Annotated in this window: 49 protein-coding genes and 1 pseudogene (1 of these 50 cut by a window edge); 26 read left to right on the top strand and 24 right to left on the bottom strand. The window is 74.2% G+C overall.

Annotated elements, in window-relative coordinates:
• Nucleotides 1-207 precede the first annotated feature (207 nt).
• The 6 genes from Sdia_RS21335 to Sdia_RS21360 all read right to left on the bottom strand — a co-directional run bounded on the left by Sdia_RS21335 (nt 208) and on the right by Sdia_RS21360 (nt 9091).
• Nucleotides 208-1146 carry a S66 peptidase family protein gene (locus tag Sdia_RS21335; protein ID WP_100453582.1) on the bottom strand — a complete coding sequence of 313 codons (939 nt, stop codon included), beginning with the start codon at nt 1144-1146 and terminating at the stop codon, nt 208-210.
• 100 nt (nt 1147-1246) lie between these two features.
• A complete protein-coding gene (locus Sdia_RS21340) occupies nt 1247-3235 on the bottom strand; it encodes a S9 family peptidase (RefSeq protein WP_189499860.1) in 1989 nt (662 codons plus the stop codon).
• A 63-nt stretch (nt 3236-3298) separates the two neighbouring features.
• Entirely contained in the window at nt 3299-4654 is a 1356-nt protein-coding gene (locus Sdia_RS21345) for a M20/M25/M40 family metallo-hydrolase (RefSeq protein ID WP_115069239.1), read from the bottom strand.
• The gene (locus tag Sdia_RS21350) at nt 4647-5480 is read right to left on the bottom strand and encodes a M55 family metallopeptidase (RefSeq protein WP_100453579.1); all 834 of its coding nucleotides are present in this window, start codon (nt 5478-5480) and stop codon (nt 4647-4649) included. The genes Sdia_RS21345 and Sdia_RS21350 overlap by 8 nt, the downstream gene beginning before the upstream one ends.
• Before the next feature lie 193 nt (nt 5481-5673).
• Entirely contained in the window at nt 5674-8205 is a 2532-nt protein-coding gene (locus Sdia_RS21355; RefSeq protein ID WP_115069238.1) for an MFS transporter, read from the bottom strand.
• Between the two features lie 442 nt (nt 8206-8647).
• Nucleotides 8648-9091 carry an SRPBCC family protein gene (locus tag Sdia_RS21360; RefSeq protein ID WP_100453577.1) on the bottom strand — a complete coding sequence of 148 codons (444 nt, stop codon included), beginning with the start codon at nt 9089-9091 and terminating at the stop codon, nt 8648-8650.
• Nucleotides 9092-9234: 143 nt separating this feature from the next.
• Here Sdia_RS21360 and Sdia_RS21365 point away from each other — a divergent pair, with 143 nt between their 5' ends.
• Nucleotides 9235-10266 (top strand): Rv2578c family radical SAM protein, encoded by a 1032-nt coding sequence (locus tag Sdia_RS21365; RefSeq protein WP_100453576.1) that lies wholly within the window; start codon nt 9235-9237, stop codon nt 10264-10266.
• A 165-nt stretch (nt 10267-10431) separates the two neighbouring features.
• Nucleotides 10432-12036: an alpha/beta hydrolase gene (locus tag Sdia_RS21370; protein ID WP_100453575.1), complete on the top strand. Its 1605-nt coding sequence runs from the start codon at nt 10432-10434 to the stop codon at nt 12034-12036.
• 7 nt (nt 12037-12043) lie between these two features.
• Here Sdia_RS21370 and Sdia_RS21375 read toward each other — a convergent pair whose 3' ends face one another.
• On the bottom strand, nt 12044-12613 hold the full coding sequence (locus Sdia_RS21375; RefSeq protein ID WP_100453574.1) for an adenylosuccinate lyase: 570 nt from the start codon (nt 12611-12613) through the stop codon (nt 12044-12046).
• Between the two features lie 168 nt (nt 12614-12781).
• On the opposite strand from Sdia_RS21375, the gene Sdia_RS21380 reads away from it, so the two are divergent.
• The 14 genes from Sdia_RS21380 (at nt 12782) to pssA (ending at nt 29080) form a co-directional block, all read left to right on the top strand.
• A complete protein-coding gene (locus tag Sdia_RS21380; protein ID WP_100454331.1) occupies nt 12782-13555 on the top strand; it encodes a helix-turn-helix transcriptional regulator in 774 nt (257 codons plus the stop codon).
• 266 nt (nt 13556-13821) lie between these two features.
• Nucleotides 13822-14865 carry an iron-siderophore ABC transporter substrate-binding protein gene (locus Sdia_RS21385; RefSeq protein WP_100453573.1) on the top strand — a complete coding sequence of 348 codons (1044 nt, stop codon included), beginning with the start codon at nt 13822-13824 and terminating at the stop codon, nt 14863-14865.
• Nucleotides 14862-15902 (top strand): FecCD family ABC transporter permease, encoded by a 1041-nt coding sequence (locus Sdia_RS21390; RefSeq protein WP_189499859.1) that lies wholly within the window; start codon nt 14862-14864, stop codon nt 15900-15902. The genes Sdia_RS21385 and Sdia_RS21390 overlap by 4 nt, the downstream gene beginning before the upstream one ends.
• Nucleotides 15899-16969, top strand: a complete 1071-nt coding sequence (locus tag Sdia_RS21395) for a FecCD family ABC transporter permease (protein ID WP_189499858.1) — start codon at nt 15899-15901, stop codon at nt 16967-16969. Before Sdia_RS21390 ends, Sdia_RS21395 begins: the two co-directional genes overlap by 4 nt.
• Nucleotides 16966-17817 carry an ABC transporter ATP-binding protein gene (locus Sdia_RS21400; RefSeq protein ID WP_189499857.1) on the top strand — a complete coding sequence of 284 codons (852 nt, stop codon included), beginning with the start codon at nt 16966-16968 and terminating at the stop codon, nt 17815-17817. Before Sdia_RS21395 ends, Sdia_RS21400 begins: the two co-directional genes overlap by 4 nt.
• Before the next feature lie 303 nt (nt 17818-18120).
• The gene (locus Sdia_RS21405) at nt 18121-19935 is read left to right on the top strand and encodes a 3-hydroxyacyl-CoA dehydrogenase family protein (protein ID WP_115069233.1); all 1815 of its coding nucleotides are present in this window, start codon (nt 18121-18123) and stop codon (nt 19933-19935) included.
• Nucleotides 19936-20023: 88 nt separating this feature from the next.
• Nucleotides 20024-20887 (top strand): TetR family transcriptional regulator, encoded by an 864-nt coding sequence (locus tag Sdia_RS21410; protein WP_181844105.1) that lies wholly within the window; start codon nt 20024-20026, stop codon nt 20885-20887.
• Nucleotides 20888-21376: 489 nt separating this feature from the next.
• Nucleotides 21377-22714, top strand: coding sequence for a crotonyl-CoA carboxylase/reductase (gene ccrA / locus Sdia_RS21415; protein WP_124287904.1), 1338 nt, complete (start codon nt 21377-21379; stop codon nt 22712-22714).
• A 10-nt stretch (nt 22715-22724) separates the two neighbouring features.
• Nucleotides 22725-24737, top strand: a complete 2013-nt coding sequence (locus tag Sdia_RS21420) for an ethylmalonyl-CoA mutase (protein WP_115069232.1) — start codon at nt 22725-22727, stop codon at nt 24735-24737.
• Nucleotides 24734-25696 (top strand): HpcH/HpaI aldolase/citrate lyase family protein, encoded by a 963-nt coding sequence (locus Sdia_RS21425; protein ID WP_100453566.1) that lies wholly within the window; start codon nt 24734-24736, stop codon nt 25694-25696. The genes Sdia_RS21420 and Sdia_RS21425 overlap by 4 nt, the downstream gene beginning before the upstream one ends.
• A gap of 3 nt (nt 25697-25699) precedes the next feature.
• Nucleotides 25700-26212 carry a MaoC family dehydratase gene (locus Sdia_RS21430; protein WP_124287906.1) on the top strand — a complete coding sequence of 171 codons (513 nt, stop codon included), beginning with the start codon at nt 25700-25702 and terminating at the stop codon, nt 26210-26212.
• A 2-nt stretch (nt 26213-26214) separates the two neighbouring features.
• Nucleotides 26215-27420, top strand: a complete 1206-nt coding sequence (locus Sdia_RS21435; RefSeq protein ID WP_100453564.1) for an acyl-CoA dehydrogenase family protein — start codon at nt 26215-26217, stop codon at nt 27418-27420.
• A gap of 168 nt (nt 27421-27588) precedes the next feature.
• Entirely contained in the window at nt 27589-28236 is a 648-nt protein-coding gene (locus Sdia_RS21440; RefSeq protein ID WP_100453563.1) for a phosphatidylserine decarboxylase, read from the top strand.
• The gene (gene pssA / locus Sdia_RS21445) at nt 28223-29080 is read left to right on the top strand and encodes a CDP-diacylglycerol--serine O-phosphatidyltransferase (protein WP_100453562.1); all 858 of its coding nucleotides are present in this window, start codon (nt 28223-28225) and stop codon (nt 29078-29080) included. The genes Sdia_RS21440 and pssA overlap by 14 nt, the downstream gene beginning before the upstream one ends.
• Before the next feature lie 551 nt (nt 29081-29631).
• Here pssA and Sdia_RS21450 read toward each other — a convergent pair.
• Complete coding sequence (locus Sdia_RS21450) at nt 29632-30795, bottom strand: glycerate kinase (RefSeq protein WP_189499929.1); 1164 nt, start codon at nt 30793-30795, stop codon at nt 29632-29634.
• 113 nt (nt 30796-30908) lie between these two features.
• A complete protein-coding gene (locus tag Sdia_RS21455; protein ID WP_100454326.1) occupies nt 30909-32528 on the bottom strand; it encodes an ABC-F family ATP-binding cassette domain-containing protein in 1620 nt (539 codons plus the stop codon).
• Nucleotides 32529-32750: 222 nt separating this feature from the next.
• On the opposite strand from Sdia_RS21455, the gene Sdia_RS21460 reads away from it, so the two are divergent.
• Together Sdia_RS21460 and Sdia_RS30330 are read left to right on the top strand one after the other, a co-directional pair.
• Nucleotides 32751-33320 carry an RICIN domain-containing protein gene (locus Sdia_RS21460; RefSeq protein WP_100453560.1) on the top strand — a complete coding sequence of 190 codons (570 nt, stop codon included), beginning with the start codon at nt 32751-32753 and terminating at the stop codon, nt 33318-33320.
• A gap of 66 nt (nt 33321-33386) precedes the next feature.
• Nucleotides 33387-33524, top strand: a pseudogene (locus Sdia_RS30330) (NAD-dependent deacetylase); the annotation flags it as partial.
• A gap of 354 nt (nt 33525-33878) precedes the next feature.
• Here Sdia_RS30330 and Sdia_RS21465 read toward each other — a convergent pair.
• Together Sdia_RS21465 and Sdia_RS21470 are read right to left on the bottom strand one after the other, a co-directional pair.
• On the bottom strand, nt 33879-34412 hold the full coding sequence (locus Sdia_RS21465; protein WP_189399485.1) for a methylated-DNA--[protein]-cysteine S-methyltransferase: 534 nt from the start codon (nt 34410-34412) through the stop codon (nt 33879-33881).
• Nucleotides 34413-34440: 28 nt separating this feature from the next.
• Nucleotides 34441-35919, bottom strand: coding sequence for an AlkA N-terminal domain-containing protein (locus Sdia_RS21470; RefSeq protein WP_100453558.1), 1479 nt, complete (start codon nt 35917-35919; stop codon nt 34441-34443).
• A gap of 375 nt (nt 35920-36294) precedes the next feature.
• Between Sdia_RS21470 and trpA the strand changes: the two genes are divergently transcribed.
• The gene (gene trpA, locus Sdia_RS21475) at nt 36295-37107 is read left to right on the top strand and encodes a tryptophan synthase subunit alpha (protein WP_100453557.1); all 813 of its coding nucleotides are present in this window, start codon (nt 36295-36297) and stop codon (nt 37105-37107) included.
• A 108-nt stretch (nt 37108-37215) separates the two neighbouring features.
• Here the strand turns inward: trpA and Sdia_RS30905 are convergent, their stop codons facing one another.
• Nucleotides 37216-37551: a DeoR/GlpR family DNA-binding transcription regulator gene (locus tag Sdia_RS30905; protein WP_229830442.1), complete on the bottom strand. Its 336-nt coding sequence runs from the start codon at nt 37549-37551 to the stop codon at nt 37216-37218.
• Between Sdia_RS30905 and Sdia_RS30910 the strand changes: the two genes are divergently transcribed.
• Nucleotides 37511-37819 carry a class II aldolase/adducin head domain-containing protein gene (locus Sdia_RS30910; RefSeq protein ID WP_443098646.1) on the top strand — a complete coding sequence of 103 codons (309 nt, stop codon included), beginning with the start codon at nt 37511-37513 and terminating at the stop codon, nt 37817-37819. The genes Sdia_RS30905 and Sdia_RS30910 overlap by 41 nt on opposite strands.
• A 195-nt stretch (nt 37820-38014) precedes the next feature.
• Here Sdia_RS30910 and Sdia_RS21490 read toward each other — a convergent pair whose 3' ends face one another.
• A complete protein-coding gene (locus tag Sdia_RS21490) occupies nt 38015-39460 on the bottom strand; it encodes a phytoene desaturase family protein (protein WP_100453556.1) in 1446 nt (481 codons plus the stop codon).
• Nucleotides 39461-39605: 145 nt separating this feature from the next.
• On the opposite strand from Sdia_RS21490, the gene Sdia_RS21495 reads away from it, so the two are divergent.
• Nucleotides 39606-40478: a nucleotidyltransferase domain-containing protein gene (locus Sdia_RS21495; protein ID WP_115069225.1), complete on the top strand. Its 873-nt coding sequence runs from the start codon at nt 39606-39608 to the stop codon at nt 40476-40478.
• 27 nt (nt 40479-40505) lie between these two features.
• Here Sdia_RS21495 and Sdia_RS21500 read toward each other — a convergent pair whose 3' ends face one another.
• The 5 genes from Sdia_RS21500 to Sdia_RS21520 all read right to left on the bottom strand — a co-directional run bounded on the left by Sdia_RS21500 (nt 40506) and on the right by Sdia_RS21520 (nt 46195).
• The gene (locus Sdia_RS21500; RefSeq protein ID WP_100453554.1) at nt 40506-41345 is read right to left on the bottom strand and encodes an inositol monophosphatase family protein; all 840 of its coding nucleotides are present in this window, start codon (nt 41343-41345) and stop codon (nt 40506-40508) included.
• An 88-nt stretch (nt 41346-41433) separates the two neighbouring features.
• Nucleotides 41434-43236 carry a gamma-glutamyltransferase family protein gene (locus Sdia_RS21505; RefSeq protein WP_124287910.1) on the bottom strand — a complete coding sequence of 601 codons (1803 nt, stop codon included), beginning with the start codon at nt 43234-43236 and terminating at the stop codon, nt 41434-41436.
• A gap of 76 nt (nt 43237-43312) precedes the next feature.
• Nucleotides 43313-44368 carry a lipoate-protein ligase LplAB gene (gene lplAB, locus Sdia_RS21510; RefSeq protein WP_100453552.1) on the bottom strand — a complete coding sequence of 352 codons (1056 nt, stop codon included), beginning with the start codon at nt 44366-44368 and terminating at the stop codon, nt 43313-43315.
• A gap of 64 nt (nt 44369-44432) precedes the next feature.
• Nucleotides 44433-45110 carry a DUF4232 domain-containing protein gene (locus tag Sdia_RS21515; RefSeq protein WP_229830323.1) on the bottom strand — a complete coding sequence of 226 codons (678 nt, stop codon included), beginning with the start codon at nt 45108-45110 and terminating at the stop codon, nt 44433-44435.
• Between the two features lie 86 nt (nt 45111-45196).
• On the bottom strand, nt 45197-46195 hold the full coding sequence (locus Sdia_RS21520; RefSeq protein WP_100453551.1) for a TIGR03842 family LLM class F420-dependent oxidoreductase: 999 nt from the start codon (nt 46193-46195) through the stop codon (nt 45197-45199).
• A 450-nt stretch (nt 46196-46645) separates the two neighbouring features.
• On the opposite strand from Sdia_RS21520, the gene Sdia_RS21525 reads away from it, so the two are divergent.
• Nucleotides 46646-47056, top strand: coding sequence for a hypothetical protein (locus tag Sdia_RS21525; protein WP_115069222.1), 411 nt, complete (start codon nt 46646-46648; stop codon nt 47054-47056).
• A 122-nt stretch (nt 47057-47178) separates the two neighbouring features.
• Here the strand turns inward: Sdia_RS21525 and hydA are convergent, their stop codons facing one another.
• From hydA to Sdia_RS21540, 3 genes are all read right to left on the bottom strand, one after another.
• A complete protein-coding gene (hydA, locus tag Sdia_RS21530) occupies nt 47179-48579 on the bottom strand; it encodes a dihydropyrimidinase (protein WP_189499856.1) in 1401 nt (466 codons plus the stop codon).
• A 124-nt stretch (nt 48580-48703) separates the two neighbouring features.
• Complete coding sequence (locus tag Sdia_RS21535) at nt 48704-49546, bottom strand: nitrilase-related carbon-nitrogen hydrolase (protein ID WP_100453548.1); 843 nt, start codon at nt 49544-49546, stop codon at nt 48704-48706.
• A gap of 568 nt (nt 49547-50114) precedes the next feature.
• Nucleotides 50115-50510 carry a PPOX class F420-dependent oxidoreductase gene (locus Sdia_RS21540; RefSeq protein ID WP_115069220.1) on the bottom strand — a complete coding sequence of 132 codons (396 nt, stop codon included), beginning with the start codon at nt 50508-50510 and terminating at the stop codon, nt 50115-50117.
• Nucleotides 50511-50646: 136 nt separating this feature from the next.
• Here Sdia_RS21540 and Sdia_RS21545 point away from each other — a divergent pair, with 136 nt between their 5' ends.
• Entirely contained in the window at nt 50647-51333 is a 687-nt protein-coding gene (locus Sdia_RS21545) for a PepSY domain-containing protein (RefSeq protein ID WP_189399489.1), read from the top strand.
• Nucleotides 51334-51345: 12 nt separating this feature from the next.
• Here the strand turns inward: Sdia_RS21545 and ggt are convergent, their stop codons facing one another.
• Entirely contained in the window at nt 51346-53154 is a 1809-nt protein-coding gene (ggt, locus tag Sdia_RS21550) for a gamma-glutamyltransferase (protein ID WP_115069218.1), read from the bottom strand.
• Between the two features lie 290 nt (nt 53155-53444).
• Here ggt and Sdia_RS21555 point away from each other — a divergent pair, with 290 nt between their 5' ends.
• A complete protein-coding gene (locus Sdia_RS21555) occupies nt 53445-53891 on the top strand; it encodes a DUF2267 domain-containing protein (protein WP_115069217.1) in 447 nt (148 codons plus the stop codon).
• Nucleotides 53892-53974: 83 nt separating this feature from the next.
• Here the strand turns inward: Sdia_RS21555 and Sdia_RS21560 are convergent, their stop codons facing one another.
• Complete coding sequence (locus Sdia_RS21560) at nt 53975-54637, bottom strand: phosphoribosyltransferase (protein WP_115069216.1); 663 nt, start codon at nt 54635-54637, stop codon at nt 53975-53977.
• 138 nt (nt 54638-54775) lie between these two features.
• Complete coding sequence (locus tag Sdia_RS21565; protein WP_100453542.1) at nt 54776-54970, bottom strand: DUF2795 domain-containing protein; 195 nt, start codon at nt 54968-54970, stop codon at nt 54776-54778.
• Between the two features lie 866 nt (nt 54971-55836).
• Between Sdia_RS21565 and Sdia_RS21570 the strand changes: the two genes are divergently transcribed.
• Both Sdia_RS21570 and Sdia_RS21575 read left to right on the top strand, forming a co-directional pair.
• A complete protein-coding gene (locus Sdia_RS21570; protein WP_100454324.1) occupies nt 55837-56235 on the top strand; it encodes a ChaB family protein in 399 nt (132 codons plus the stop codon).
• A 191-nt stretch (nt 56236-56426) separates the two neighbouring features.
• Nucleotides 56427-56476 carry the 5' portion of a CocE/NonD family hydrolase gene (locus tag Sdia_RS21575; protein WP_100453541.1) on the top strand. 1540 nt of this gene lie beyond the right edge of the window, so 50 of the gene's 1590 nt are visible here — the first part of the coding sequence; its start codon is at nt 56427-56429; the stop codon falls past the right edge of the window.

A 56476-nucleotide genomic window follows, 5' to 3' on the forward strand; every position in this document is an offset into this window, starting at 1 on the left:
GACGCCCGCCCATCGCGGCTGCGGCGCCAGGGCCCGGCAGCCGTACGGACGCGGCTACCGGATCGTCCTCGGCTCCGACACCACCGCCACCGGGGACGAGCCCCGCCAGGAGCGCGAACTCCTCGTGCCGCGCGAGAAGTCCGCTGAAGCCGGAGCACCGAGGAGAGCACGGAACCGCCGCCACCCGGCCGGTGGGCGCCCCCGCCGTCAGGCGAGCGCCGGTACGTCCAGGGTCAGCGTGCCCGCCTCGGTGTCCAGTTCGGCCGGGACACCGAACGGCATGGTCAGCGCCCCCTCACCGTGCCCGAACCCGAACTCCTCGGCCACCGGCACCCCGAGCGGCCCGAGCCGGTCGCGCAGCACGGCCCGCACCTCCTCGTAGGGGCCGCACTCCTCCCAGGAGCCGAGGACGAGTCCCCTCACCCCGTCGAGCCAGCGGGCACGCAGCAACTGGGTGAGGACGCGGTCGAGGCGGTACGCCTCCTCACCGATGTCCTCGATCAGCAGCAGCCCGCCCGAGGCGGCCGGGCGGGCGTGCGGCAGGCCCAGTTCGGCGGCGAGGAGACTGACGCAGCCGCCGAGCGTCACTCCCCGCGCCCGGCCGGGGACGAGGACGCGACCGGTGGCGGAGGCGAGGACGCGCACCGACTCGGGGTCGAAGAGAGTCGCGCGCAGATGCTCCTGGGCCGCCCGGCTCTTGAGGAAGCCGACGGTCGCCGGCATGGGGGCGTGCAGCGTCGCCAGACCGAGGCGGACCGCGAACTGCTCGTGCAGGGCGGTGATGTCGCTGTAGCCGACGAAGGGCTTGGGGCGCGCGGCGCGCATCGCCTCCCAGTCCAGCAGGTCGGCCATCCGCTGGCAGCCGTAGCCGCCCCGGGCGCAGAACACGGCGTCGACCGACGGGTCGCACCAGGCGGCCTGGAGGTCGGCGGCACGGTCGGCGTCCTCGCCCGCGAGGTAGGGGAAGCCGGTATGCCGGTCGAGCACGTGCGGGGCGGCCACCGGGTCCAGTCCCCAGCCGCGCAGCAGGTCGAGTCCGCTCTCCAGCCCCTCCTCGGGCACCGGACCGGCGGGGGCCACCACGGCGACCCGGGCGCCGGGGGCGAGCCGGGGCGGACGGACGAGCGGACGGACGGGCTGGGACAAGGGAACTCTCCCGGGGTGTCGACGGGGCGGGCCGCCGCCCCGGGCGGGGTGGCGGCCCGATGGCCGGGGCGGGCGCGGCAGGCCACGCCCGGCGCCGGTGTCAGTGCTGGAACTCCAGCTCCGGCACGTCGGCGGTGAACCCGAACACCTCGGCGTAGAGAGCCAGTTCCGCCTCGGCCGCGCGGACCATCGTGTCGGCGCGGCGGAAACCGTGACCCTCGCCCTCGAAGGTGAGGTAGGCGTGCGGGACTCCCCGGCCGGCGATCCGCTCCAGCAGGCGGCGGCTCTGCGCGGGCGGGCAGATGACGTCGTCGAGCCCCTGGAGGAGGAGGAAGGGCGCGGTGATCCGGTCGGCGTGTTCGGCCGGGGAGCGCTCGGTGTACCGCTCGGGGACCTCGGCGAGCGGGCCGATCAGCGACTCCAGATAGTGCGACTCCAGGTCGTGGGTCTCGCCGGTGGCCCAGCCCGCGAGGTCGAGCACCGGATAGATGACGGTGGCGCAGGCGTAGACGTCGGTCTGGGCGATCGAGGCCGCCGCCGTCCAGCCACCGGCGCTGCCGCCCCGGACGGCGAGGCGTTGCGGGTCCGCGCTGCCCTCGGCGGCCAGTGCCTCGGCGACCGCCGCGCAGTCCTCCACGTCGACCACGCCCCACTGCTCGCGCAGGCGGTTGCGGTAGGCGCGGCCGTAGCCGGTGGAGCCCCCGTGGTTGACCTCGACGACGCCGATGCCGCGCGAGGTGAGGTACGCGACGCCCAGGTCGAGGACGGCGGCCGAACGCCCGGTGGGCCCGCCGTGCACGGACACGACGTACGGCGGCAGTTCGCCCTCGGGGCCGTGCCGGTCGGGATGGCGCGGCTGGTAGACGGTGGCGTGGATCTCGCGTCCGCCGGGGCCGGTGAAGACCCGTTCCTCTGGGTGCGGGAGGTAGGCCGGGTCGACCACGTCGGTGTGGCGCTCGGCGACGGCCCTGGCCCGTCCGGTGACGGTGTCCAGCTCGACGATCTCGTAGCCGCTGCACGGCCCCGCGGCGATTCCGGTGACCCGGCTGCCGCGCACGTCGAGGGAGGGGGCCCAGTCGTTCCACGGTCCGGCGGCGTCGCAGATCTCCCCGGCGTCGGGGTCGAGGATGCCGAGCCGGTTGCTGCCCCGGCCGTGCACGACGGCGACGAGGCCGTTCTCCATCGGGGCGAACCAGCGCTGGCCGACCCGCCACAGGGGCCCGCCGAACTCCTCCTCGCGCGGGCAGAGCGGCTTGGCCTCACCGGTCGCGGGGTCGACGCGGTGCAGGTTCCACCAGCCGCTGCGGTCGGTGGCGGCGATCAGGGAGCCGTCGGAAGCCCACTCGGCCTGGGCGACGGACTCCTCCGGGCCGCCGATCAGGGTGCGGACGCCGGTGAACGGCCCCCGCGCGGTCACCTCGGCCATCTTCAGCTCGGTACCGTCCCACGGCATACGCGGGTGGTCCCAGGCGATCCACACGGCGCGCTGCCCGTCGGGGGACAGCTTGGGGCCGGTGACGAACCGGTGCCGGCCGGTGTCGAGTTCGCGGACCGCCTGGCGGTTCTCGGCGGCGCTGCCGTCGAGCGGGACGGCGGCCGGGACGCGGCGCACGTCGCCGGGCCCCTCACCGGTGAACTCCTCCAGGACGCACCAGACCTCGCCCTGCGCCGCGTGCACCACCGGGTCGGCCCAGCGCAGTCCGCCGCCGACCGCCGAGACCGGGGTGAGCGGGGTGAGCGGGCGCGGCTCGGCGCCGGGCCGGTCGGGCTCGTAGGCGTAGAGCCGCTGGTCGTCGAAGTGGGCGAAGACGATGAGGGGTCCGTCGGGTCCGGGCGCCCCGGCCCAGGCCAGGCCGCCGTACTCGACGACGCGGGTGCGGACGTTCCACGGCGCGGGGAGCGCGGACTCCTCCGCGCCGTCGGGGCGGCGGCGCACCAGGGTGCGGCGGCCGCCCTCGCCGGGACGGGGCGCGGTCCACCACAGGTCGTCCCCGACGTGGGTGACGAACTCGGGCCGGCCGTCGTGGGCGGCGGTGAGGCGGGCGTCGATGGGCGAGGGCCAGGCACCGTACGGCTCGGGCGTGCTCATGGGGTCTTCCAACTCCTCGTTCGGCGGCGGCCCGCCCCGCTCCGTCGCGGGGCGGGCCCGGGGTCAGGCGCTGCGCAGGAACCGGTCGAGTACGCGGACGCCGAAGTGCAGGGCCTCGACGGGCACGCGCTCGTCCACGCCGTGGAAGAGCGCCTGGTAGTCGAAGCCGGGCGGCAGCTTCAGCGGGGAGAAGCCGTAGCCGGTGATGCCGAGCCGGGAGAACTGCTTGGCGTCGGTGCCACCGGACATGCAGTACGGCACGGCGCGGGCGCCCGGGGCGAACTCCTCGACGGCCTCGCGCATCAGGGCGAAGGTCGGCGAGTCGACGGGCGCGGTCAGCGCCGTCTCCCGGTGGTGGAACCGCCAGTCGACGTCGGGTCCGGTCAGCTCGTCCAGAGTGGCCCGGAACTCGTCCTCTCCGCCGGGCACGAAGCGGCCGTCGATCATGGCGGTGGCCTCGCCGGGGATGACGTTGACCTTGTAACCGGCGTTCAGCATGGTGGGGTTGGAGCTGTTGCGGACGGTCGCCTCGACCAGGGAGGCGGCCGGGCCGAGCTTGCCGAGGAGCACGTCGACGTCGAAGCCCTCGGCGCCCGGGTCGGCGTCGATGCCGTAGAGGTCGGCGAGTTCCGTGAGGGCGGCCCGGACCGTCGGGGAGAGGCGGACCGGCCATTCGTGGTTGCCGATGCGGGCGACGGCGGCGGCGAGGCGGCTGACCGCGTTGGCGCGGTTGACCTTCGAGCCGTGCCCGGCGCGGCCGCGCGCGGTCAGTTCGAGCCAGCCGGTGCCGCGTTCGCCCGCCGCGATGGGGTAGATCTCGCGACCGGCGCCGTCGTGGAAGGTGAAGGCGCCGGACTCGCTGATGCCCTCGGTACATCCCTCGAAGAGGGGCGCGTGGCGTTCGGCGAGGAACTCCGACCCGTCCTCGGCGCTGGCCTCCTCGTCGGCGGTGAAGGCGATGACGATGTCCCGGCGGGGGCGCACGCCGGCGCGGGCCCAGGAGCGGGCCAGCGCGAGGATCATCGCGTCCATGTTCTTCATGTCGACCGCGCCGCGCCCCCAGACGACGCCGTCCTCGACCTCGCCGGAGAAGGGGTGCCTCGTCCAGTCCTCTGCCTGGGCCGGGACCACGTCGAGGTGGCCGTGGACGAGGAGGGCGTCGGCGGTGGGGTCGGTGCCGGCGATGCGGGCGACGACGTTGCCGCGGCCGGGGGTGCGCTCGAGGATCACCGGGTCGAGTCCGGCACCGGCGAGCCGCTCGGCGGCGTACTCCGCGGCCGGGCGTTCGCGGCAGTCGCCGCCGCCCCGGTTGGTGGTGTCGATGCGGATCAGCTCGGAGGTGTAGGTGACGACCTCCTCCAGGGCCTCGGCGTCGACGCCGGTGGTGGTCGTCGGTGCGGGGGCGGGCTGCTCAGCCATAGGTCTCCTCCACGGCGTTCTGGGCGACCGTGGTGACGGCCTTGAACGTCCGGATGGCTTCGTACATGGTCTCGCTGGTGTAGCCGGCGCGGAGTTCGCCCGTCAGGGTGACACCCGGGACGACGGTGACGGCCCCGGCCAGATGCGCGGCGTCGAACTCCAGGTCCACGGTGTGCGGACCGGCCTGGACCGGCTCGTGACGGACGGCCAGGCGGGTGGCGTCGCGGGCGGCGGTACGGATGTCCGCGGCGGTGCGCTCGGGGGTGCGGCAGACGGCCGCGTACCGCGAGACGTGGTCCTTCACGGCGACCCGCTCGGCCTCGGGCGCGTATCCCTTGGAGTCCTCGCAGGCCACGTCGTCGCCGGTGACCAGAACGACGGGCACCCCGTACTCGGCGACGACGTGGGCGTTGAGCAGGCCCTCGCTGGCCCGGACGCCGTCGAGCCAGACACCGGTGAGGGAGTTGGCGAGGTAGGTGTGGGCGAGGACCCCGGCCATGCCGGCGCCCGCGTGGTAGCCGAGGAAGGCGATGCCGTCGACGTCGCCGTGCTGCACGCCCTCCACCATGCTGAGGCTCTTGTGGCGGCCGGTGAGCATCTGGGCGCGGGGGTCGAGGCGTTCCAGGAAGAGGTTGCGCATCGTCCAGTGCGCCTCGTTGATCAGCACCTCGTCGGCGCCCCCGTCGAAGAACCCGAGGACGGCGGCCTGGACGTCGGAGGTGAACATCGACCGGCACCGCTCCCACTGGGCGTGCCCCGGCAGCACGTCGTGCGGCCAGGTCACCCCCGTGGCGCCTTCCATGTCCGCGCTGATCAGGATCTTCACACCCGCTCCGTTCGGCTACGGGGGCGGATCTTGTTCCGCCCGGCGGGGTCACCGTACGCCTTGGGTGAGGGTGGCGGTAGAGGGATTCGGGCGGGTCGGGCGGGCTGTTCCGGCGGGCCCCGGGGCCAGGGGGCGGGCGCGGCGGGGCGGGCCGGGGCCGTGCGGTGCCCCGGCCGCGCGCCGGCCCGTCGGCTCAGTCCTCGTGGCCCAGCAGCAGGTCGCGTTCGGTGCGGCCGCCGCCCGCCACCTGGAGGACGGTGGCGACCGGCGGGTAGCCGGAGGCGATGACGGTGTACTCGCCGGAGGAGAGGTCGACGAAGCGGAAGGTGCCGTCGGCCGCGGTCGTCTGGGAGTCGACGACGTTGCCCCCGGCGTCGAGAAGGGTGACGCGGGCGTCCTCGACGGGGCGCCCGCCGCCCGCGCGGACGGTGCCGCGCAGCACCGCTCCCCCGGCCAGTTCGACGTCCTGACGGGTCTCGCGGGACGCCTGGACGCTCACCGGCAGGGCGGTCGGCCGGTAGGCGTGGGCGCTGGCGGCGAGGGTGTACTCCCCGGCGACCAGTTCGGAGATGACGTAGCCGCCCTCGCGTCCGCTGCGGGTGGAGGCGACGACCTCGCCGCGTACGTCGGTCAGGGTGACCGTGGCGTCGCGCACCGGGACACCGTCGGCGGTGAGCACGGAACCGGCGAGGCGTCCGGCGCCGCCGAGGACCACGTCCAGCTCGACCGGGCGCTCGCCGACGGTGACGGTGACGGCCTGCGGCTGGTGTCCCCCGGCGGCCGCGATCAGCACGAAGCTGCCGCTGCCCGGGGTGGCGAGCGCGTACCGCCCGTCGCCGTCGCTGGCGCCACGCCCGATCTGGCGGCCGGTCACGTCGATCAGGGTGAGGGCGGCACGGGGCACGGCGGTGCCGTCGGAGTGCTGGACGCTGCCGCACACCGCGACCCCGGCGGTGTGGCCGGTCCGGGCGGCGGGCAGCTGCGGGGCGGTCGGCGCGGCGGGCGCGGGCACGGCCTGCGGTTCGGCGGCGGGGACGGGAGCGGGCCGGGACGCGGCGTGGGACACGAGGGGGGTCTCCTTGAGGAAGAAGGCGAGCAGCAGGCCCAACAGGAGGACCGGCACGAGGAAGAGGAAGATCCGGGGCATGGCGTCGGCGTACGCCTGGATGTACGGGTCGCGCAGGGCGGCCGGCATGGCGTGCACCGCCTGCGGGGTGATCGCCTCGGCGTCGAGGGCGCCGGCCGGCGCCCCGCCCGGCAGCCGGTCGGCGAGGGCGTCGGTGAGGCGCTGGGCGAAGAGGGTGCCGAAGACGGCCGCGCCGACGCTGCCGCCGATCTGCCGGAAGTAGTTGTTGGCGCTGGTGGCGGTACCGAGGTCGGCCTGGCGGACGCTGTTCTGCACGGCGAGCACCAGCACCGGCATGATCAGGCCGATCCCGGCGCCGAGCACGGCCATCCAGATGCTGTAGTGCAGCCGGGAGGTGCCGGTCTCCAGCAGGGAGAGCAGCCACATGCCGAGCGCGGCGAGGACACCGCCCGCGATCGGGTACGGGCGGTAGCGGCCGGTCCGGCTGATGAGCTGGCCGGAGAGGATCGAGGCGCCGACGACCCCGCCCATCATCGGCAGCATGAGCAGGCCGGACTCGGTGGCGCTGGCACCGTCGACCATCTGGAGGAAGGTCGGCAGGTAGCTGGCGGCGCCGAACAGCGCGATGCCGACCACGGCGCCGATCAGGCCGGTGATGTTGAAGATCGACTGGCGGAACAGCCGCAGCGGGATGAGCGGTTCGGCCGCGTGGCGCTCGGCGAGGAGGAACAGCACGGCCGAGACGACGGCCCCGGCGCTCAGCGCGAGGATGGTCCGCGACCCCCATGCGTACTCGGTCCCGCCCCAGCTGGTCAGCAGCACCAGGCAGGTCGAGGCGGTGGCCAGCAGCAGGATGCCGAGGACGTCGAGGCGGCCCCGGGTGGCGGGCTTGGGGAGTTTGAGGACGACGGCGACCACGGCGAGGGTGACGAGGCCGAAGGGGACGTTGAAGTAGAAGCACCAGCGCCACGAGAGGTGGTCGGTGAAGAAGCCGCCGAGCAGCGGTCCGGCGACCGAGGCGAGACCGAAGGAGGCACCGATCAGTCCCATGTAGCGGGCGCGTTCCCGGGGCGGCACGATGTCCGCGATGATCGCCTGCACCCCGATCATCAGGCCACCCGCCCCGAGCCCCTGGAGGGCGCGGAAGGCGATGAGTTCGTCCATCGAACGCGACCAGCCGGCGAGCCCCGAGCCGACGATGAAGACGACGATCGCGAACTGGAAGACGCTCTTGCGGCCGAAGAGGTCGCCGAGCTTGCCGTAGACCGGCAGCGAGACGGTCGAGGTGAGCAGGTAGGCGGTGATGGCCCAGGACATCTTGTCGAGGCCGTGCAGCTCGCCGACGATCTTCGGCAGCGCGGTGGCCACGATCATCTGCTCCAGCGCGGCGAGCAGCAGGGCGAGCATCAGCCCGACGAAGACCATCCGGACCTGGCGGGGACTGAGCTCCTGGTCACCGGTGGCGGGGGCGGCGGCCCCGCCACCGCCGGGGGGAAACGCTTCACCGGTCGCCAGGCGCACGGTGGGCGCGTCGGCGGCGGCGTACGCCCCCTCGGGCCCCGGGACGCCGGCCGGCGCGGGAGTCCCGGCGGGTTCCTCCCCCGAGGCCGTCCTGTGCTCCAGCGTCGTCCCGCCCACGTCACTCTCCCCTCGTCGCGCCGCGCCGACTGCGCCGACAACTGGCGCCAAGTCTGCGCGCCCGCACACAAGTCGGGGCAAGAGGGGCGACACGCGACCAAGGCCGGACAGGCGGCATCCGGGCCGGTGGGAGCGTTGCGGGCGACAAGGCGCCGCCCGCGAAAACCACTCGAAACGGTGAGGTGACAGCGCGCCCAGGTCGACGGGAACGCGCCCGTAAGGGGCGTCGCGCGCGGGCGGCTCCCTCTGGCTCCCAGCCCTCCGCCCCGGCCGGCGACCGCGCCCGCCGGCGACCCGCGCCCCGCCGGCGGCGCCGCACCACGGTCCAGCCGGGTCGACACGGCAGCCCGGGCGCGGGCCCCGGAGCGGAAGGCGACGTCCGGGTGCGCCGGGGCGAGCCGGCACCGGGCCGAGCCACGCCCCCGGCCGCGCCCGGGCAGCCTCACTTCTCCAGCGCGGCCGCCAGCTTCGCCAGCGTCTGGTCGTGGATGCGGGCCAGCCCCTTGGGGGCGAAGGTCCGCTCGAAGAAGCCGCCGATCCCGCCGGCCCCGTTCCAGACGGTGCGCACCTGGACCCGCGCTCCGCCCTGCCCGGCCGGGGTGACCGTCCACGTCGTGACCATGGAGGAGTTCCGGTCGGTCTCGACCAGCTCGCCGTCGGAAGGCTCCTTGACGTCGAGCAGGCAGTCCCGCACCCGCTTGCTGGTGGCCTGGAGCTTCCAGTGGACGACGGTGCCGTCGCCGTCGCCGCCCTCGCGCACCTCGTACTCGCTGTACTGCTCGGGAAGGACCGTACGACGGGTACCGCTGTAGTCGGCCAGCGCGTCGAAGACGTCGTCCGGCTTCGCCGCGATCGTCCGCTCCGTCGTGGCCTCGACCTGTGCCATGTCCACTTCCTCCAGCACTCGGGTTACGGGTCGGACAAAGCCAACCACCCCGGCCCCGGCCGCTCAAATCCCCGCCGGGGGCACCCCGCGGCGATCATGCGAACAGATGTTCTATTGTGGCGGACGACGTCAGGAGGAAGACCATGCGCTGGGAGAACCTTGCCGAGCAGCCGGTCCGCCCGGGCTCCGACGCCGCGCTCTTCGGAGCCGACGCCGTCGTCACGCGTACCGTCGACACCCCTGGATTCAGGGGAATCACCTTTCACGAGATCCGCGCCCGTTCGATCGTCAACCGCGTTCCGGGCGCCTCACGGATGCCGTTCACCTGGACGGTCAACCCGTACCGGGGGTGCAGTCACGCCTGCGTGTACTGCTTCGCCCGCAAGACCCACAGCTACCTCGACCTCGACACGGGGCTCGGCTTCGACTCGCAGATCGTCGTCAAGACCAACGCCCCCGAGCTGCTCCGCCGCGAGCTGGGCGGGCCGCGCTGGCGCGGCGGCCACATCGCGATGGGCACCAACGTCGACTGCTACCAGCGGGCGGAGGGCCGGTACCGCCTGATGCCCGGCATCATCGAGGCCCTGCGCGACCACGCCAACCCGTTCAGCATCCTGACCAAGGGCACGCTGATCCTGCGCGACCTGGACCTGCTCACCGAGGCCGCCGCCGTCACCGACGTGGGCATCTCGGTCTCCGTCGGCTTCACCGACCGCGAACTGTGGCGCACCGTCGAACCGGGCACCCCCGCCCCCGAACGCCGCCTGGACGTCATCCGCGCCCTGGCCGAACGCGGCATCGACTGCGGCGTCCTCATGGCCCCCGTCATCCCCTGCCTCGGCGACCACCCCGACCAGCTCCGCGCGACCGTCCGCGCCATCGCCGAGGCCGGCGCCACCTCGGTCACCCCGCTCGTCCTCCACCTGCGCCCCGGCGCCCGCGAGTGGTACTTCCAGTGGCTCACCGAGCACCACCCCCACCTGGTCCCCCACTACGAACGCCTCTACGCCTCCGGCGCCTACGCCCCCAAGAGCTACCAGCGCCGCATCACCGGCCAGGTCCACGAACTGGCCCGCGAGTACGGCATCGGACCGGCCCGGTCGGGGGCGGCCCGGCGGATAGGGCCGCAGCCGGAGGCCGCGGCGGCGGAGCCGGAGCAGCTGACGCTGCTGTGAGGCGGGAGGGGGCGGCTCCCCCGGGCGCGCGACCAGCCACGCGCTGCGACATGTGCCCCCGGCCACGCCGACTGTCGGACGAATCGCCCACCCGGGGCACCGGTGTCCGGGACGATCGCCGGGGGCCGCAGGGTGCGGTGCCCGACTCCGCACCCTGGAGGCCATGTGAACAGACGTGTCCTGGCGCTGTGCGGCGCCGCCGCCTCGGTCGCCGTCCTCGTCCCGGCCGCGCCGTCGTCGGCGGTGTCCCGAGCCCCGGCCGAAGCACCGGCCGCGCCGCCGGCGATCCGGTGGAGTGACTGCGCGACCGAGGCGTACCCGACGCTCCAGTGCGGCACGGTGCGGGTTCCGCTCGACCACGCCAGGCCCGACGGGCGGCGGATCACGCTGGCGCTCAGCCGCGTGCCGCACACCGCGAAGTCCTCACTGGGGCCGCTGCTGGTCAATCCAGGCGGGCCCGGCGGCAGCGGGCTGAGCCTGGCCGGGCACGTGGCGGCGGCGCTGCCGAAGGAGGTGGCGGCCCGGTACGACGTGGTCGGCTTCGACCCGCGCGGGGTCGGCGGGAGCGAGCCCGCGCTCGACTGCCGCCCCGGCCACTTCGCGGCCGTACGCCCCGACACCCTGCCGCTCACACCGGCCGTGGAGCGCGCCAACACCGAACGCGCCGCCGCCTTCGCGGCCGCGTGCGGCGAGCGGCACGGGGACCTGCTGCCGTACCTGGACACCCGCAGCGCGGCCCGCGACCTCGACGTGATCCGGGCCGCGCTCGGCGCCCCGCGCATCAGCTACCTCGGTTACTCGTACGGCACCTATCTCGGCGCCGTCTACGCCAAGCTCTTCCCGGAGCGGGTGCGGCGCCTCGCCCTCGACTCGGCGGTGGACCCGGACGGCGTCTGGTACGCCGACAACCTCGCCCAGAACCGCGCCTTCGAGGACCGTCACCGCGCCTTCCTCGCCTGGGTCGCCCGGCACGACGCGGTCTACGGTCTGGGTACCGACCCGGCCACGGTGGAGCAGGCGTGGTCGCGGATGCGGGCGGCCGTCGCCGCCGACCCGGCCGGCGGCACGGTCGGCGCGGCGGAGCTGGAGGACACCTTCGTGCCGGGCGGCTACTACGACGGCTACTGGCCCCGGCTGGCCACCGCCTTCGCCGCGTACGCCGAGGACGGTAAGAGCGCCCCCCTGGTCGCCGCCTACCGGGCGCTGGCCGAGAGCGACGCCTCCGACGACAACGGGTACAGCGTCTACACGGCCGTGCAGTGCCGGGACGCCGCGTGGCCCCGCCGGTGGAACCAGTGGCGGGCCGACGCCTGGCGGGCGCACGCGAAGGCGCCCTTCCTGACCTGGAACAACACCTGGTACAACGCGCCGTGCGCGAGCTGGCCCGTCCCGCCGCTCACCCCGCCGGACGTCACCAACACCGCGATCCCCCCTGCCCTCGTCCTCCAGGCGACCGGCGACGCGGCCACCCCGTACGAGGGCGCCGTCTCGCTCCACCGGAAGCTGCGGGGCTCCTCGCTGGTGGTCGAGGAGGGCGGCGGCAACCACGGGGTGACGCTGGGCGGCAACGCCTGCCTCGACGGGCACCTGGCGCGCTACCTCGCCGACGGCACCGTGCCGCGCGCTTCCGGCACCGGCGAGGCGGACGCGACCTGCGACCGGCTGCCCGAGCCCGAGCCGGAGCCGGCCGCGGCGAAGGGCACGACGCCGGACACGGCGGGGCGCGCCCAGGGCCTGGCGCTGCACGGCCTGCTCCCCGGGCGCGGCTGAGCCCCGCTCATCGCGGCAGCCGGTCCAGCGCGCCCCGGGCGACGATCGCCAGCCCGGGGCGCGTCAGCGCCGCCCGCAGCACGGGCCCGGCACAGGGGTCGCCCAGCTCTCCGAGGCCGTCGGCGCAGGCGAGGGCGACGGCCTGGTAGCGGTCGCCCGGGGCGAGCCGGCGCTCCAGCACCGCGATGAGCGCGGGCACCGCCTCGGGGGCGCGCAGGGCGACGAGCAGGCGCACCGGGTGCAGGGCGTAGGCGACGCGGAGTTCGTTGGTGGCGAGGGCGGCGGCGGCCCGGGCGGTCCTCGGGTCGCCCAGCCGGGCGAGGGCGTGGGCCGCGGCGGCGCACCGGGCGGGTTCGCGGTGGTTGAGCAGCAGCACCAGCGTCTCGAAGGCCCGCCGGTCCCCGGCCACGCCGAGCCGGAAGGCCGCCAGTTCCCTTGCCCACAACGGCTCCTGGGGAGCGGTGAGCACGGCGTTCAGCTCCTCGTCGCCGGCGGCCGCGAGCCACTCCACCCGGGGGTCCTCCCCGGCCTCCTTGGAGACCCGCGTCAGCAGGCTCCGCCACACATCCTGGTCCATTCCCCGACCCTAGGCCGGGACCGGCGCCGGTATCCGGGGAATGTCCGAATCCGACGGTTCCGGGCACGGGCGACGGGCCACCGGCGGGGGCGCGGCGCGACCTCATAGGCTGAGGCCGTGCGAGAGGCCGACACCCCGGCCGGTTCCCCCACCACGGGGGGCCGGCGCGTGACCCAGGAGACCCGGACGCTGCCCGCGCACGCGCCCGGCGCGGTGGAGACGCCCTTCGTCATCCAGGGGTACGAGGAGGTCGTCGCGTACGACACCGCCTGGAACGACCACTCCCACCCCTTCCACGAGTTGCTCTGGAACGAACGGGGCGCCTCCTCGGCGATCGTGGGATCCCGGATCTGGACCATCACTCCGGCGGTCGGGCTGTGGATGCCCGCGGGCACGCTGCACAGCGGGGTGGCGGCCGCCGGCACTTGCCTGCGCGCCTGCTTCTTCGGCTTCCGCACCACCGCGTCGATCTCCGACGCCCCGGTGGCGGTCGAGATCACGCCGCTGCTGCGACTGCTGCTCGAACGGCTCGGCGAACCGGAGCTGCGACGCGCCTCCCGCGCGGCCACCGAGGCGCTGGTCCTCGACGTGCTGGCACCCGCGCCGCGCGAACTGCTGGTCCGCCTCCCCTCCTCCCCCCTGCTGCGCCCGATCGCCGACGCGGTGCGCGAGGACCCCGGGGACCGGCGGACGCTGACCGACTGGGCCGCCGCGCGCGGCGTCAGCCCGCGCACGCTCACCCGTGCGTTCACCGCGGAGACGGGTACGAGCTTCGCGCGGTGGGTCGGGGCGGTCCGCGCCCAGCACGCGATCGGGCTGCTGACCCGGGGCTGGGAGGTGGAGGCCGTGGCGGAGCAGGTCGGCTACCGGTCCTCCAGCGCGTTCGGCGCCGCCTTCCGCCGGGCGACCGGGCTCACCCCGGGGGCGTTCCGGCCGAGTTGAGCGGGCACCGACACCGCTTCGCTCCCCTCGCCTCACGTGGCACGGGAGCAGTGCCGCGCGTCGTCGCGCCGCCCCGCGTGTCCTGATCGCTACAGCGCATGTCGCATCCGGTTGATTGCGACACGCCACCCGCCTCTCATAAAGTACGAAGGCAAGCCTTACCTAAGTTGCTTGAGCAAGCGTGGTGCGCCTTCCGCGACGGCACCCCCTGCCCTCACGCGGGAGAGAAGCGCCACCCCCGACACCCGAAAGCTGGGCACGCACCCATGTCCTCACACCGCCTTCGCCTGGTCGCAGCGGCCGCCGCCCTGCTCACCGTCTCCGCCTGCGGCAGCGGCGCCGAGTCCGAGAGCGCCGACGGCAAGGAGCAGAAGGGCTCCGCGAGCGGCTTCCCCCTGACCGTCGAACACGCTCTGGGAAAGACCACCATCCCCGCCGAGCCGCGGCGCGTCGCCACGGTGAACTGGGCCAACCACGAGGTGCCGCTGGCCCTCGGCGTCGTACCGGTCGGCATGGCGGCGGCCAACTTCGGTGACGACGACGGCGACGGGGTGCTGCCCTGGGTCGAGGAGAAGCTGGACGAGCTGAAGGCCGACACCCCGGTCCTCTTCGACGAGACCGACGGCATCGACTTCGAGGCGGTGGCCGACACCGAGCCCGACGTGATCCTGGCCGCGTACTCGGGGCTGACCCGCAAGGACTACGACACGCTCAGCAAGATCGCCCCGGTGGTCGCCTATCCGGACGCCCCCTGGGCCACGCCGTGGCGCGAGATCATCCGCACCAACAGCGAGGCGCTCGGCATGTCCGGCGAGGGCGAGAAGCTGATCAAGGAGCTGGACGGCGAGATAGCCGCCACCGCCGCCAAGTACCCGCAGCTCAAGGGCAAGACGGCGATGTTCATGACGCACCTCGACCCCAACGACGTCAGCGAGATCGGCTTCTACACCACGCACGACACCCGGACGCAGTTCTTCCTCGACCTCGGGATGAAGACCCCTGGCAGCATCGAGAAGGCGTCGAAGGGCACCGAGAAGTTCGCGCTGACGCGGAGCGCCGAGCAGATCGACACCTTCGACGACGTCGACATCGTCACCGGCTACGGCGACGAGAAGGGCGAGCTGCTCGAGAACGTCAGCAAGGACAAGGTCCTCTCCAAGATGCCCGCCATCGACCGCGGTTCGGTCTACCTGCTGCCCGGCAGCTCCTCGCCGCTGGCCACCGCCGCCAACCCGACGCCGCTGTCGATCTCCTACGTGCTGGACGACTACGCCGCCGCGTTGGCCGAGGCCGCGGACAAGGTCAAGTGACGACGCTCGACACCCGGCGCGCGCCGGACGCCGCGGCCCGGCGTCCGGCGGGCCCCCGCACCCTCTGGCTCGTCGTCGCCCTGCTGGTCCTGACGGCCGTCATGGTCGCCTCCGTCGCCTTCGGTTCCCGCGACGTGCCCTGGCCGGACGTCCGGGCGGCGCTCGGCGGGGCGGACGGGACCCTGGGGCAGGCGGCCGCCGCCAAGCGCGTCCCGCGCACCCTGCTGGCGGTGGTGGTCGGGGCGGCCCTCGCCCTCTCGGGCGCCGTGATGCAGGGCGTGACCCGCAACCCGCTGGCCGACCCGGGCATCCTCGGGGTCAACACGGGTGCCTCGCTGGCCGTGGTGACCGGCGTCGCCTTCTTCGGGCTGACCTCCCCGACCTCGTACATCTGGGTGGCCATCGCGGGGGCGGCGGCCTCCGCGCTCTTCGTCTACACCGTCGGCACCCTCGGCCGTGGCGGCGCCACCCCGCTGAAGCTGGCGCTGGCCGGCGCCGTCACCTCGGCGGCGTTCGCCTCGCTGGTCAGCGCGGTGATCCTGCCGCGCAACGACATCGCGGGCAGTTTCCGGCTCTGGCAGATCGGCGGCGTGGGCGGCGCCTCGTACGAACGCATCGGGCAGGTACTGCCCTTCCTGGTCGCGGGCTTCCTGCTCTGCCTGCTGTCGGCGCGCGCGCTCAACTCGCTCGCGCTCGGCGACGAACTGGCGGCCGGGCTCGGCGAACGCGTCGCCGTGGTCCGGGCGGTGGCCGCGCTCGGCGCCGTCCTGCTGTGCGGGGCGGCCACCGCCGTCGCCGGGCCGATCGCCTTCGTCGGCCTCGTCGTTCCGCACACCTGCCGGCTGCTCGTCGGCGTCGACCACCGCTGGCTGCTGCCGCTGTCCGTGCTGCTCGGCGCGGTCCTGCTGACCGCCGCCGACGTGGTCGGGCGGGTCGTGGCGCGGCCCTCCGAGATCGACGTGGGCATCGTGACGGCGCTGATCGGGGCGCCCTTCTTCATCTACATCGTCCGCCGACAGAAGGTGCGTGCCCTGTGAGCGCCCCCGTCCTCACCCGGCCCGGCGCCGCACCGGCCCCCGCCTCCGTGGCGGCCGCCACCCGCCGCCGCGTCCGGGGCGCCGCGCGCCGCCGCCTGATCGTGCTGGTGCTGGCCGTCCTCGTGGTCGCCGCCTTCGCCGTGACGCTGGTGGCCGGGCGCACCTACTACCCGCCGGCCGACGTGCTGCGGGTGATCCTCGGCGAGCAGGTGCCGGGCGCCTCCTTCACCGTGGGCGAGCTGCGGCTGCCGCGCGCGGTCCTCGCCCTGGTGGCCGGGTTCAGCTTCGGCCTGGCGGGCGTCACCTTCCAGACCATGCTGCGCAACCCGCTGGCCAGCCCGGACATCATCGGCATCAGCTCCGGGGCGAGCGCGGCCGCCGCCATCGCCATCGTCGCCCTCCACCTCGGCGAGGTGCAGGTCTCGGTCGTCGCCATCGCGGCCGGCCTCGGCGTCGCCCTGCTGGTGTACTCGCTGGCGTTCAAGGGCGGGGTCGCGGGCACCCGGCTCATCCTGATCGGCATCGGCATCTCCGCCATGCTCGACAGCGTCACCTCCTACGTGCTGTCCCAGGCCGCCGAATGGGACCTCCAGGAGGCGCTGCGGTGGCTGACCGGCAGCCTCAACGGCGCGACCTGGGACGAGGTCGTCCCGGCGACGGTCGCGGCGGCCGTCCTCACCCCGCTGCTGCTCGGGCAGGGCCGCAACCTGGCCGCGCTGCGACTGGGCGACGACACCGCCTCGGCGCTCGGCGTCCGCGTCGAGCGGACCCGGATCACCGTGATCGTCGCGGCCGTCGGGCTCATCGCCTTCGCGACGGCGGCGGCCGGGCCGATCGCCTTCGTGGCCTTCCTCTCCGGTCCGATCGCCGCCCGGATCGTCGGCGCGGGCGGCTCGCTGCTCGTCCCTGCCGCTCTCGTCGGCGCCCTGCTGGTCCTTGTCGCCGACTTCTGCGGCCAGTTCGCCTTCGGCGAGCGCTACCCGGTCGGCATCGTCACCGGTGTGCTCGGCGCCCCCTACCTCGTCCACCTGATCCTCCGCACCAACCGGGCGGGAGGCTCCCTGTGACCATCGAACACTCCCTGACCGCCGAGGAACTGACCCTCGGCTATGCCGACCGCACCGTCATCGACTCCCTCGACCTGGCGGTGCCGCCGGGACGGATCACGGTGATCGTCGGCGCCAACGCCTGCGGCAAGTCGACGCTGCTCAGGTCGATGTCCCGGCTGCTGGCGCCCCGCGCGGGCCGCGTACTGCTGGACGGCCGCGAGGTGCACCGCTTCCCGGCCAAGGAACTCGCGCGCACGATGGGACTCCTGCCGCAGTCGCCGCTCGCCCCGGAGGGCATCACCGTCTCGGACCTGGTCGGCCGGGGCCGCCACCCGCACCAGAGGGCCTTCTCCCGCTGGAGCCGGGAGGACGACGCGGCCGTGGCCTCGGCCCTGGAGGCGACGCGGACGGAGGAGCTGGCCGACCGCGCCGTGGACGAGCTCTCCGGCGGCCAGCGGCAGCGCGTCTGGATCGCCATGGCCCTGGCGCAGCAGACGGACCTGCTCCTGCTGGATGAGCCGACCACCTTCCTCGACGTGAGCCACCAGGTCGAGGTCCTGGACCTGCTGACCGACCTGAACGCCGCGCGCGGCACCACCGTCGTCATGGTCCTGCACGACCTCAACCTGGCCGCCCGGTACGCGGACCACCTGATCGCGCTGGCCGACGGCAGGCTGCACGCCCAGGGCACCCCGGCCGAGGTGCTGACCGAGGGGACCGCCCGCGCCGTCTTCGGCCTGGAGAGCCGCATCATCGAGGACCCCGTCTCGGGCCGCCCCCTGATGCTCCCCATCGGACGCCACCACGCGGCGGGCGCCACCGTCCAGGCCCGGACGGCCGTTGCGGCCCGGGCGGCGAGCGGCTGAGCCCCGCGCCGGTGCGCGGGCCCGTGAACGCGGTCCGCGCACCGGCCGGGAGCCCGAGGGCAGGAAGAAGGGACTGGCGCGCTCATTACCCACTGGTTATGCTCAGAGGAGCGCGGGCCGGACACCCGCGCGACAGCCCTGCGGTGGCCTGGTGACGCAGCCGCCGCCCACGGGGCATCTCCGCCGGTCGGTCCGGCAGCGGTACGTACGACGGTGTGGCCCGGGACAGGCCCGCCGCTCCTCCCCTCATCCGGGTGCGCCAGGCGCCCCGGCCGTCGTCACCCCTCATCCCAGGAGTCCTCGATGGACCGTCCTTCCCTGTCCCCCTCCGCGTCCTCCCCCGCCCTGCGCACCGTCGCCGTCGTCGGCCTCGGCACCATGGGGACGGGCATCGCCGAGGTGCTGGCCCGCGCCGGGCGCGAGGTCGTCGGCATCGACATCAGCGAGGCGCAGGCGGCGCTCGCCGTGACCGCGCTGGAGAACTCCACCGCCCGCGCCGTCTCCAAGGGCCGCCTCACCGAGGACGAACGGACCGACGCCCTCGCCCGGTTCCGCGTCTTCACCGACCTCCAGGCGGCGGCCGGCGCCGACCTGGTCGTCGAGGTCGTCCCGGAGTCGTACGAGGTCAAGCAGGGGCTCTTCCGGGACCTGGACGCGGTGGTCCGCCCGGACGCCATCCTCGCCACCGGCACCAACGCCCTGTCGGTGACCCGGCTCGCCGCCGAGTCGCGGTTCCCGGAGCGGGTGCTCGGGCTGCACTTCTTCAACCCGGCCCCGGCGATGAAGCTGGTCGAGGTGGTCTCCTCCGTGCTGACCTCCCCGGAGGCGGTCACCCGGGTCACCGAACTCGCCCACGAACTGGGCAAGGAGCCGGTGGCCGTCGGCGACCGGCCGGGCTTCGTCGCGGACGGTCTGCTCTTCGGCTACCTCAACCAGGCGGCCGCGATGTACGAGGCCAAGTACGCCTCGCGGGAGGACATCGACGCGGCCATGCGGCTGGGCTGCGGCCTGCCGATGGGACCGCTGGCGCTGCTCGACCTGATCGGCGTGGACACCGCCCGCACCGTGCTGGACGCGATGTACGCCGAGTCCCACGACCGGCTGCACGCTCCGGCCCCGGTCCTGCGGCAGCTCAGCGAGGCCGGGCTGACCGGCCGCAAGTCGGGGCGCGGCTTCTACACGTACGAGAGCCCCGGTTCGGCCACCGTCGTGCCGGACGCGCTGACGCCGCGCTCCGGCGAGGCGGGCCCGGTCCCGGGGCGCCCGGTCGGCTCGGTCGGTGTCGCCGGGTCCGGGACGATGGCGTCGGGCATCGCGGAGGTCTTCGCCAAGGCGGGGTACGCGGTGGTGCTCGCCGCCCGCGGCGAGGAGAAGGCCGGGAAGGCCAAGGCCAGGATCGCCAAGTCGCTGGACCGCTCGGTCGGGCGGGGCCGGATGACCGCCGAGGCGGCCGCCGCGACGCTGGCGCTGATCACTCCGGCGGGCTCGCTGGACGCCTTCGCGGAGGTGGACCTCGCCGTGGAGGCGGTCGCCGAGGACCTGGAGGTCAAGCGGCAGTTGTTCACCACGCTGGACAAGGTCTGCAAGCCGGGCGCGGTGCTCGCCACCACCACCTCCTCGCTGCCGGTGGTGGCCTGCGCGCGGGCCACCGGCCGTCCCGAGGACGTCGTCGGGATGCACTTCTTCAACCCGGCTCCGGCGATGAAGCTCGTCGAGGTGGTCCGCACCGTGCTGACCGCCGACGACGTGCACGCCACCGTCCGCGAGGTCTGCGCCAAGATCCGCAAGCACCCGGTGGACTGCGGCGACCGGGCCGGCTTCATCGTCAACGCGCTGCTCTTCCCGTACCTGAACAACGCGGTGAAGATGGTCGAGGAGCACTACGCATCGCTGGACGACATCGACGCCGCGATGAAGCTCGGCGGCGGCTACCCGATGGGGCCCTTCGAACTCCTCGACGTGGTGGGGCTCGACGTCTCGCTCGCCATCGAGCAGGTCCTGCACCAGGAGTTCCGCGACCCGGGCCTGGCCCCCGCCCCGCTCCTCGAACACCTGGTGGCCGCGGGCTGCCTCGGCCGCAAGTCGGGCCGGGGTTTCCGCGAACATGCCCGCCGCTGAGCCGGCCGGCCAGTGGGGCGGGCTGCTCGGCCGGGAGCGGGGCGCGGGCGGCGTCCCGCTCCCGGGCCGGGAGCGGGCCCAGGCGCCGATGGAGTACGTTCAAGGCATGGCCCAGCCCGCTGACTCCGTACGACGGACCACCCGAACCGCCCCAGCCGAAGCCCCGGAGAGTTCCGCCGGGAGCCGAGCGGCGGCGCAGCGCCTCAAGATGCGGCGCGAACTGTCGGCGGCGGCGATGGAACTCTTCGCCACCAAAGGGTACGAGGCGACGACGGTCGACGAGATCGCCGCGGCCGCCGGAGTCGCCCGCCGGACCTTCTTCCGCCACTTCCGCTCCAAGGAAGAGGCCATCTTCGCCGACCACGACGACACGCTGACGCGGGTGGAGGCGGTGCTCAACGCCGCTCCCCCGCACGAGCATCCGCTGGACACGGTCTGCCGGGGCATCAAGGAAGTCATGAAGATGTACGCGGGCCATCCGGAGATCTCGGTGGCGCGCTACCGGCTGACCCGCGAGGTGCCGACCCTCCGGGAGGCCGAGATCGCCTCGGTCGCCCGGTACGAGCGGCTGTTCACCCGGTACCTGCTGGGCCACTTCGACGAGCACGCCCACATGGACGGCAGCGACGACCCGCTGCTCGCCGAGGTGGCGGCCTCCGCGGTGGTGACCGCCCACAACCACGTCCTGCGGCGCTGGCTGCGGGCGGACGGCAATGGCGACGTGGAGAGCCAGCTCGACCACGCCTTCGGCATCGTCCGCAACACCTTCGGCAGCGGCATAGGGGCCGGCCGCAAAGGCGCGGTGGACGCCGAGCAGGCCGCCGCCGACCAGTCTCCGGCGGCCGGCGCCACCCGGCAGGACGAGGTGCTGGTGACGGTGGCCCGCACCGACGCACCGCTCGACGAGGTCATGCGGACCATCCGCGAGGCGCTCCAGCAGCCGGGGCGGTGAGCGAGGGCCCCGCCGGGGCCGGTGGGAGCGAGCCCGGTGGGCCGCGGCGCACGATGCCGCGGCCCACCGGGCTTCTTCGTGTCCGGCCTCGGTGCGGCTCTCGGCCGCCGGAGTGAACCTCGACGGCCGAAAGAGGTCATAACCGGCGTTTCCGGACCTGCTTGATCGATCATCGCTCATATGTGACCAACAGATTTCAAACGAGAGAAAATATTGGCACTCGGTGCCTTGTGCACTGTCACGCAGTGCCATACGTTGAGGGTGTCCGGGCGGCCGACGCACGCGTATCCCGCGTACACCGGCTGTCCCCGCGGTTCCCTCACCGTGCGCCCGGACGCCTGCGTCACAGGCACCCCGCGCTCACCGGCGCGGCCCGCACCACCGCACGACCCCACGCCGGACCGACGGCACACCACAGCAGTCCACGCCCCTCGCTCAGGGGTCCCTCACCCCTCAGCCCTCACTACGCCCTTCGCCGGAGGCACCACCGTGAAGGAAATCCTCGAAGCGATCCAGTCGCAGGACGCCACCTCGCAGGACTTCGCCGCACTGAAGCTCCCCGAGTCCTACCGGGGCGTCACCGTGCACAAGGACGAGACCGAGATGTTCGCCGGTCTTCAGACCCGCGAGAAGGACCCGCGCGAGTCGCTCCACCTCGACGACGTGCCCCTGCCCGAACTCGGCCCGGGCGAGGCCCTGGTGGCCGTGATGGCCTCCTCGGTCAACTACAACTCCGTCTGGACCTCGATCTTCGAGCCGCTCTCCACCTTCGGCTTCCTGGAGCGCTACGGCCGCGTCTCGGAGCTGACCAGGCGCCACGACCTGCCGTACCACGTCATCGGTTCCGACCTCGCGGGCGTCGTCCTGCGGACCGGGCCCGGTGTCAACGCCTGGAACCCGGGCGACGAGGTCGTCGCGCACTGCCTCTCGGTCGAGCTGGAGTCGAGTGACGGCCACAACGACACGATGCTCGACCCCGAGCAGCGGATCTGGGGCTTCGAGACCAACTTCGGCGGCCTCGCCGAGATCGCCCTGGTCAAGTCGAACCAGCTGATGCCCAAGCCGGACCACCTGAGCTGGGAGGAGGCGGCCGCCCCCGGGCTGGTCAACTCCACCGCCTACCGGCAGTTGGTCTCCCGCAACGGCGCCGGCATGAAGCAGGGCGACAACGTGCTGATCTGGGGCGCCAGCGGCGGCCTCGGCAGCTACGCCACCCAGTTCGCACTGGCCGGCGGCGCCACCCCGATCTGCGTGGTCTCCTCCCCCGAGAAGGCGGAGATCTGCCGGAGGATGGGCGCCGAGGCGGTCATCGACCGCAACGCCGAGGGCTACAGGTTCTGGAAGGACGAGCAGAACCAGGACCCGCGGGAGTGGAAGCGGTTCGGCAAGCGCATCCGCGAACTCACCGGCGGCGAGGACGTGGACATCGTCTTCGAGCACCCGGGCCGCGAGACCTTCGGCGCCTCGGTCTACGTCACCCGCAAGGGCGGCACCATCGTCACCTGCGCCTCCACCTCGGGATACAACCACGAGTACGACAACCGCTACCTGTGGATGTCGCTGAAGCGGATCATCGGCTCCCACTTCGCCAACTACCGCGAGGCGTGGGAGGCCAACCGCCTCATCGCCAAGGGCAAGATCCACCCGACCCTGTCGAAGGTCTACTCCCTGGAGGAGACCGGGCAGGCCGCCTACGACGTGCACCGCAACCTCCACCAGGGGAAGGTCGGCGTCCTCGCGCTGGCTCCCGAGGAGGGTCTCGGTGTGCGGGACCACGAGATGCGTGCCCAGCACCTCGACGCCATCAACCGCTTCCGGAACATCTGAGGTTCCCTCCATGACAGAGCGCCAGAAGGACCGGCCGTGGCTCATGCGGACGTACGCGGGCCACTCGACGGCGGAAGCGTCGAACGCGCTGTACCGCTCCAACCTCGCCAAGGGGCAGACCGGGCTCTCGGTCGCGTTCGACCTGCCGACGCAGACCGGCTACGACCCCGACCACATCCTCGCCCGCGGCGAGGTCGGCCGGGTGGGAGTCCCCGTCTCGCACCTCGGTGACATGCGGCGGCTGTTCCAGGACATCCCCCTGGAGCAGATGAACACGTCCATGACCATCAACGCCACCGCCATGTGGCTGCTGGCGCTCTACCAGGTGGTGGCCGAGGAGCAGGGAGCCGACATCACCCGGCTCTCCGGCACCACCCAGAACGACATCGTCAAGGAGTACCTGTCGCGCGGGACACACGTCTTCCCGCCCGGGCCGAGCCTCAGGCTCACCACGGACATGATCACGTACACCGTGGCCAACATCCCCAAGTGGAACCCGATCAACATCTGCAGCTACCACCTGCAGGAGGCGGGGGCCACCCCGGTCCAGGAGATCGCGTACGCCATGTCCACGGCCATCGCCGTGCTGGACGCCGTCCGCGACTCCGGACAGGTGCCCGAGGAGGAGTTCGGGTCGGTCGTCGCCCGGATCTCCTTCTTCGTCAACGCCGGCGTGCGCTTCGTCGAGGAGATGTGCAAGATGCGCGCCTTCGGCCGCATCTGGGACCACGTCACCCGCGAGCGGTACGGCATCGACAGCCCCAAGCAGCGCCGCTTCCGCTACGGCGTGCAGGTGAACTCGCTCGGGCTGACCGAGGCCCAGCCGGAGAACAACGTCCAGCGGATCGTCCTGGAGATGCTGGCCGTCACCCTCTCCAAGGACGCCCGCGCCCGCGCCGTGCAGCTGCCCGCCTGGAACGAGGCCCTGGGCCTGCCCAGGCCCTGGGACCAGCAGTGGTCCCTGCGCATCCAGCAGGTGCTGGCCCACGAGTCGGACCTGCTGGAGTACGAGGACATCTTCGCGGGGTCGCACGTCGTCGAGGCCAAGGTGTCCGGACTGGTCGAGGAGTGCTTCGCCGAGATCGAGCGCATCCAGGAGATGGGCGGCGCGATGGCCGCCGTCGAGTCGGGCTACCTCAAGTCGCAGCTCGTCTCCTCCCACGCGGAGCGCCGCGCCCGGATCGAGGCGGGCGAGGAGAAGATCATCGGCGTCAACTGCTACGAGACGACCGAGCCCAACCCCCTCACCGCCGACCTCGACACCGCGATCATGACCGTCGACCCGGCCAACGAGGCCCGCGTCGTCTCCGCCCTGCACACCTGGCGGGCCGAGCGCGACGAGGCCCGCGCGCAGGAGGCCCTGGAGGGGCTCAAGCGGGCCGCGGCCGGCACCGCCAACCTGATGCCGGCCACCCTGGAGTGCGCCCGCGCCGGGGTGACCACCGGCGAGTGGTCCTGGGCCCTGCGCGACGTCTTCGGCGAGTTCCGCGCCCCCACCGGGGTGTCCGGGGCACCGGTCGCCGTCACCGCCGAGGAGGGCTCACCGCTGGCGGCGGTGCGCGCCAAGGCCGACCGGACGGCGGCCGACCTCCACGTGGGCAAGCTCCGCCTGCTGGTCGGCAAACCCGGCCTGGACGGCCACTCCAACGGCGCGGAGCAGATCGCGGTCCGCGCCCGCGACGCCGGGTTCGAGGTGGTCTACCAGGGCATCCGCCTCACGCCCGAACAGATCGTGTCCGCCGCCGTCGCCGAGGACGTGCACTGCGTCGGCCTGTCGATCCTCTCCGGGTCGCACGCCGAACTCGTGCCGGACGTGCTCGCCCGGCTCCGGGAGTCGGGGGCCGCCGACATCCCGGTGGTCGTCGGCGGCATCATCCCCAACAGCGACGCCGAGGACCTGAAGGCGGCCGGTGTGGCCGCCGTCTTCACGCCCAAGGACTTCGGCATCACGGAGATCATCGGCCGTATCGTCGACGAGATCCGCCTCGTGAACAAGCTCGACCCTCTGGAGGTCCCCGCATGACGACCGTCAACCGGCTCCGGCCGCGCCGCTCCTGCCTCGCCGTCCCCGGCTCCAACCCGCGCTTCCTGGAGAAGGCCCAGGGCCTCGCCGCCGACCAGGTCTTCCTCGACCTGGAGGACGCCTGCGCGCCGCTGGCCAAGGAGGGCGCCCGGCACACCATCGTCGACGCGCTGAACAACGGCGACTGGACCGGCAAGACCCGCGTCGTGCGCGTCAACGACTGGACCACCCACTGGACCTACCGCGACGTGGTGACGGTCGTCGAGGGCGCCGGAGCCAACCTCGACTGCATCATGCTGCCGAAGGTGCAGGACGCTCAGCAGGTCGTCGCCCTGGACCTGCTGCTCACCCAGATCGAGAAGACGATGGGCTACGAGGTCGGCCGGATCGGCATCGAGGCCCAGATCGAGAACGCCAAGGGCCTGGTCAACGTCGACGACATCGCCGGCTCCTCGCCGCGCCTGGAGACCATCGTCTTCGGCCCGGCCGACTTCATGGCCTCGATCAACATGAAGAGCCTGGTCGTCGGCCAGCAGCCGCCCGGCTACCCGGCCGACGCCTACCACTACATCCTGATGCGCATCCTGATGGCCGCCCGCACCCACGACCTCCAGGCGATCGACGGGCCCTTCCTCCAGATCCGCGACGTGGACGCCTTCCGCGAGGTGGCGGGCCGCTCGGCCGCCCTCGGGTTCGACGGCAAGTGGGTGCTGCACCCCGGACAGGTCGACGCCGCCAACGAGATCTTCTCGCCCTCCCAGGACGACTACGACCACGCCGAGCTGATCCTGGACGCGTACGACTGGTGCACCTCGGAGGAGGGCGGCAAGAAGGGCTCGGCGATGCTCGGCGACGAGATGATCGACGAGGCCAGCCGCAAGATGGCCCTGGTCATCGCGGGCAAGGGGCGCGCCGCCGGGATGACCCGTACCTCCAAGTTCGAAGCGCCGGAGGGCTGAGCCGTGCAGTTCGGACGCACGTACGAGGAGTTCGAGGTCGGCGCGGTCTACAAGCACTGGCCGGGAAAGACGGTCACCGAGTACGACGACCACCTCTTCTGCCTGCTGACCATGAACCACCACCCGCTCCACATGGACAGCCACTACGCCGAGTCCACGACGGACTTCGGCAGGAACGTGGTGGTCGGCAACTACGTCTACTCCCTGCTGCTCGGCATGTCGGTGCCCGACGTCTCGGGCAAGGCCATCGCCAACCTGGAGATCGAGTCGCTGCGCCACGTCGCGCCGACCTTCCACGGCGACACGGTCTACGGAGAGACGACGGTGCTGGACAAGACCCCGTCCCGCTCCAAGAGCGACCGCGGCATCGTGTACGTGGAGACCAAGGGCTACAAGCAGGACGGCACCCTGGTCTGCATCTTCCGCCGCAAGGTGATGGTCCCCACCGAGACGTACATCAAGGAGCGCGGCGGCGAGCAGCCCGGCCGCCCGGAGCTGAAGGCACAGGAGAAGTAGTCATGAGCCGACTCGCCCAGACCCACGGCCTCACCGACATCCAGCAGGAGATCCTCTCCACGGTCCGTGACTTCGTGGACAAGGAGATCATCCCGGTCGCCACCGAGCTGGAGCACCGCGACGAGTACCCCACCCAGATCGTCGAGGGACTGAAGGAGCTCGGCCTGTTCGGGCTGATGATCCCCGAGGAGTACGGGGGGCTGGGCGAGTCCCTGCTCACGTACGCGCTGTGCGTGGAGGAGATCGCCCGCGGCTGGATGTCGGTCTCCGGCATCATCAACACGCACTTCATCGTCGCGTACATGCTCAAGCAGCACGGCACGCGGGAGCAGCGGGAGCACTTCCTGCCGCGGATGGCCACCGGCGAGGTCCGGGGCGCCTTCTCGATGTCGGAGCCGGCGCTCGGCTCGGACGTCTCGGCGATCTCCACCAAGGGCGTCAAGGTGGGCGACGAGTACGCGCTCACCGGCCAGAAGATGTGGCTGACCAACGGCGGGTCCTCCACCCTGGTGGCGGTGCTCTGCCGCACCGACGAGGGGCACCCCGAGGGCACCGCCCCCCACAGGTCCATGACGACCTTCCTGGTGGAGAAGGAGCCCGGTTTCGGCGAGGTCCGGCCCGGTCTCACCATCCCCGGCAAGATCGAGAAGATGGGCTACAAGGGTGTCGACACCACCGAGATGATTTTGGACGGACTGCGCATTCCGGCCAATCGTGTGCTCGGCGGCACCACCGGCCGAGGGTTTTACCAAATGATGGACGGTGTCGAGGTCGGGCGGGTCAACGTGGCCGCCCGCGGCTGCGGCGTCGCGCAGCGCGCGTTCGAGCTGGGCGTCTCCTACGCCCAGCAGCGGCACACCTTCGGCAAGGCGATCGCCCAGCACCAGGCGATCCAGTTCAAGCTCGCCGAGATGGCCACCAAGGTCGAGGCGGCCCATGCGATGATGGTGAACGCGGCTCGCAAAAAGGACTCCGGGGAACGAAACGACCTGGAGGCGGGTATGGCGAAGTACCTGGCGTCGGAATACTGCAAGGAAGTCGTGGAGGACGCCTTCCGCATCCACGGCGGGTACGGCTTCTCGAAGGAGTACGAGATCGAGCGCCTGTACCGCGAGGCGCCGATGCTGCTGATCGGCGAGGGAACCGCCGAAATCCAGAAAATGATCATCGGCAGGAGGCTCTTGGAGGAGTACCGTTTGCAGGGTTGATTGTCCTGTTTGGGGGATTTTTTCGAGAAGAAGATCACACCTGACCGGCACTCTTCAGCCGTCGACTCCGGTTCCTGGCTTGGCCAGTTGTGGTCGCCACCCGATACCATCCCCGGAAAGCCGCCGTCCCCCGTTGCAGCGCGGCATCATCCGCTACGAAGGTCATCCATGCCCCACAGCCAAAACACTGCACCGCGCGGCTCGGTCCGCCTTGCGCGCGGGGCATCGCCGTGGCTCCTGCCGACCGTCGCCACCGCAGCCGTCAGCCTGGTCCGCTCGCGCCGTTCCAAGCGCGCCGCGGCCCTGGCGGTGCCCGCCACCGCACTGGCGGCGGGCATGCTGTGGTTCTTCCGCGACCCGGAGCGCGAGATCGCTCCGGGCCGGGTCATCTCCCCGGCCGACGGTGTGGTGCAGAGCATCATGCCGTGGAAGGACGGGCGTACCCGTGTCGCCATCTTCATGAGCCCGCTGAACGTCCACGTCAACCGCGCGCCGCTGGCCGGCACGGTGACCTCCGTCGAGCACGTGCCCGGCGGTTTCGTTCCCGCGTTCAACAAGGAGAGCGAGAACAACGAGCGCGTCGTCTGGCACTTCGACACCGAGCTGGGCGACATCGAGATGGTGCAGATCGCCGGCGCGGTCGCGCGGCGCATCGTGCCCTACGTCCCACAGGGCACGAAGGTGGAGCAGGGTGAGCGCATCGGGCTGATCCGCTTCGGGTCCCGCGTCGACATCTACCTCCCCGAGGGTGTCGAAGTCGACGTGGAGGTCGGCCAACCCACGACTGCGGGGGTGACTCGCATTGACCGTGTCTGACTCAGATACCCAGGCGGGCTGGGTGCCCGAGGCCGACGAGGAGGACGACAGCGGCGAGGAGATGCCGCTGTCGATGCGCCTGTCGATAGCCGACACCCTGACTCTGGGCAACGCCACGTGCGGGTTCATGGCGGTGTACTTCACCACCACCGGCATCCTCATCCCGCACCTGACCGGCAGCGACGAGAGCGGCATGGCGCGGCACTCCGCCGCCACCGCCGTGATCCTGATGCTCTGCGCGGCGGTCTTCGACCTCTTCGACGGGCTGGTGGCGCGCAAGCTCCGCTCCTCGCCGATGGGCGCCGAGCTGGACAACCTCTCGGACCTGATCAGCTTCGGCCTGGCACCGGCGTACTTCGTGCTGGTGTACGGCATGGTGGCGGACGACGCCCACCAGCGGGTGGCGGCGCTCGGCGCGGTCGTGGTGCTGCTGGCGGTGGTGCTGAGACTGGCCCGGTTCTCCTGCGTGACCTTGAAGGACGGCATGTTCCAGGGCATGCCGAGCCCCTTCGGGGCGCTCACGGTGGTCTCCATCGTGCTCCTGGAGCTTCCCTTCGTGGCGACGCTGCTGGCGATCGTCGGGACGGCCTGGCTGATGGTGAGCCGGGTCGAGTACCCGAAGCCGCGGGGCCCCCTCGCGGTGGCCATGCTGAGCTGGATCGTGGCCGCGATGGGTCTGCTGGCCGCCTGGGCGTTCGAGGCCCCCGGCGGGCAACTGCTCCTGCAGACCGGTTGCGCGCTCCAGCTCGTGCTGGGCGCGGTCATCCCGCTCTTCGCCACGGCCCGCCGGGTGAACAACTTCCGCGACAACCGCCGCGAGGCGCGGGCGGCACAGCTGCCGTAGTGGATGACGCGCGGGACGCGACGTGAGAGGGGCCCCGGACCGGGAACGGTCCGGGGCCCCTCTCACGTCGTGGCGCCAGGTTCCCTGCCACGCCGTCTCCGCCCATGCCGACGGCACCCGGCCACCCGGCGTCCGTGGGAAGTGCCCGGCCGCCGGGCGCCGGGGGGGCTCGCGAGGCCGGGCCGGTGCGGCCGGTACCCGAGGGCGGCCGAGCTCCCGGTGTGCCGTGCCGAGGGCGCGAACGGGCCCGGAGCCGGTGCCCGGCTCTCCCGTCTCCGTACCGGCGGGCGGGGAGGCGAGGGGGCTGTGACCGTCGTGCACTCGCCGCGGGCCGTTCCGCCGCTCGCGCGTGGGACGGCCCGGCCGGGGCTCGGGCCGGAGTGTCCTCTCCCCCGCCGGCCGTCCGGTGCGCGTGGCCGATCGGCGGCTCGTCTCCCGCAGTGTTCGTCGGCAGCACCCGGGCGGGCCGTGCCGCGCGCTCCTCGCCCGGCTCGGCGTTCCTCGCCCGGCTCGGCCGGAGCCGGCGTCCCGGCCCCGGCCGGCGGCGAGGCTCAGGTCAGGAAGTCCTCGGCCAGTCGCTCCGCGAGCCGTTCCAGCAGGGGGCCCGCCTCGCTGAAGCAGCGTTCGGGGTCCGGCTCGATGTCAAGGAGGGCGTAGGCGCGGCGGATGCCGGCCTGCCGGAGGGCATCGGTGCCGAGGGCCAGGCGGCCGCAGACGGCCACCGTGTCGACGCCCCGGGCACGCGCCGCGGCGGCGACCCCGGCCGGGGCCTTGCCGTGCAGGGTCTGGGCGTCGAGTGAGCCCTCGCCCGTGATCACGAGGTCGGCGCGGTCCAGGGCCGCGGCGAAGCCGAGGACCTCGAGCATCACCTCGATACCGGGACGGAAGCGGGCGCCGAGGCCGACCAGGGCTGCGAAGCCGACTCCGCCGGCCGCTCCGGCGCCGGGCGCCTCGGCCGCCTCGGCGACGCGGCCGCCCAGGGAGTCGGCAAGGACGCCGACGTAGTGGGTGAGGGCGGCGTCGAGGGTGCGTACGTCGTCCTCGTCGGCGCCCTTCTGCGGGCCGTAGACGGCGGCGGCGCCCTTGGGGCCGGTCAGCGGGTTGTCGACGTCCCCGGCGAGGACCAGGTCGATCCCGGGCAGCCGCGGGTCCAGTCCGCTCAGGTCGGCCCGGGCCAGGTCGGCGAGGGCCGCGCCACCGGGGCCGACCGGGGTGCCGTCGGCGGTGAGCAGGCGGGCGCCGAGCGCGCTCAGCATGCCCGCGCCGCCGTCGGTGGTGGCGCTGCCGCCGACTCCGAGGACGAGGGTGCGGGCGCCCGCGTCCAGGGCGGCGGCGATCAGCTCGCCGCAGCCGCGCGTGGTGGCGGTGAGCGGTGCGAGGACGCCGTCGGGGAGGTGCTGGAGCCCGGACGCCTCGGCCAACTCCACGACGGCGGTACTGTCCCGCAGGGCCCAGGCGGCGGTCACCCGGCCGCCGGTGGGCCCGGTCACCTCCCGGGTGTGCCGGGTGAACCCGGCGGCGACGGCGGCGGCGACCGTGCCGTCCCCTCCGTCGGCGACCGGCAACGCCTCCACGGCGGTGCCGGGCCGGGCGCGGTCCAGCCCGGCGGCGACGTGTTCGGCGACCTCGACGGCGGTCAGCGAACCCTTGAACTTGTCAGCGGCGATCAGCACACGTGCGTGTGCCGTGCGGCGAGTGTCAGCCACCCGTTGCATCCCCTTGCTCATCGGGCCTTGCCTCGGCAAGGCGGTCGCGCCGCTGCGACACTAACCCCCCGACCGGGCCGCTGCCCAGGCCACCGGGGTGATCCCGCGGTTCCGGCGGTGGTTCAGCGGACGCGCTCGACGCGGCGCTCGTCCCAGACCGGTTCGCTCGTCTCCCGCAGGCGGCCGTCGGAGCCGAAGACCAGGTAGCGGTCGAAGGAGCGGGCGAACCACCGGTCGTGGGTGACCGCGAGGACCGTCCCGTCGTACGCCTCCAGGCCGTCCTGGAGGGCGTCGGCGCTCTCCAGGTCGAGGTTGTCGGTGGGCTCGTCCAGGAGGAGCGCGGTGGTGCCGGCCAGTTCCAGCAGGAGGATCTGGAAGCGGGCCTGCTGGCCGCCGGAGAGGCGGTCGAAGCGCTGCTCGGCCTGGAGGGTCAGCTCGTAGCGGCGCAGTACCGAGTGGGCGGCGCCCCGGTCGTGGGCGTGCTCGGTCCACAGGATGTCGAGCAGGGTCCGCCCGTGCAGCTCGGGATGGGCGTGGGTCTGGGCGAAGTGGCCGGGGACCACGCGGGCGCCGAGCCGCCAGGTGCCGGTGTGGGCGACGTCCTCGCCGGCGAGCAGGCGCAGGAAGTGCGACTTGCCGGAGCCGTTGGAGCCGAGCACGGCGACCCGCTCGCCGTAGAAGACCTCCAGGTCGAACGGCTGCATGAGACCGGTCAGCTCCAGCCGCTCGCAGGTCAGCGCCCGGACGCCGGTGCGGCCGCCGCGCAGCCGCATCCGGATGTCCTGCTCACGCGGCGGCTCGGGCGGCGGCCCGGCCTCCTCGAACTTGCGCAGCCTGGTCTGCGCGGCGGCGTACCGGGAGGCCATCTCGTGGCTGACGGCGGCGGCCTGGCGGAGGTTGACCACCAGCTTCTTCAGCTGGGTGTGCTTCTCGTCCCAGCGGCGGCGCAACTCCTCGAAGCGTGCGAACCGCTGCTTGCGCGCCTCGTGGTACGTGTCGAACCCGGCACCGTGCACCCAGACGTCGGCCCCGGCGGGCCCCGGCTCGACGCTGACGATCTTCTCGGCGGAGCGGGCCAGCAGTTCGCGGTCGTGGGAGATGAACAGCACCGTCTTGCGCGTCTGGCGGATCTGCTCCTCCAGCCAGCGCTTGCCGGGGACGTCGAGGTAGTTGTCCGGCTCGTCGAGGAGCAGGACCTCGTCCTGACCGCGCAGCAGGTACTCCAGGACGAGGCGTTTCTGCTCGCCGCCGGAGAGGCTGCGCACCTGGCGCCACTGGGCGCGCTCGTAGGGGATGCCGAGGGCGGCGGTGGTGCACATGTCCCAGAGGGTCTCGGCCTCGTACCCCTGCACCTCCGCCCAGTCGGCGAGGGCCTGGGCGTACGCCATCTGCGCCGCCTCGTCGTCCACGGTCATGACGGCGTGTTCGGCCCGGTCGACGGCGGCCGCCGCCGCCCGCAGGCGGGGCGGGGCCACGGAGACCAGCAGGTCGCGGACGGTGCGCTCGTCGCGGACGCTACCGACGAACTGGGGCATCACGCCGAGTCCGCCGCTGACGGTGACGGTGCCGCCGTGCGGCTTCAGCTCACCGGAGACGATCCGCAGCAGCGTGGTCTTCCCGGCGCCGTTCGGGCCGACCAGGGCGTAGGCGGCGCCCTCGGGCACCCGGAACGACACGTCGCCCAGCAGAGTGCGCCCGTCGGGCAGGTCGTACTCCAGGTGCGCCACTTCGAGATGTCCCATGCGGGGCATCCCATCAGCAGCGACGGCCCGCGGGCAAACGAGTTCCCCGGACCCCTGGAGGCCGAACGGAGTCCGCGGCGTCGAACAGGGACGTGTCCCCGGTGCGGCTCGTCTCCCTCCTCCGGGCGAACCGCTCCGATGAGGCTTGCCCGAGCCCGCCACCGCCTCGAAGGATCATCCCGCTCGACCCTTCTCCGCACCCCTCATCCGGAAAGAGGCACTGTGCCCGCTCTCGTCCGTACCGCCCTCCTGTCCACCGGCGCCGCCGCCTCGGCACTCGCGCTGGCCCTCTCCGGCGCGGCACCGGCCGCCGCTCTCCCGTACCCCGACCGGGACCTGGTCAACAAGACCGACGGCGGCCGGCTCGCCCTGTACGCCGACAGCACCGCGGAAGGGGCCACCGCCATCACGCTGCGCGACCCCGTGTACCGGTACCGCACGGAGGCGTGGCACGGCGAACGGACCGTCGTGAACGGTACGGTGCACTTCACCCTGCGGAACAAGGCGGCGGACAAGTGTCTCCAGCCGGCCACCGCGGAGGCCGCCCGCAAGACCAGGATCGTGGTCAGGAGCTGCGACGGCTCGCGGCTCCAGAGCTGGGCCCTCCACCCGGAGCGCGTCGGCGGGGCCGACACCGGGTGGTGGATGTGGCGCCCGTCGGTCAACAAGGACGTCGCCATGACGCTCGACCGGTACAACGACGGCGCCTGGGCGACCCTTCACCTGGACACCGCCTACCCGTCGAACGACCGGCTGTGGAAGCTCGGCGGCAACGACGCGCCCTGGCAGTGACCATCCCGCCCCGCCGCCGCGCCCCCGCAGCGACCGTGCCCGACGGGGGCGCGGCGGCGGGGCGGCGGGGCGGCGGCCGAGCACGGGGCGCGCCTGGTCGTCGTCAACGCCGAACCCGCCCCCTACGACGCGCTCGCCGACGAAGTGGTCGGGGAGCCGATCGGCACGGCCCTGCCGGAACTGCTGCGGGGGCTGCGGGGCTGACGGTCGCCGCGCGGGCACGTGGACGACCGCGACCGTCAGTGACTCGGTGGGGCGACCGGGGAGCGCCCGACGCCGCCGGGGGCACGGCCGGGGCCGGCGGCCGGCCCTACGGCAGGGGCCGCGCCCTGGACCCCCGGGGCTCGTCGAGGCGCGGCAAGGCGCCGCACCTTCGTCACCCGCGCGCCGGCCGGGGCCGGCGGCGGCCAGGGGTCCGCCGCTGCGCGAGGGCCCCGCCCTTGGCCGGCCGGGGCGCGCGCCGCCGGCCCGAGCGGGCCCGGGGCCCCGCGCCCGGGCTGCATCCGGCGGGGCCCCGCGGCAGCCTGCCCGGGGGGGGCGGGAGGGGCTGAGCGAGGTTCAGGACAGGGCCGCTGTGGTGGCGTACCCCTCTCCGCGCTCGTGGGCCAGCAGGGCACGTTTGCGGTCGATGCCGCCGCCGTAGCCGGTCAGGGAGCCGCTCGCGCCGATGACCCGGTGGCAGGGGACGATGATGCCGAGCGGGTTGCGGCCGTTGGCGAGGCCGACGGCGCGGGAGGCGCCCGGACGGCCCAGCGCCTCGGCGAGCTGGCCGTAGGTCCGCGTCCGGCCGTACGGGACGGTGCGGAGCTGCTCCCAGACCGAGCGCTGGAACGGGGTGCCGTCGAGGCGCAGTTCGAGGTCGAAGTCGGTGCGGGTCCCGGCGAAGTACGCGGCGAGCTGGTCGGCGGCCTCGCCGAACGGGCTGTCGTCGCGCGGGCCGAACTCCTCCTGGGCGGGCCGGTGGCGCTGCCCGGCCATGTAGAGCCCGCTGAGGACGCCGCCGGTGGCGACCAGGGTGAGCGGACCGCAGGGGCTGTCGACGACGGTGTGGCAGCGGGCGGCGGACGGGGCGGTTGCCGGGGTGCTGGTCATGGCGGTGCTCCGGTGGGTGTGGTCGCGGTCAGGCGGGCAGGAGGTTGATCGGGTGGTCGTCGGTGGACCACAGGTACTGCACGGCGTACGCCCGCCAGGGTCGCCAGTCCGCGGCGCGGGCGGTCAGTCCGCCGGGAGCGCCCGGCAGGCCGAGGCGCTCGGCGGCGCGGCGCACTCCGAGGTCGGTGGCGGGGAAGGCGTCGGGGTCGCCGAGGGCGCGCATGGCGATGATCTCCACCGTCCACGGACCGAAACCGGGCAGCGCCAGCAGCCGGGCGCGTGCCTCGTCCCAGTCCTCCTCGGGGCCGAGCCGGAGCGAGCCTTCGGCGAGGCGGGCCACCAGCGTGGTCAGGGTGGCGCGGCGGCTGCGGGGCATGGCGAGCTGCTCGGGGTCGAGTCCGGCGAGGTCGGCGGGGCGCGGGAAGAGGCGGGTGAGCCCGCCCGCCGGGTCCTCGACGGGGCTGCCGTACGCGGTGGCGAGGCGGGCGGCGTGGGTGCGGGCGGCGGCGGTGGAGACCTGCTGGCCGAGGACGGCCCGGACGGCGAACTCGGCGGCGTCGACGGTGCGCGGGACGCGGCGGCCGGGGGCCCGGGCGACGTGGGGGGCGAGGGTCGGGTCGGCGGCGAGCCGCTCGTCCACCGCCTCCGGGTCGGCGTCGAGGTCGAGCAGGCGGCGGCAGCGGCTGATGGCGAGGGTGAGGTCCCGCAGGTCGGTGAGGGCCAGGCGGCAGGCGATGTGGCCGGGTGCGGGGGCGAGCGTGGCGATGCCCGGGCCGTGCGGCAGGTCGAGTGTGCGGCGGTAGGCACCGTCGCGCCACTCCTCGACGCCGGGGACGGCGGTGGCGGCGAGGTGCCCGAAGACGTTGTCCGGGGTGAAGGGGGTGCGCAGCGGGAGCCGCAGCGAGACCGCGCCGGGTGCCGGGTCGCCGCCGGGGCCCGGCACGGCGCGGGTGCGGGCGCGCAGTTCGGTCGGGGAGAGCGCGTACACCTCGCGCACCGTGTCGTTGAAGGTGCGGACCGAGGAGAAGCCGGCGGCGAAGGCGATGTCGGCCATCGGCAGGGTGGTCGTCTCGACCAGCAGCCGGGCGGTCTGGGCGCGCTGGGCGCGGGCCAGGGCGAGCGGCCCGGCCCCGAGTTCCGCGCGAAGCTGCCGCTCGATCTGGCGGGTGCTGTAACCGAGTCGGGCGGCGAGGCCGGGGACGCCCTCGCGGTCGACGGTGCCGTCGGCGATGAGCCGCATGGCGCGGGCGACGGCGTCGGCGCGCTGGTTCCACTCGGGCGAACCCGGGGTGGTGTCCGGGCGGCACCGCTTGCAGGCCCGGAACCCGGCCTGCTGGCAGGCGGCGGCGCTGGGATGGAACACCATGTTGCGCGGCTTGGGCGGCACGGCGGGGCAGCTGGGGCGGCAGTAGATGCCGGTGGTCAGCACGGCGGTGAAGAACCAGCCGTCGAACCGGGCGTCCTTCGACCGCACGGCCCGCACGCAGCGCTCGGTGTCGGTGTACATGACTCCAGCATCCTCGCTCCCCGGGGTGGGGCGCTGGCGAGAATCCGACATCAGCGTCCGGTGCCGCCGGCCGTCCCGCCGGACTTCGGGGCGGCGCGGTTCCGGCCGTCCGGCGGAACCGGTGGTGTGAACGGGGAGGTGACCGGTTGACGTACGCCGGGAGGCGGGGCCCGGCGGGCGCCGGGAAACTGATTCCGCGTCCCGCAGACCGCTGCGGAGGGTGCCGCGTCCCTGGTGAACCGGTGTTCCGGCGCTCCGCGAGGGCACCCACGCGGCGGCCGGCTCCGCCACCCGGGCGAGCTGCCCCGCATCGGCAGCCAGGCACGATCGTTGAAGCGCTGCCCCCATTGTTTCTTTTTCGCCGAAAGACCACGCATGTCTCACTCCACCGCCACCGGTCTCCCCAGCGCCCCGCCCGCGGAGTCCCGCCGGACCTCGCTCGGTGTCTTCCTCCCCTCCGGCCTGCCCGGCGTCCATCGGTACGTCGAGGCGCTGGCCCCCGCGCTGCCCCCCGGGCAGGACGGTTTCTTCGAGATCGGCGTCCCGCACGCGGAAGCGGTCTACGACGGCCCGCTCATCCGGGCCGTCTACCGCCAGGCCCTGCGGGACGGCGCCACGATGGCGGACCTCCTGCGGACCGTGGAGCACGCGGCCAGGCACGCGCCCGTGGTGGTGATGAGCTACTGGGAGCCGGTGCGGCGGTACGGCCCGGAACGGACGGCGCTGGCACTCGCGGAGGCGGGCGCGGACGGCGCCATGATCGTCGACCTGCCCGCGGCGGCGGCGCCCGCCTGGCACGAGAGCGCCGCGCGGGCGGGCATCACGGCACCGCGCTTCGCCGCTCCGGACCTGCCCGACGCCGACCTGTGCCACCTCGCCCGGCTCGCCTCCGGGTGGCTCTACGCCCCCGCCAGCACCGCCCCCACCGGCTACCGGGGCCCGCTCGACCTGTGCGGCCTGGGGGCGGCCGTGCGGCGGCTGCGCACGGTGACGCCGCTGCCGGTGATGGCGGGCGTCGGCATCTCCACCCCCGCCCTCGCGGCGGCGGTCTCCCCCGTGGTCGACGGCATCGTCGTCGGCAGCCCCGTGCTGCGCGCCCTGGCCGCCGATCCCGACGAGGCTCCCGCCCTGGTCGAGCGATTCGCCCGGGCGGTCTGCGCCGAGGAGCAGCCGGTGCTGCCGGTGTGACGTGAGCCCGTACGCGATGGCGTACGGGGTCCCGTCGGCGGTGTCCGGGAGAAGGGCCGCGAGCCCCCGGGTCTCGCGGCCTCCTCGCCCGGTGCGGCGGGCGGGGCGTCAGGCGGGGGCGGCGAGGTGGAGTTCGGTGCCGCTGCCCCGGACGCCTTCGGCGGCGGCCTCGGTCAGGGCCGGGCCGGTGATGATGGCGTCGAAGTCGGAGAGGGAGGCGACGCGGTACTTGCCGAACTTGGAGGAGCCGGCCACCAGGACGGCGCTGCGGGAGCACTCCAGGGCGGCCCGCTTCACCTCGACCTCGGCGTCGGCCGGCGACGCCCGCGCCACCCCCGCCTCCGGGCCGGGCGCCCGGGCCGTCGTCCACCCGCGCTCCCGGCACGCCACGGCCGTCTCCTGCCTGCCGCCGTGGTCGCGGCGGAGCGCCGTCCCGCCACTCACCCCGTACTTCGTGATGCGGGTCGGCCAGACGCCCCTGCTGCCGCACGCCGCGCCCGGTGACGCCGGGCAGGCGAGGGAACGGGAACGGCAGGACCACGGCCCGGTCGTCTCCGGCGGCTCGGTCCGCGCGGCGGTCGACGCCGCCGTCGGACTGGAGGAGGTCTGCGCCCCGGTGCTCGCCCTCGGCGACCGACCGGCCCGCCTGCCGACCGAGGAGGAGGCCGGGGAGCCGGCCGGGCGGTACGGGTCCTGCTGGGGGGGGGAGTGAGTACGCCTCGCCGGGCGGCCCGGACGCCTGGGAACGGCGTACGGGGAGGGCAGGGCCGCCCTCGGTCCTCTCCCGGGCGCCACGGGCGGTCACGGCGTGGTGGCGGCAGGCTGCGGGGAACTCGGGGCCTGCCCGGGTGACGCTGCCCTCGACCGGCGTCGGTTCCGTCACGGCGTGAGGGCCACCGGTCCGTCCTCAGGCGCCCGCCCGGCCGCCGGCGGTGGGGCGGCCCAGATGGCGCCAGACCGCCTTGGCGGCGTTGTGCCCGGACATGCCGTGGACGCCGGGGCCCGGCGGGGTGGCCGAGGAGCAGAGGAAGACGGCGGGGTGCGGGGTGGTGTGCGGGGAGAGGGTCAGCCTCGGGCGCAGGAGGAGCTGGAGGCCGGAGGCGGCGCCGCAGGCGATGTCCCCGCCGACGTAGTTGGCGTTGCGGGCGGCCAGTTCCGGCGGCCCGGCGGCGGCGCGGGCGAGGACCCGGTCGCGGAAGCCGGGGGCGTACTCCTCCAGGCGGCGTTCGACGGCGTCGGTGAGGTCGCCGGTCCAGCCGTTGGGGACGTGGCCGTAGACCCAGAGGACGTGTTTGCCCTCCGGGGCGCGGGTCGGGTCGGCGAGGCTCGGCTGGACCGTGATGAGGAAGGGCGGGGACGGCGGCCGGCCCTCGCGGGAGACGGCCCGCAGCGCGGCGCCGATCTCCCCGGCGTTCGCGCCGAGGTGGACGGTGGTGGCGCGGCGGGCGTCCGGCGAGGTCCAGGGGACGGGGCCGTCCAGGGCGTAGTCGAGCTTGAAGACACCGGCGCCGTAGCGGTAACCGGCGTAGTGGTCGCCGAGGCCGGCGATGCGGGCGAGCGCGGTGGGCGAGGTGTCGAAGACGTAGGCGCGGGCCGGTGGCAGGTCGTCGAGGCGCTTGACCTCGTAGCCGGTGTGGAGGGTGCCGCCGTGGTCGGTGAGGAGTCCGGCGAGGGCGTCGGAGATCGCCTGCGAGCCTCCCCGGGCGACCGGCCAGCCCCGGGCGTGCGCGGCCAGGGCGAAGACCAGGCCGACGGCGCCGGTGCCGACACCGCTGAGCGGCGCCATGATGTGGCCGACCAGTCCGGCGAACAGCGTGCGGGCGCGCTCGTCCCGGAAGCGGCGCAGCAGCAGGGCGGCCGGGGGCAGGCCGGCCAGGCCGAAGCGGGCGAGGGTGAGCGGGTCGCGGGGCAGGGCGGTGGACGGCAGCCCCATGAAGTCGCGGAAGAGCGTCTGCCAGTGGGGCAGCAGTGGACTGACGAGCCTGCGGTACGCGGCGGCGTCCCGGGGCCCCAGGGAGGCGGCGCTCTCGCCGACGGAGCGGGCCAGCACGGCTGCCGGGCCGCCGTCGAGGAAGGGGTGGGCCATGGGCAGTGCGGCGTGCAGCCAGCGCAGCCCGTACCGCTCCAGGGGCAGGGCGTCGAAGGCCGGGGAGGTGACGCCGAGGGGATGCGCGGCGGAGCACGGGTCGTGGCGGAAGCCGGGCAGCGTCAGCTCCTCGGTGCGCGCTCCCCCGCCGATGCCCTCGGCGGCCTCGAAGACGGCGACGTCCAGGCCGCGCCGGGCCAGCTCGACGGCGGCGGTCAGCCCGTTGGGCCCGGAGCCTACGACGACGGCATCGTGCAGCGTGGGCATGCGCAGACTCCTTGGTCGGCCGGGCCGGGCGTACCAGGATATGCGCGTGCGCCCGGCACGGGGCCGCCGGTACGGTGCCGTCGGGCCGGACCGGGCCCCGGCTGCGGCTTCGCTCCGGCTGAGCCACCCCTGCGGAGAGGACGCCATGACGGGGACGGGGAACGGGCCGCGCGGCGGCGAGGGGGCGGAGTGCGGCGACGGCGCGCCGGTGGCCTGGGAGCCGGTCGTCCGGATGGCCGAGGCGCTCACGGCGGTCCCCGGCGTCCGCGGTGTGCTCCTCGGCGGCAGCCGGGCCCGCGGCACGCACCGTCCGGACTCCGACTGGGACCTCGGCGTGTACTACCGAGGCGCGCCGGACCTCGGCCGCCTCGCCGCGCTGGCCTCGGCCGCGCAGGGCTCCCCGGTCCAGGTGGCGGGGCCGGGCGGCTGGGGGCCGTGGGTGAACGGTGGCGCGTGGCTGCGGGTGGACGGCGTCCCCGTCGACTGGATCCTGCGCGACCTGGACCGGGTCGAGCGGGTGTGGGAGGACTGCCGCGCGGGCCGGTACGAGGTGGGCGTGCAGCCGGGGCACCCGCTGGGCTTCTGGTCGCCGGGCTACGCCGGCGAGGTGGCGTACGGACGGGTGCTCGCCGATCCGGCGGGCGAGCTGACCGCGCTGCGGCACCGGGTGCGGGTGGAGCCCGGTTACCCGGAGCCGCTGCGCCGGGCGCTGGCGGGGGCCGCCTGGGAGGCGGAGTTCTCGGTGGCGGCGGCCGCCAAGTCGGCGCCCGCCGGGGACGCTCTGCACGTGTCGCTCTGCCTGGCGCGGGCCTTCGGCGTGCTGGCGCAGGCGCTGCACGCCCATCACCGGCGCTGGCTGCTGAACGAGAAGGGCGCCCTGGCGGCCACCGCGGCGCTGCCCGGCACGCCGGAGGGGTTCGCGGACCGCGTCACCGCGTGCCTGACGGCGCTGGACCCCGGGGCGGTGGGGGCGGCGGCCGGGCTGGTCCGCGAGGTGCGGGGCGTGCTGGACGCCTGATGCCCCGGCCGGGCGCCCCCGCCCGGCTCAGCCGCCCAGCAGCTTCACCACCCGCTCGGCCGTGGCCCGGTCACGGGCGGCCGTGAAGGGCAGGGCGTTGCCTCCGCGGTAGCGGAACGGGAGCCGGTCGCGGGTGAGGTGGGCGCCGCCCGCCTCGGTGACCAGCAGGAGCCCGGCCGCGTGGTCCCAGGCGGCCTCCCAGGAGAAGGCGGTGGCGTCGCAGGTGCCGCGGGCCACCGCGAGGTACTCCAGCCCGGCCGAGCCGCAGGGGCGCGGGGCGACGCCCGGCGCCCGCAGGCCCAGCAGGGCCTCCTTCTGCGCGGGCGTGGTGAAGTCGGGGTGCGAGGTGGCGACGGTGAGCGGTGCCCCGTCGGCGGGCGCCCCGGCGGCCAGCGGGGCGCCGTCCAGCGTGGCGCCCTCCCCCCGGACGGCCGTGGCCAGCTCGCCGAGGGCGGGTGCGTACGTCCAGGAGGCGAGGGTCTCGCCGCCGCGGACCAGGGCGACCAGCGTGCAGAAGCCCGGGTCGCCGTGGACGAACTGGCGGGTGCCGTCGACCGGGTCGACGATCCACACGGGCGCGTCGCTCTCGAGCGCGCCGTACACCCCCGGGTCCGCGTGGACGGCCTCCTCGCCGACGACCACGGAGCCGGGGAGCAGGGCGGTGAGGGCCTCGGTGAGCCGGACCTCGGCGAGGCGGTCGGCCGAGGTGACCAGGTCGTGCGGGCCGGACTTCTGGTCGATGTCGTCGTCGGCGAGCTGTCGGAAGCGCGGCATGACCTCGGCGGCCGCCGCCTCCCGGACGGCCTCGGTGACGTCGTCGAGGTGGCGGTCGAGGAATCCCCTCAGTTCGGAGAAATGTTCGATCATGTCTCCATCAGACCATGCCGCGCCGACAGCGCCGCACCCCCGGGCGAACCCGCGGCGAACCCGCGGTGAACTCCGGGTGCCCACGCGGTCAGCGCCCGACCGCGTACCCCTGCATACCGCGCGGGTTGGCGGCGGCCGAGAGGAGACCGGTGCGCGGGTCGCGGGCGACGGCGCACAGGCGTCCCTCGGACCAGGGGCCGCCGACGGTCACCCGGTGGCCGCGCCGGCGGAGCTCCTCGACCACCTCGGGGTCCAGGCGGGACTCCACGGTGAGCGCGCCCGGGGCCATCTCGCGGGGGTAGAAGGAGCCGGGGAACGAGTCGGTGTGCCAGTTGGGGGCGTCGACGGCGCCCTGGAGGTCGAGGCCGCCGCGGACCTCCGCGCGCAGGGCCACGGCGAGGAAGAAGTGGGTCTGCCACTGGTCCTGCTGGTCGCCGCCGGGCGTGCCGAAGGCCAGCACGGGCACGCCGTCGCGGAGCGCGATGGACGGTGTCAGCGTGGTGCGCGGGCGCACGCCGGGCGTCAGGGTGTTGGGCAGGTCCTCGTCGAGCCAGGCCATCTGGAGCCGGGTGCCGAGCGGGAAGCCCAGCTCGGGGACGACCGGGTTGGACTGGAGCCAGCCACCGCTCGGGGTGGCCGAGACCATGTTGCCCCAGCGGTCCACGATGTCGAGGTGGCAGGTGTCGCCCCGGGTCGCCCCGTCGCGCGCGACGGTCGGCTCGCCCGCCCCGACGCCGCCGGGCACGGGAGCGTGGCCGCCCTGCCCGGCGGCGACCGCGACGGCGTGCGCGGCGAGCGCGGGCGTTCGCCCTCCGGGGCTGCCGGGCCGCAGCTCCAGGGAGGCCCGCTCACCGACCAGGGCGCGCCGCGCCTCGTTGTACTCCGGCGAGAGCAGCGCGTCCACCGGTACCTCGGCGGCGTCGCCGTACCACGCCTCCCGGTCGGCCATGGCGAGCTTGCAGCCCTCCACCAGCAGGTGGACGTAGTCGGCCGAGCCGTACGCGGGCAGTTCGTCCGGGAGCAGCGCCAACTGCTGGAGCAGGGCGGGCCCCTGGCTCCAGGGCCCGGCCTTGCAGACCGTCCATCCCCGCCAGTCGTAGGTCACGGGCGCCTCGTACGAGGCGGACCAGCCGGCCAGGTCGGCGGCGGCGAGGGTGCCGGTGTGGCGGGTGCCGGTGGTGTCCATGGTGGGGCGGGCGGCCTGGCGGACGAGGGCTTCTGCGACGAACCCCGTGCGCCAGACGGAGCGGGCCGCCTCGATCTGGGCGACGCGGTCGGCGCCTCCGGCCTGCTCGGCCTCCGATATGAGGCGGCGCCAGGTGGCGGCGAGGGCGGGGTTGCGCAGCAGCTCCCCCGGGGCGGGGGCCCGGCCGCCGGGCAGGTAGACCTCGGCGGAGCTGGTCCACTCGGTGGTGAACAGTTCGCGGACCGTCTCGACGGTGGCGGTGATCCGCTCGACGGGGGCGTGCCCGTCCTCGGCGTAGCCGATGGCGTACGCGAGGACCTCGGCGAGGGTGCGGGTGCCGTGGTCGCGCAGGAGGAGCATCCAGGCGTCGAAGGCGCCGGGGACTGCGGCGGCGAGGGGGCCCGTGCCGGGGACGAGGTCGAGGCCGAGTGAGCGGTAGCGGGCGGCGCTCGCCCCCGCGGGGGCGACCCCCTGGCCGCAGAGGACGCGGACCTCGCCGTCGTGCGGCGCGAGGAGCAGGGGGACCTCGCCGGCCGGGCCGTTGAGGTGCGGTTCCACCACGTGCAGGACGAACCCGGCCGCCACGGCCGCGTCGTAGGCGTTGCCGCCCCCCTCCAGCACGGCCATGGCCGACTGCGAGGCGATCCAGTGGGTGGAGGAGACCATGCCGAAAGTGCCCTGGAGGGTGGGACGCGTGGTGAACATGCCGTCTCTCGCCTTGCTGTCGACGCCGGTGGGCCGTCGGCAGGCTACCGGTCCACCCCGAACGGCTGTTCCCGTGTCAGGGAATCCGGGCGGTCCACTCCTCGGTGGCGAACTTGGTGCGGGCCAGTTCCTCGGCGAGCGCCATCTCCCGGTCGGAGACGGCGCCTTCGGTGAGTCCGTAACGGTCGCCGAACGAGCCGATCATCCGGTCGATGACGTCGGCGCGGGAGAGGCCGGTCTGGCGGCGCAGCGGGTCGACGCGCTTCTTGGCGGAGGTGGTGCCCTTGTCGGACATCTTCTCCTTGCCGATCCGCAGTACGTCGAGCATCTTCTCCGCGTCGATGTCGTAGGACATGGTCACGTGGTGCAGGACGGCCCCCTCCCCGGCGACCACCCGCTTCTGCGCGGCGCCCGCGATCTTGCCCGCCTCGGTGGCGATGTCGTTGAGCGGCTGGTACCAGGCCTTGATCCCCATGTCGGCGAGGGCGCCGAGCACCCAGTCGTCGAGGTAGGCGTAGGAGTCGGCGAAGGAGAGGCCCGAGACGAGGGAGGCGGGGACGGAGAGGGAGTAGGTGATGGTGTTGCCCGGCTCCACGAACATCGCGCCGCCGCCGCTGATCCGGCGGACCACGCCGACACCGTGGCGGGCGGCGCCCTCGGGGTCGACCTCGTTGCGCAAGGACTGGAAGGAGCCGATGATCACGGCCGGGCCGCCCCACTCCCAGACCCGCAGCGTCGGCGGCCTGCGCCCCTCGGCGACCTCGGTGGTCAGCACCTCGTCCAGGGCCATCAGCAGGGCGGGCGACTGGGGCCCGGTGTGGATGAGCTGCCAGTCGTAGTCGGTCCAGTCGGTGGCGTGGGCCAGCGCGCGGCGGACGGCGACGGCCACGCCCTCGGCGGTGATGCCGTACATGACGGTGCCCTCCGGCAGCGCCGCCTCGACGCGGGCGGCGAGGCCGGTGGCGTCGGTGTCGGAGGGGACGCCCTCCAGTGCGGCGTCGATGGCGCCGAGCGCCTCGTCGGGTTCGAGGAAGAAGTCCCCCGCCACCTGGACGTTGCGCAGCACGCCGTGGTCGTCGTCGAGGTCGACCACGACCAGCTTGCCTCCGGGGACCTTGTACTCACCGTGCATCGCGTTCCGCCTCCAGCGCTCGTGACCCGCACATACGGTAACTCTGTCCCGTTTCGCCCGGAGCTCAGGGCCGCTCGGGCGGGGCCTGGCTGATGTCGTACTCCCAGGCGGTGGTCCCGAGCACCCCCTCCCCCACGTCGAGCCCGCCGGCCACCTCCACGGTCTGCGGGGGCGTCTGCCCGTCCGGCGCGACCCGCAGGTACGCGCCGAGCCCCTTTCCGGTGCGGGGGTCGACGGCCCAGTAGCGCCAGGCGAGGGTGGAGCGGGCGGACATGCCCGGATCGAGGACCAGGGGGCGGGGGCCGGGGTCTTCGGGCCCCATGGAGACGCGGCGGGTGCCCTCGACCACCTCGGTGCCCATCGGCTCCCGCTCCGTGTCGAGCACCTGGAGCGCGGGGTAGCCCTCCAGCCTCAGGGGCTCGGCGCCGCAGTTGTACAGGGCGACGGTGCCCACCCGCAGCCCCATCGCGGCGTCGGTGGCGCCCGCCTGGGCCCGGAAGCCGGAGTCCGGGCACCCTTCGGCGGCGGCCGGGTCGCCGGTGGCCGGGGACTCGGGGGCGGTCGGTCCCGGCGCCACGTCCCGTACGGGCGGCGGCGTCGGCGTCGGCCCGGCCGAGGGCGGGCGGGAGGTGCGCGCCGGGTCCACCTCGCGCTCCAGTTCGGCGGCGAGGCCGCAGCCGCTGAGCGACAGGGCCGGCACGAGGACGAGGAGCGGGAGGCGCACCCGGCGCGGGAGTCTCATGCGGGGATCATGCCGTACGGCCGGAGGGGCCCGGCGCCGGACTCCGGGCCCCTTAGGCCCGCCCGCGGCGCGGAGTTGACCGTCCGTCAGCTCAGGGCGGGGATGACGGTCGAGCCGTAGGCGTCGATGACCTCCTCGCGGGCGTCGTGCATGGCGTAGACGGCGAACTGATCGACGCCGAGGTCCCGCAGGGCACGCAGCCGCTCGATGTGCGCCTCGGGCGGGCCCAGCAGGCAGAACCGGTCGACGATCTCGTCCGGGACGAAGGCGGTGTCGGGGTTTCCGGCCCGTCCGTGGTGGGCGTAGTCGTATCCCTGCCGCTGCTCTACGTAGGCGGTCAGGGCCTCCGGGACCATGTCGGAGTGGGTGCCGTAGCGGGCCACGAGGTCGGCGACGTGGTTGCCGACCATGCCGCCGAACCAGCGGCACTGCTCCCGGGCGTGGCCCAGGTCGTCGCCGACGTAGGCGGGCGCCGCGACGCAGATCTTGACGGAGTCGGGGTCGCGTCCGGCCTCGGCGGCGGCGGTGCGGACGGCCTTGATCATCCACTCAGTGAGGAACGGGTCGGCGAGTTGCAGGATGAAACCGTCCCCGCGCCGCCCGGTCAGCGCGAGCGCCTTCGGCCCGTACGCGGCGATCCAGACGGGCAGCTTGCCTTCCTTGACCCACGGCAGCCGGATGGGTTCGCCGCCGACGGACGCCTCGCGCCCCTCGGCGAGATCGCGGATGGCGTCGACGGCCTCGCCCAGCCGGGCGAGGGTGTTGGGCGGGCGCCCGGCGACGCGCATGGCGGAGTCGCCGCGCCCGATTCCGCAGACGGTGCGGTTGCCGTACATGTCGTTGAGGGTGGCGAAGGTGGAGGCGGTCACCTCCCAGGTGCGGGTGGACGGGTTGGTGACCATCGGGCCGACGGTCAGCCTGCTGGTGTGCTCCAGAATGCGGCTGTGGATGACGAACGGCTCCTGCCAGAGCACGGCCGAGTCGAAGGTCCAGCCGTAGCGGAAGCCGTTGCGTTCGGCGCGGCGCATCAGCCCGACCACGGTCGACGCGGGGGGATCGGTCTGTAGAACGAGTCCGAAGTCCATGTCCAGCTCTCTCCTCGGTGACGGTGCGGGCGGTGGTGCCCGGTGGTCCGGGGCGTGGGCGGTCCCGGCGCGGCGGCGGGGACCGGCCGGACGCGGGGCGGCGACCGGTTCCGGTACGGCGCCGGCGGCCGGCGGCGGGAGGGGGCTCGGGCACGGACCCCGGGGCGGCGGCGTGGCGAGGGTCCGCGGCGGCGCGCTTCACAGTAGGCCGCGCGCGACGCCGCGCCGGGAGTCCGGGGGGCGCGTCGCCGAGGCCGGCCCGGAGGCGTCGCGGCACGGCCGGGAAGCCGGTAACACCGCACATGCCATGATCCCTCCGATCACGTGTGAATCACTGATCCATATGAATGAAGCGCCCGTTTCGCTCCGTGCGAACGCGGAGGAAACCGACAGACTCCCCCTGAAGCCCGCGACGTTCGTAGCGGGTGTGGCAGTTCCGAAAGGTTTCTCATGCGCAACCTCCTCAAGGCCGCGGCCGTCGGCGCCGTCGTCGCCCCCCTCGTCCTCGCCGGTGCCTCCGTGGCGGCCGCCTCCGACGGCCCGTCGTACGCCAAGCACACCGCGGTGGCCGGCCCGCACGGCGCGGCCTCGTCCTTCGTCCTCTCCGGCTTCCACGGCAAGCACGGCAAGCACGACCACGGCAAGAAGCGCAGCGCGGAGGGCAAGCACGGCCACGGCCACGGTCACGGCCCGAGCTACAAGAACGTCACCAAGTACGCGGGCCCCAAGGGCGCCTGGGTGAACAAGACGGCCAGCGGCGTCAAGGGCAAGGGCAAGCACGGCAAGGCGTACTACTACAACGACTTCAAGTTCGCCGGCCCCAAGGGCGCCGGCAGCAGCACCACCGCCTCGCACTCCTGATCCGCGCCCGGGCCGCCCGGCCCGGACCGTGAGCGGGACGCGGCAGCGGCCCCCCGGGACACCGTCCCGGGGGGCCGCGCCGTGCTCCCGCACGGGCGCGGCCGCCCTCCCCCGGGCGGGACTCAGCCGATGTACTGGCTGGTCCCCCTGGGCACGTACATCCCCTGGCCCGCGCGGCCGGTGTACCGGCCGCCGTCGATCACCGGGACGCCGCGGGAGAGCACGGTGCGCACCCGGCCGGTGATCCTCCTGCCCTCGTAGGGCGAGTAGTCGACGTTCATGTGGTGGGTCCCGGCCGACAGGGTCTGCTCGGCGTCCGGGTCGTAGAGGACGATGTCGGCGTCGGCGCCGGGGGCGATGGTGCCCTTCTTCGGGTACAGGCCGAACATCCGGGCCGGGGCCGCGCAGGCGATCTCGATCCAGCGTCGGCGGGTGATGTGGCCGTCGACCACGGCCTGGTGGAGCAGGTCCATGCGGTTCTCGACACCCGGCATCCCGTTGGGGATCTTCGAGAAGTCGTCGCGGCCCAGCTCCTTCTGCCCCTTGAAGCAGAACGGGCAGTGGTCGGTGGAGACCACCTGCAGGTCGTCGGTGCGCAGCCCCCGCCAGAGCGCGGCCTGGTGCTCCCTGGGACGCAGCGGCGTGGAGCAGACGTACTTGGCGCCCTCGAAGTCCGGTTCGGCGAGGTTGTCGGTGGAGAGGAAGAGGTACTGCGGGCAGGTCTCGCCGAAGACCGGCAGGCCCTGGTCGCGGGCGCGGGCCAGTTCGGCGACGGCCTCCTCCGCGGAGACGTGCACGACGTACACCGGGGCCCCGGCGACCTGGGCCAGCTTGATGACGCGGTGGGTGGCCTCGGCCTCCAGCAGGGCCTTGCGGACCTCGCCGTGGTGGCGCGGGTCGCGCTCGCCACGGGCCAGGGCCTGTTCGGCCAGGACGTCGATGGCGAGGCCGTTCTCGGCGTGCGTCATGACCAGGCCGCCGTTGGATGCGGCCTGCTGCATGGCGCGCAGGATCTGGCCGTCGTCGGAGAGGAAGACGCCCGGGTAGGCGGTGAACAGCTTGAACGAGGTGACGCCCTCGGCGACGAGGGCGTCCATCTCCTTCAGGGAGGCGGCGTTCACGTCCGACATGATCATGTGGAAGGCGTAGTCGACGGCGCACCGGCCGTCGGCCTTCGCGTGCCAGGCGTCGAGCCCCTCGCGCAGGGAGCCGCCCTTGGACTGGATGGCGAAGTCGACGATGGTGGTGGTGCCGCCCCAGGCGGCGGCCCGGGTGCCCGTCTCGAAGGTGTCGGACGCCTGGGTGCCGCCGAAGGGCATCTCCATGTGGGTGTGGACGTCGACACCGCCCGGGATCACGTACGTCCCGGTGGCGTCGATCTCGTGCTCGGCGCTCCAGCCGGCGGCCGCGTCGGTGCCGTGGGCGGCGAGGGCCGCCACCCGGCCGTTCTCGACGAGGACGTCGGCGTGCAGCTCGTCGGCGGCGGTGATGACGAGGCCGCCGCGGATGACCGTACGGTTCATGGGGTTCCCTCCGGTGCCGGGGCTGGGGACGGGCCGCCGGCCGCGGCAGGGCGGCCGGGGCGCGCGGGCGGCGCCGGGCGGGGCCTGACGGCGGCCCGCGCCCGGGTGCGTCCGGTGGAGCCGGTCAGGGCGCGGTGAGGCCCTCGTAGGCGTCGGGACGGCGGTCCCGGTAGAAGGCCCACTGGTTGCGGACCTCCTCGATCAGGCCGAAGTCGAGGTCGCGGACGACCAGTTCCTCGTCCTTGTCGTCGGCCGGGTCGCCGACGAACTGGCCCCGCGGGTCGACGAAGTAGCTGGTGCCGTAGAAGTCGTTGTCCCCGTACTCCTCCTGACCGACCCGGTTGATGGCCGCGACGAAGTACTCGTTGGCGACGGCGGCGGCGGGCTGCTCGAGCTGCCAGAGGTGGGCGGAGAGGCCGCGCGAGGTGGCGGAGGGGTTGTAGACGAGCTGGGCGCCGTTGAGGCCGAGCTGGCGCCAGCCCTCCGGGAAGTGCCGGTCGTAGCAGATGTAGACGCCGATCCGGCCGACGGCGGTGTCGAAGACGGGCCAGCCGAGGTTGCCGGGCCTGAAGTAGTACTTCTCCCAGAAGCCCTTGACCTGCGGGATGTGGTGCTTGCGGTACTTGCCGAGGTAGCTGCCGTCCGCATCGATGACGGCGGCGGTGTTGTAGTAGAAGCCCTCCTGCTCGACCTCGAAGACCGGCACCACGACGACCATGCCGGTCTCGCGGGCCAGCTCGCGCATCCGGGAGACGGTCGGGCCGTCGGGGACGGCCTCGGCCCAGCGGTAGTGCTCGGCCTCCTGGACCTGGCAGAAATAGGGGGCGTTGAAGACTTCCTGGAACCCGATCACCCGCGCTCCGGCGCGGGCCGCCTCACGGGCGTACTCCTCGTGCTTGGCGATCATGGATTCGGTGTCGCCCGTCCAGGTCGCCTGGACGAGTGCTGCGCGTACGACAGGGGCCATGGGGTGCTCCTTCGACCGGTCGTCAGCAAGGGCTTTCTACGCCCGTAGAAGGGACGTAGGAGGACGAACGTAAGCCTCCGGCAGGCGCGGGGCAAGACCATCTACGTCCACGTCCCGAGTCGGAGGCGTTCGGTACCCGTGCGGGCGCAGCGGCCCCAGGGGATTCGTGGGCGCTACGGTTCCGGTGAGGCCCTCGGCTGTCGCGAGGCGTGCGCCAGGTGCCCGTGGCGCTCCTGGAGGGCGGTCCGGGCCGCGCCCGGGGGCAGTGGGACGAACCGGCCCCCGGCCGCGCGGCGGCGCGGCGCGCTCCCGGCGGGCCCGCACGCCGTGCGGCTCGTGCGCCGGGAGGACCGCCACCCGGCCGGCCCGGGGGGGGGGGCGGGACGAGCCGCGAGCCCGGCCAGATGGTGTTGCGAAGACGGCTGCCGCGTCCGGGAGTTGCTCGCCCACGCCTCATCGCCCGCCCCACGGCCGAAGGCCGATGCTGCGGGGCTCCGGGCCAAAACCCTCAGGTCCGGCGCAGAACCGCACCGCAGGGCTCGGGCGGGTGCCGGGCGGGGAATCAGAATCAGAACGTGATGGCGATTCCCGTGTGCGGGCGCTTGCCGAGCCGGCCGATCAGCCCGCCGATGTCGAGGAGGTGGAACTGGAGCCGGTACTTGCGGCCGAAGCGCTTGCGGAGCCGCTTCAGCCCTTCGGCGTCCTCGACGAGGCGGGCCGTCCCCTCGGCGCGCGGGGCGTCCTCGGCGACCTTGCCGCGCACGTCGCAGACGGTGACGCGGACGCGGGGGTCGCGGCGGAGCCGCTTGATCTTCCAGGAGTCGCTGCGGGTCCAGACGTACAGGGTGTCGTCCTCGCGCACCGCCCAGACGGGGGTGGCGACGCCGGTGCCGTCCTTGCGGAAGGTGGTGAGGCTGACGTAGGGGGCTCGGCCCAGTTGGTCGAGGGTCGTGTCGGGGGTCATGGGGAGAGGGTAGGGCGCGTCGCGTCGCGGCGGCGCGCCCTGGGCGGCCCGCCCCTCCGGGTCCCGGTCCGTTTGCGGGGCCACGATCGGGTCAGTGAGCTAGGAGTACGACGTTCCGCTTTGTGAGAGGCCGCCGATGAACCGCACGCCCCGCTCCCCGCACCACCGCCCGCCCCGCGTACCGGCCGCCGCCCTGCTGGCCCTGGTGGTGCTGGGCGCGGCGGGCTGCTCCGACCGGAACGAACCGGAGACGGGGACGACGCCCGGTACCTCGCAGAGCGGCACGCCGAGCCCCTCGCCGACCCCCTCGGACGAGGAGACCGCCACTCCGATGGACGACGACGCGCGCGAGAACCAGGCGCTGCTCGCGGCCACCACCGTCTCCCTGGCCGAGGCCGTGAAGGCGGCGGGCGAGGATGAGCCGGACGGCCACCCGGTCGCGGTGGAGCTGGGCCGGACGGCGCGTAAGGCACCGCACTGGACGGTGACGCTCGCCGGGAAGGACGGCTCGGCCCTCGCCCGGCAGGTCGACGCGGCCTCGGGCGAGGTCTCCGACAGCCCCCGGGACGACCGGCCGGACGACGAGCGGGACGACCGCGAGGAGCGCAAGGCCCTCCTGGAGGAGGCGGAGACCGACGCGACGGAAGCGGCCGAGGCGGCCACCGACCGGCGCCCGGGCACGGCGACCAAGGCGGAGCTGGAGGAGTCGGACGGGACCGCGGTGTGGCGGGTGGACGTGGTCGACCAGGAGTCGTTCCGTACGACCGCGGTCGACGTGGACGCGGGTGACGGGCGTGTCCTGCGGGAGGACACCGCCGACTGACGGCCGGTCGGCTCAGCGCCGGTCCGGCCGGAGGACCAGCGCGGAACCGCCCCCGCGCCGCTCGGTCTCGGCGGCGGCCAGCCAGCGGCCGTCGGGCAGCCGCTGCACGGCGGTGGCGGCACCGATCTCGGAGCTCCGCCGGAAGGTGTGGCCGAGCGCCTCCAGCCGGGCCCGCGACGGGCTGTCCCACAGACCCGGCTCGATCTCGGTGGCGGCCGTGTTGCGCTGGCTGGCGCGGGGCGCGGCGATGGCGTCGACCAGCGGCAGACCCCGGTCGACGACGCCGGTGAGGGTCTGGAGCACGGTGGTGATGATGGTGGCACCACCGGGCGAACCGAGCGCCAGGACCGGCTTGCCGCCGTCCAGGACGAGGGTGGGCGCGATGGAGGAGCGCGGCCGTTTGCCGGGGCCGGGCAGGTTCGGGTCGGGGACGCCCGGGGTGGTCGGGGTGAAGGAGAAGTCGGTCAGTTCGTTGTTGAGCAGGAAGCCCCGCCCGGGCACGGTGATGCCGCTGCCGCCGGTCTGCTCGATCGTCAGCGTGTAGGCGACGACGTTGCCCCACCGGTCGGCGGTGGTCAGGTGGGTGGTGTTCTCCCCCTCGTACGTGGTGGGGGCGGGGGTGCCGCCCAAGGGGCAGCCGGCCGGGTCGCGGGGGTCGCCGGGGGCGAGCGGGCTCGTGAGCACGGCGTCGTCGCGGATCAGGCAGGCCCGGGAGGCGGCGAAGCGGGGGCTGAGGAGGCCGGCGGTGGGCACGTCGGAGAAGGCGGGGTCGCCGGCCCAGCGGTTGCGGTCGGCGAAGGCGATCCGGCTGGCCTCGATCATCCGGTGCAGGTAGCGCTCCTGGGAGGCGGCCTTCAGGTCGGTGCCCTCCAGGATGTTGAGGGCCTCACCCACGGTGGTGCCGCCGGAGGAGGACGGGGCGATCGAGGCGATGTCCAGGCCGCGGTAGCGGGTGCGGGTCGGCGCGTGCCGCTCGGTGCGGTAGCGGGCGAGGTCGGCCGCGGTGAGGCCGCCGGGGCGCACCACGCGGTCGGCGGCGGGGTCGACCGGCGGCTTGTTGACGGTGCGGACGATGTCGCGGGCGAGCGGACCCCGGTAGAGGGCGCCGACGCCCTTGCGGCCCAGCTCCGCGTAAGTGCGGGCCAGGTCCGGGTTGCGGAAGGTGGAGCCGGTCTCGGGGAGTTTCCCGCCGGGCAGGAAGAGTTTCGCGCTGGCGGGGAAGTCGGCGAACCGGGCCTGGTTGTCGGCGGTCTGCGAGCGGAAGGTCTCGTCCACGGTGAAACCGTCGCGCGCCAGGCGCTCGGCGGGCTTCAGCAGCTCGCCGAGGGGCTTGCTGCCCCAGTGGTCGAGCAGGGTGCGCCAGGTGGCCGGGGTGCCGGGGGTGCCGACGCCGAGGCCGCTGGTGACGGCTTCGGCGAAGGGGATGGGCCTGCCCTCCTCCAGGAAGAGGCCGGGCCCGGCGCTGCGGGGCGCGGTCTCGCGGCCGTCGACGGTCTGCACGGTGCCGGTCCGGGCGTCGTAGAGCACGGCGTATCCGCCACCGCCGATGCCGGCCGAGTACGGCTCGGTGACGCCGAGCGCGGCGGCGGTGGCGACGGCCGCGTCCACGGCGTTGCCGCCCCGGCGCAGCACCTCGATGCCCGCAGCGGAGGCGTCCAGGTCGACGCTGGAGACGGCGCCGCCGTGGCCGACCGCGACGGGGCTCTTGGCGGGCGCCGCCCGCTCGGGTGCCCGCTCGCCGGGCGGCGCGGCGGCTCCCACCGAGAGCATCGCGACGGCGAGAGCGCAGAGCGAGAGCCCGCGGGTCCGGGACGGACGCATTACTACCTCCAGTCAGCAGCCGTCCGCGCAGCGTAACTTCACCGGCGGCGGGCCACCAGGACGCCTCAAGGGCGCCGGTCGCGGCCCGGAGCGTCATGCGCGCCCGCGCCCGAGTGCCGGGATTGCGCTGAGTGGCCGTACCTGGTCGCCCGGGCCGCCTGGATGGCCTGCAATGGAAGCCGAACGCCCCTCGGGGGAGCGGACCGCTGCCCGTCCCACGGTCCGCTCGCCCGTTCCGCCCCTCGCTCGGCGGTCCCGCCGAGCGGCCGTACGAGAAAGGACGTCGCGCCATGCAGCACGACGAGTTGATCGGAAAGGTCCAGGCGGCGGCGCGGCTGCCGGGCCGGGGCCCCGCCGAGCGGGTCACCCAGGCGGTGCTGGCCACGCTGGGCGAGCGGCTGCCGGCCGGGCTCGCGAGGAACATGGCGTCCCAGCTCCCGCCCGAACTGGCCGCCTCGGTCCAGCAGTCGCCGGGCGCCCAGGCCGGCGCCGGCCCCTCGGACAGCGCGGCCGAGCGGTTCGACCTGACCACGTTCGCCGGGCGGATCGCCGTCCGCGCGGGGACCAACGAGGACACGGCCCTGCGGGACGCCGCCGCCGTACTGGAGGTGCTCGACGCCGCGCTCGCGCCGGAGGTCATGGAGCACCTGACCGCCGCCCTGCCCGCGGACATCGGCACGCTGCTGCCGGCCGTCCGCGCCACCGAGGAGCCCGGGGACTCCGGGGCGGCGGAGTGAGGGGGGATCACCGGCGCGCCGGGGTGTGACCCTCCCTGGTCCGGGGCGGGCCGGCGTGGTGCGGCTGACCGCCACGGGGCCGGTCACGCGTCGGGGGCCGGGGGCCGGCAGGCGTTCAGGGCCTCGGCGACCTCCTCGTCGGCCACCTGCGGGAACTCCTCGTACCAGAGGCTCACCGCCCCGAAGGCCGGCGGCTGCTCCAGGCAGACGACCTCGTCGGCCTCCGCGCGCAGTGCGGCGGCGGCCTCGGGCGCGCCGACGGGGACGGCGAGGACCAGCCGGGCCGGTTCCCGGCCGCGCAGATGGCGGAGGGCGGCGCGCGCGGTGGCCCCGGTGGCCAGCCCGTCGTCGACGAGGATCACGGCCCGGCCCGCGACCTCCGGCGTCGCGCGGTCGCCGCGGTAGAGCAGGGCGCGGCGCCGCAGCTCCGCCCGCTCCCGGGCCGCCTCGGGGGCCAGTCGTTCCTCGTCGAGGCCGAGCGCCGCCAGGGCCCGCGGGTCGTAGAGCGGCGGATCGTCGCCGACGACAGCGCCGACACCGGTCTCCGGGCGGCCGGGAACGCCGATCTTCCGCACGATCAGCACGTCGAGCGGCGCGCCGAGGCTCCGGGCGACCTCCACCGCCACGGGGACGCCGCCGCGGGGCAGCGCGAGTACGAGCGGCCGGGGAAGCTCCTGGCCGGACGCCCACTCCGCCAGCCGGGTGCCGAGCCGACGGCCCGCCTCCAGCCGATCTGTGAACCCCATGGGCTGTACCTGCCTTCCTCACATCCTCCGCGTCCTCCGCGGCCTCCGGGCGCCCGGAGGTACGGCGCCGTCGGCTCTCCCTCTGCTCCGGAGCGGCCGCCGCCGGACGAGCCCGGGGCAGACGGCGGCCGCGTGCGGTCACTCGGCGTCGAAGACGGCCTTCTGCACCTCGTCCGGCCCCTCGAACCGGTCGGCCCGCACCGAGGAGAGCTTGTCGACGACACCCGCACCGGCGCCGTTGTCCCGGGCGCGCGTGACGAGGTCCTCGCGACTGGCGGGATAGCTGGCGCCGTGAAGGGCCTTCTGCAAGTCGATCGGGCTCAGTTCTGCCACGGTGATCCCTCGATTCTCTGTGTGCCGCGCCGCCCGCTGGGTACGGCTGCGGCATTGCCTCGGACACGGGAGTGACACCACACGTCTCCGGGTGGGCCCGCGCCGCTCCTTGCCTTCCACGGGCGAGGGGGGACGAAGCGGGGTTCGCCCTTTTCACCCCCGCTCGGGCGGGGCGGCGCACCGTTCGGGTGCTGTGGGACCGGCGGTCCGTCCGGGCTTGGTGCCAGGGAGGAGGCCGGCCCCCGCTCGCCTGCCGGCAGCGGCGGGCTTCCGCGCACATCCGGCGGGGGCCGTGCCTGCGGTGGCTCCGGCACTCGCCCCCGCGGGCCTCGCGGACGGCGGCGCACGCCGGAAGCACCGCCCGGGAGGTCTCGGTGTCGCCGGTCAGCGCGGGCGGCGGTGGCGGCACGGCCGACGGCGCGGCCGGCGTCGGTGCGCACACACCCGGCCGGCTCAGGTACCGGCCCCTCCCTCGGACAGGCGTCCGCCCGGGTGGCGGCAGCCTGGACGCGGGCGGGACGGACTCCGGTGCGGCCGAGCGGCTTCCCCTGGTCCGCGCCGCCCAGGCCGGCGGGGTACGCGTCCGGCATCTCCCCGGCCGGCGCGGTCACCGGTCCCTTTCGGGGGCGGAATGGTGCTGGGGCACGACGCCGGTTCGCGCGTCATCCGGCGCCGCGCCGCGCCCGGGGTGATCCGCGCGTCACCCCGAGGGCGGGGCCCGCGGCGACTCCCGCAGCCGCCGTCGCGCCGACCGCTTACGCTGGCAGGGCACGCGTGTCCGCACGTCCGGCAGCGGTGGCGGGGCGCGGACCACAGGCTCCGCGCACCCGGCCGGGCCGGGCACAGGACTGGTGGAGGTGAACGGCATGCCAGGACGCCAGGAACTCCCTTCCACCCTGCGCCGCTCGCCCGACGGGGCGCAGCGCACGTGGGCCGAGGCGCACGACTCGGCGGTGCAGGAGTACGGCGAGGGGCGGCGCGCCCATCAGGTCGCCTACGGCGCGCTGAAGCATTCGTACGAGAAGGTGGGCGACCACTGGGAACGCAAGCAGGGCGGCCGCCGCGGCCCCTCGGACCCGCGGTCGGCCCGGCCCCGGCAGCAGGGCGGCCGCAGCGGCCAGGGCGTGGACGAGCAGGCGAGCAAGACGCACCTGTACGACCTCGCCCGCAGGCTGGACGTGCCCGGCCGGTCCTCGATGAGCAAGCCGGAACTGCTGGACGCGATCCGCAAGGCGAACGCCCGGCAGACCCGCGAGGCCCGCTGACCCCGGCACGCAAGGGGCCCTTCTCCCAGGGTGGAGAAGGGCCCCTTCCGTGTGCGGGCGGTCGGCGGGCCGGTGTTCCGGAGGGCACACCCGCAATCGTTACTCGTGCGTAACCCACCAGCCGGTTACCCCCGGTAAGCCGTACGGCTTACCGTCGGGTCACTTGTCCTGCCCGCAGCGAGGAGTGACCCATGAGACGCCCCCGCCCCGCCCTCACCACCACCGCGGCCTGCGCGCTGAC

Origin of the sequence: Streptomyces diastaticus subsp. diastaticus (assembly GCF_011170125.1) — a bacterium.
Classification (GTDB): Bacteria; Actinomycetota; Actinomycetes; order Streptomycetales; family Streptomycetaceae; genus Streptomyces; species Streptomyces diastaticus.

Excerpts from the sequence above, each read along its gene's own strand:
- Sdia_RS21340 (WP_189499860.1), bottom strand. The coding sequence starts at position 3,235 with ATGAGCACGCCCGAGCCGTACGGTGCCTGGCCCTCGCCCATCGACGCC.
- Sdia_RS21345 (WP_115069239.1), bottom strand. The coding sequence starts at position 4,654 with ATGGCTGAGCAGCCCGCCCCCGCACCGACGACCACCACCGGCGTCGAC.
- Sdia_RS21360 (WP_100453577.1), bottom strand. The coding sequence starts at position 9,091 with ATGGCACAGGTCGAGGCCACGACGGAGCGGACGATCGCGGCGAAGCCG.
- Sdia_RS21365 (WP_100453576.1), top strand. The coding sequence starts at position 9,235 with ATGCGCTGGGAGAACCTTGCCGAGCAGCCGGTCCGCCCGGGCTCCGAC.
- Sdia_RS21375 (WP_100453574.1), bottom strand. The coding sequence starts at position 12,613 with ATGGACCAGGATGTGTGGCGGAGCCTGCTGACGCGGGTCTCCAAGGAG.
- Sdia_RS21385 (WP_100453573.1), top strand. The coding sequence starts at position 13,822 with ATGTCCTCACACCGCCTTCGCCTGGTCGCAGCGGCCGCCGCCCTGCTC.
- Sdia_RS21405 (WP_115069233.1), top strand. The coding sequence starts at position 18,121 with ATGGACCGTCCTTCCCTGTCCCCCTCCGCGTCCTCCCCCGCCCTGCGC.
- Sdia_RS21410 (WP_181844105.1), top strand. The coding sequence starts at position 20,024 with ATGGAGTACGTTCAAGGCATGGCCCAGCCCGCTGACTCCGTACGACGG.
- Sdia_RS21420 (WP_115069232.1), top strand. The coding sequence starts at position 22,725 with ATGACAGAGCGCCAGAAGGACCGGCCGTGGCTCATGCGGACGTACGCG.
- Sdia_RS21425 (WP_100453566.1), top strand. The coding sequence starts at position 24,734 with ATGACGACCGTCAACCGGCTCCGGCCGCGCCGCTCCTGCCTCGCCGTC.
- Sdia_RS21435 (WP_100453564.1), top strand. The coding sequence starts at position 26,215 with ATGAGCCGACTCGCCCAGACCCACGGCCTCACCGACATCCAGCAGGAG.
- Sdia_RS21440 (WP_100453563.1), top strand. The coding sequence starts at position 27,589 with ATGCCCCACAGCCAAAACACTGCACCGCGCGGCTCGGTCCGCCTTGCG.
- Sdia_RS21450 (WP_189499929.1), bottom strand. The coding sequence starts at position 30,795 with ATGCAACGGGTGGCTGACACTCGCCGCACGGCACACGCACGTGTGCTG.
- Sdia_RS21455 (WP_100454326.1), bottom strand. The coding sequence starts at position 32,528 with ATGGGACATCTCGAAGTGGCGCACCTGGAGTACGACCTGCCCGACGGG.
- Sdia_RS21465 (WP_189399485.1), bottom strand. The coding sequence starts at position 34,412 with ATGACCAGCACCCCGGCAACCGCCCCGTCCGCCGCCCGCTGCCACACC.
- Sdia_RS21470 (WP_100453558.1), bottom strand. The coding sequence starts at position 35,919 with ATGTACACCGACACCGAGCGCTGCGTGCGGGCCGTGCGGTCGAAGGAC.
- trpA (WP_100453557.1), top strand. The coding sequence starts at position 36,295 with ATGTCTCACTCCACCGCCACCGGTCTCCCCAGCGCCCCGCCCGCGGAG.
- Sdia_RS21490 (WP_100453556.1), bottom strand. The coding sequence starts at position 39,460 with ATGCCCACGCTGCACGATGCCGTCGTCGTAGGCTCCGGGCCCAACGGG.
- Sdia_RS21495 (WP_115069225.1), top strand. The coding sequence starts at position 39,606 with ATGACGGGGACGGGGAACGGGCCGCGCGGCGGCGAGGGGGCGGAGTGC.
- Sdia_RS21500 (WP_100453554.1), bottom strand. The coding sequence starts at position 41,345 with ATGATCGAACATTTCTCCGAACTGAGGGGATTCCTCGACCGCCACCTC.
- Sdia_RS21505 (WP_124287910.1), bottom strand. The coding sequence starts at position 43,236 with ATGTTCACCACGCGTCCCACCCTCCAGGGCACTTTCGGCATGGTCTCC.
- lplAB (WP_100453552.1), bottom strand. The coding sequence starts at position 44,368 with ATGCACGGTGAGTACAAGGTCCCCGGAGGCAAGCTGGTCGTGGTCGAC.
- Sdia_RS21515 (WP_229830323.1), bottom strand. The coding sequence starts at position 45,110 with ATGAGACTCCCGCGCCGGGTGCGCCTCCCGCTCCTCGTCCTCGTGCCG.
- Sdia_RS21520 (WP_100453551.1), bottom strand. The coding sequence starts at position 46,195 with ATGGACTTCGGACTCGTTCTACAGACCGATCCCCCCGCGTCGACCGTG.
- Sdia_RS21525 (WP_115069222.1), top strand. The coding sequence starts at position 46,646 with ATGCGCAACCTCCTCAAGGCCGCGGCCGTCGGCGCCGTCGTCGCCCCC.
- hydA (WP_189499856.1), bottom strand. The coding sequence starts at position 48,579 with ATGAACCGTACGGTCATCCGCGGCGGCCTCGTCATCACCGCCGCCGAC.
- Sdia_RS21535 (WP_100453548.1), bottom strand. The coding sequence starts at position 49,546 with ATGGCCCCTGTCGTACGCGCAGCACTCGTCCAGGCGACCTGGACGGGC.
- Sdia_RS21540 (WP_115069220.1), bottom strand. The coding sequence starts at position 50,510 with ATGACCCCCGACACGACCCTCGACCAACTGGGCCGAGCCCCCTACGTC.
- Sdia_RS21545 (WP_189399489.1), top strand. The coding sequence starts at position 50,647 with ATGAACCGCACGCCCCGCTCCCCGCACCACCGCCCGCCCCGCGTACCG.
- ggt (WP_115069218.1), bottom strand. The coding sequence starts at position 53,154 with ATGCGTCCGTCCCGGACCCGCGGGCTCTCGCTCTGCGCTCTCGCCGTC.
- Sdia_RS21555 (WP_115069217.1), top strand. The coding sequence starts at position 53,445 with ATGCAGCACGACGAGTTGATCGGAAAGGTCCAGGCGGCGGCGCGGCTG.
- Sdia_RS21560 (WP_115069216.1), bottom strand. The coding sequence starts at position 54,637 with ATGGGGTTCACAGATCGGCTGGAGGCGGGCCGTCGGCTCGGCACCCGG.
- Sdia_RS21570 (WP_100454324.1), top strand. The coding sequence starts at position 55,837 with ATGCCAGGACGCCAGGAACTCCCTTCCACCCTGCGCCGCTCGCCCGAC.